Source organism: Ruegeria sp. L12 (assembly GCF_056531745.1).
This window is the reverse complement of the sequence record NZ_JBQFMH010000002.1, coordinates 1-53,820: the sequence shown is the minus strand read 5'-3', so window position 1 is coordinate 53,820 and position 53,820 is coordinate 1. Positions and strand designations below refer to the sequence as shown.

Sequence of the window (53,820 nt, the reverse complement as noted above, 5' to 3'; positions counted from 1 at the left end):
GGCCACTCTGGAAAACCCCGAGGCACTGACGCCCACCTTGCATGTGGCCCATGAGGAAAAGCTTGGCTGGCTGCACCTGAACGACGAGCTGCCCACCTGCATCGGCCCGGACTATACCAAGGTGCAGCCGCTGCCCGACGCCTGACCTTTTCACCGCGCCGCGAAACCGCTAGCGTCGCGCCATGACCCAGGATCGTCCCGTTTTCGGCATCGTCTTGATGCTCGGCTTTTGCGTGCTCGCCCCACTGGGCGATGCCATGGCCAAAGTGCTGGGCGAGACGACACCCATCGGTCTGCTGGTGCTGGTACGCTTTGCGGTTCAGATCCTTATCCTGACCCCGCTGCTTGCCGCGACGGGCCGCTCTTGGCGGATGCGCGGGCGGGTGCTGCGGTTGACGGCGATCCGCACGATCCTGCACATCATCGGCATCTCGGCGATGTTCGGCGCGCTGCGCTTCCTACCGCTGGCGGATGCGGTGGCCATCGCCTTTGTGATGCCCTTCATCATGCTGTTGCTGGGCAAATTCGTTCTGGCTGAGCAAGTCGGCCCCCGGCGTCTGATGGCCTGCGTCGTCGGCTTTATCGGCACGCTGCTGGTAATCCAGCCCAGCTTTGCCGAGGTGGGCGCCCCCGCCCTGCTGCCGCTGATCGTCGCGGTGGTGTTTGCGCTGTTCATGCTGGTGACCCGCCAGATCGCGAAAGAGACCGATCCGGTCTCGCTGCAGGCGGTGTCGGGGGCAATGGCCACAGTTGCGCTGCTGCCGGTGCTGATACTGGGAACCGGCGCTGGTATCGATCAGCTCTCATTCGTCATGCCAGACCGGGAAACATTGTGGCTGCTTTTTGCGATCGGCGCTTTGGGCACCGTCGCGCATCTGCTGATGACATGGTCGCTGCGCTATGCGCCGTCGGCGACATTGGCCCCGATGCAGTATCTGGAAATCCCGGTAGCCACCGTGATCGGCTGGCTGATCTTCCGCGACCTGCCCAATGGCATGGCCGCCATCGGCATCCTGATCACCATCGCCGCGGGTCTCTATGTCATTCTGCACGAGCGGGCCAACGCCCGGTCCGGCCCGACAGAAACGCCTGCATGACCTGATCCAGCGCCCCGATCGGCACCATCATCAACAGCCCCGGTCCGTCAACCTCAAGCGTGAATTCACCCAGCGCGCGGTTCGAGGTCCCGACCCGCCCGTCCGGTTCCAGCACCAGATCGTCAATCGGCCATTCCAGCCCCCTGCTCTGCCCCGTTATGCGACGAAATGGAAACAATGAAACGATCGCGCCCGCGGCCAGATCCAGCGTGATACGCGGCGGCGCATGGAACACGACTTCGCGCGCGCCCAGCAGCAGACAGGCCTTGTCAGGCCTGCGCACAAGGCTGTTGAACACCGCCAACTGGTGATCCACCCGCGCACCCAGAAACCCCGCAGCCAGGATCAGAGGGGTCTGTACACTGCGCAGCGCCTTGTCGAAATCCGTGCTGTCCTGTTCACGAATTGGAAACAACCGATCCTCGGGAATCCGCGACCTGCAAGCAGGCGAAAGCGAGTCGAAATCCCCGATCACGGCGTCCGGAATGCGCCCCGAATCAATCAGCGCCGCGGCGCCGCTATCCGCCGCAATCGCAGAATCGACGCGATTCAGCACCAGATTCACGTCTTCAGGCCCGATTTCCCCGCCGCCAAACAGCCCGATTGGCCCCTCGGACCGAACAATTGACTCATTTTTCGCAAGATTGACCATATTTCCCGGTTTTGGACATAATGAGACCACAAATTGATAGACTCATGGCTACAGTTTAAAGTCGATTGCCTAAATCTGTGTTTGGCAATGTGACCTGGTAGTTTGTAGAGGACGTGCGTCTGATGGTACAGAACAACAAGGTGTTAACCGTTTCTTACGGAACCTTCTCGTGCACTTTGGAAGGCTTCGACGATTCATTCGAAACGATGAAAGCCATTGCCGAATATTTCAGGGACCTCGCAGCGGACGACCGTTATTTCGGGTCCGAGCCCCCTCAGCCAGACGCCGAAATGCTGACCCGTATTGCCCAGCGTGATGTCGCACGTAAGGTCGAGGCCAGCCAGAACGACACCGGCCTGCTTCTGCGCGCCTCTGATACAACCGCCGCCGCAGCACCGACCCCCGCTGCCATTGCGCCGACACCTGCACCCGTACAGACCCCCACAGAGGCGCCCGCACAGCCCCCGGTCAGCGCCGCCCCCTCGGCCCCGACCGAGGAACCTGCAGCCGACAGTATCGCCGCCAAGCTGCAGCGTATCCGGGCCGTGGTTTCGCATTCCGATGACGGGCAGACCGCCTATTCCGAGGATGAAGACAACGGCTATATTCAGCCCGCCAAACCCAAGGTCGATGCCATCTCGGCTGCCTTCGAAGCCGGCGCGCTCAGCCCCGCCGATCTGGACGAGCCGGTTGTAGACTCCGCGCCCGCTGTGAGCCCCGAGGCCGACCTGTCGACAGGTCCCGAAGAAGATCTGATCGAGGACCTTCCCGAACCGGCCTCCCAGATGGAAGAGGCCGAAGCCCCCGCCGACGATCTGACGACCGCCCTGCCGGTGACCATCGAGCAGGACGAAGGCGATGTCACCGCGCTGGTACCCGCCGAGGAAGCCGAGGAAGAAGAACAGCAGGATCAGGTCACAGACAGTGACGTTCTGTTCTCGGATCTCGATGAAGAGCCCGAGGCAGAGGCCGAAGACCAGACCAATATTCTCAACGAGTCCGAGACCGACGAGGAAGAGGCCTCGGAGACACTGGCCGACATTTCGCGCGATGTGATTTCGGCCGAGGATGAAGCGCTGCTGCTGGACGAGATTGCGCTGGTCGAATCCGAGCTTGAAGCGGGTATTTCGGCTGAGCGGTCGGATATGTCCGGTCTCGACGAGGATGTCTCGCGCCTGATGGACAAAGCAGGGGCGCAGCTCGACGATCCGTCGACCAGCGATCAGCGCGAAACCTATTCACACCTGCGCACCGCCGTCGCCGCAACCGAGGCCGAGCGCGCCGAAGGCAAGGACACCACCGAAGAGCGTGAAGATGACTATCGCGGCGATCTCGCCTCGGTCGTCAGCCCCCGCCGCCCCGAGGTCGAAGTCACCAGTCAACGCCCCGCAGCCGAACCTGCTGCGCCGCTGAAGCTGGTCGCGGAACAGCGCATCGATACCGACGACGCCGACACCGGCCCGGTCATGCCGCGCCGCGTGACCACGGCGGAACAGGATGCGGATGAAGAAGGTGGTTTTGCCACTTTCGCGCAGGAACAGGGCGCGCAATCGCTGCCCGATCTGCTGGAAGCCGCTGCCTCATACCTGTCCTTCATCGAAGGTCAGGAACAGTTCTCGCGCCCGCAACTGATGAACAAGGTCCGCTCGCTGAAGCAGGATGCGTTCAATCGCGAAGAAAGCCTGCGTTCGTTCGGCCAGTTGCTGCGCGACGGCAAGATCGAAAAAGCCGGTGGCGGTCGTTTCGCCGCCTCGACCCAGATCGGGTTCCGCCCGGATGACGACGAACGCGCTGCGGGCTGAACCCGGCGCATTTATTAACCCCCTCGAAACGCGACAGGGCCAGAGAAAACTCTGGCCCTTTCCTTATGAGCTAGCGCTCACCGCCCAGCCCCATTCCGCGCCTTAGATCGAGGCGTTCAGTTCTGATCCGGGTCTTCCTTGCCCACCCCGCGGAAGATGAATTTGAATGGCAGGACCCAGACAATGCCCAGCGCGACATAGACCAGTAGTTCCAGCCAGATCGGCGGGCGATCCAGCCAGTTCACAATCGTCACAACCGCAACGATATAGAGCGGCAGCCCGATCAACAGCAGCACCAGCGACCACCGCCGCCGCGCCTTATAGCTGAGACCGGGCTTGTCCTCGCCGCTCATCAGTCAGCAAACGGGTCGGTTACCAGAATGGTATCCTCCCGCTCCGGGCTAGTGGACAAAAGCGCAACCGGGCATTCGATCAATTCTTCGACCCGGCGCACATATTTGATCGCGTTCGCCGGCAGCTCGGCCCAGCTGCGCGCGCCTTCGGTGGATTCACTCCAGCCCGGCATTTCCTCGTAAATGGGCGTGCAGCGCGCCTGCTGGTCTGCGGCTGTGGGCAGATAATCCAGTTGCTCGCCATCGAGCTCATAGCCCGTGCAGATTTTCAGCGTCTCGAACCCGTCCAGAACATCCAGCTTGGTCAGCGAAATGCCGTTCACACCGCTGGTGGCACAGGTCTGGCGCACCAGACAGGCATCGAACCAGCCACAGCGACGCTTGCGGCCTGTTACCGTCCCGAATTCATGCCCGCGGGTGCCCAGACGATTGCCGTCGTCATCATCCAACTCGGTCGGGAACGGCCCCTCGCCGACGCGGGTTGTATAGGCTTTGACGATGCCGAGCACAAAATCGACCGAGCCCGGGCCGATGCCCACACCCGTCGCCGCCTGCCCTGCAATCACGTTGGACGAGGTGACAAATGGATAAGTGCCGAAATCGATATCCAGCAGCGCCCCCTGCGCCCCTTCGAACAGAATGCGCTTACCCGCTTTGCGCTTTTCATTCAGCACCTTCCAGACCGGCGCGGCAAAGGGCAAAATCTCAGTAGCAATCTCTTTCAATTGCGCCACCAGTGCATCGCGATCGACCGGCTCGATGCCGAGTCCTTTCCGCAGCGGATCGTGGTGCTGCAACGCGCGGTCCACGCGCGCCTCAAGCGTGGCGTCATCCGCCAGATCGGCCACACGGACCGAACGGCGCCCGACCTTGTCCTCATAAGCCGGGCCGATACCGCGACCGGTCGTCCCGATCTTGGTGCCCTTACTGGCCGCTTCCTCGCGCGCCCGGTCCAATTCACCATGGATTGGCAGAATCAGAGGGGTATTCTCGGCAATCATCAGTGTCTCGGGTGTGATCTCCACCCCTTGCTGCCGGATCGAGGCGATCTCGTTCACCAGATGCCAGGGGTCCAGAACGACGCCGTTGCCGATGACACTCAGCTTGCCGCCGCGCACAACACCCGAAGGCAGCGCGTTCAGCTTGTAAACTTCGCCATCAATGACCAGCGTATGCCCGGCATTATGCCCGCCCTGAAAACGCGCGATCACGTCCGCCCGTTCGCTGAGCCAGTCGACAATCTTGCCTTTTCCTTCGTCGCCCCACTGGGCGCCGACAACAACCACATTGGCCATATCCGGTCCTTTTGCGCTGAGATATCAAACCCGGCTGATATAACGAGGCTCAGTCGGCAGGGAAACCGATATTTCGCCGCATGGGGAAATCGCGCTACGCGCGATGCCTCTGGCGGGGATATTTTTGGCCAGATGAAGCGCGGATCCCCTGCTTCATCTGGCTCTAAATATCCCGGGGGGGGTCGCCCGGAACGGGCGGCGGGGGCAGCGCCCCCTTCTAACGGTGCAACAAGCGTACCGGTTGGCCATGAGGCGTGGTCAGATAAGCCTCTTCCCAGGCGCACTGCAGTGTGGCGACATCATCGGCTGGAGCGGCGCCTTGCTCGGCCAGCATCGCCTCCAGCGTTTCGAGCCAGGCATTGAAGTAATCCTCGCCCCCATCCAGTTCCCGGCTCAGCCCATTCCGTTTTAGGGTTGCGCCAAAGCGATCAGCCCAGTCGGGCCAGTCAAAACGCCCGGCCTCATTCAACGCAACGGTGACGGCAAAGACCTGAGCGTGCCAGGGTTCGGCGAAAACCGGCTCGGGCGCGGTATGGGTGAGACATGTGGTCATGCGGGCTCCAGATAGGATTGCCAAAGGTCCAGAACCACTTCATCGCCGGGATGTTCCGGGTCAGCCCAAAGCTCGGAGGCCGGGAAGATCACGGCGTAGAGCGGTTCAGGCGCCTCGCCCAGCCCGTGGGCGTTGGAATCGGGCAAAACATGTGTGCCGTGCAGTCTGAGAATGCGGCCCGTTGCGCCGGCGGCGTAGATCGGCAGCCTCGTATGCCCGCCGTCTACCAATCTGTTGGCGCTGGGGCGCGCCGTGCGCACCGCCTGTCCGACTTCGAACTTGACCGCGACATTCGACGGACGGTCCGCAGGGCCGCCTTTGGCCAGAGCCGCCGATACGTTCTCGGCCAACAGCTTTCGCGCAGCCAGAGGGTGATCTGCGTCAGCGGACACCTCACTCAGATCGTCCAGGGTCAGCACACCCTTCCCCACCAGAAGATCGGCAAGCCCGGCCATCCATATCTCGTAATATGAAAAGCGGGTGTAATCCTTGGGCGACAGCCGCTCGCGCGCGTGTCGTTTAACATCGATGTTCCACTGCCTCAAAGAATCCGCGGCCACCGTCACCGCCAAAGCGCGCGCCTGCCAGTCGTCGGCGAAAACCGGGGCATCTTCAGATTCCGGATGAATCGGACCGTCGCCAAAGCGTCCGCCCATGTCATGTACACGCGTCATGAGGGCTCCTTGGGTAAGCCTGTACCGATCATGCTGTCGCGGGTCACCAGCGCGGCCAGTTCATCCTCGGTCATGCCCTCGGTTCCGGCGGGGCGCATGGGCAGGACGAGATAGCGGATCTCGGCGGTCGAATCCCAGACGCGAACGGCTGTACCTTCGGGCAAGGTGACACCGAACTCGGCCAGCACCTTGCGCGGCTCACGCACAGCGCGGGCGCGGTAGGCATCGGATTTGTACCAGCCGGGCGGGATACCCAGCAGAGGCCACGGATAGCAACTGCACAGGGTACAGACGACCATGTTGTGCTGCGCAGGCGTATTTTCCACCACGACCATATGTTCGCCCTGCCGACCAAAATAGCCCAGATCGGCAATGACAGGCGTCGCATCCTCCAGCAAGGCGGCCTTGAAGTCAGGATCGCTCCACGCCTTGGCGACAACGCGGGCGCCGTTCTGCGGGCCGATCCGGTTCTGATAGGTGTCGATGATTTCATCCAGCGCGGCCGGGTCGATCAGCCCCTTCCGGGTCAGAATCGTTTCCAGCGCTTTGACGCGCAAAGCGGGTTCCGGCGGCAATAAGGCGTGCGGGTGGTCGTGATCGTCATGCGGCATGGGCCAGAGCCTGCGTCAGGATTTACCGGTCTGTCCAGTCCCTTTACCGTGATATGATACATCACGCATGGTGATGCGAACTCCTGACTTGCCCCCAAGATCAAACTTGCATAAGTACCACGCGATACACGTCTCGCTGTACAGGACCACCATGGAAAACGTCGTTCTCATCATCCACCTTCTGTTGGCCTTGGGCCTGATTGCCGTTGTTCTGATGCAGCGGTCCGAAGGCGGTGGCCTTGGTATGGGGGGCGGCGGCGGTGGCGCCATGACCGGTCGCGCCGCAGCGACGGCTCTGGGCAAGGTGACCTGGATCCTGGCGGCCTGTTTCATCGTGACCTCGATCACGCTGACCATTCTGGCGGCCCAGAAATCCTCGGGCAGCTCGGTGATCGACCGTCTGGGCGTTCCGGCCCCGGCCGCGACCGAGGACAGCACACCGGCGGTTCCGTCGGCGGATGACCTGCTGCCACCGGCACAGGGCGACAACGCGCCGCTGATCCCGCAGGCCGACTAAGCCACAAAACCTAGAAAATCGGAGGAGAACTGCAACAGCATCTTGCGGTTCTCTTGCGCTGCACGCGCGAATCCTTTATATGTGAAGTCCCGTGATGCAGCGGTTTTTTCGAACCGCCGGGCAGCTGATAATGACGTCTCACGGGAGCAGCCGAAAAACATGGCGCGTTTTATTTTCATCACTGGTGGTGTGGTTTCGTCCTTGGGCAAAGGACTGGCTTCGGCGGCGCTGGGATCACTGTTGCAGGCCCGTGGATATTCGGTGCGTCTGCGCAAGCTTGACCCCTATCTGAACGTCGATCCCGGCACCATGTCACCGTTCGAACATGGCGAAGTGTTCGTCACCGACGACGGGGCCGAGACCGATCTGGACCTTGGCCATTACGAACGCTTCACCGGAGTGGCCGCGCGCAAGACCGACTCGGTCAGTTCCGGGCGGATCTATTCCAACGTCCTGGAAAAGGAACGCCGCGGCGATTACCTCGGCAAGACCATTCAGGTCATTCCGCACGTCACCAACGAGATCAAGGATTTCATCGCCATTGGCGAGGATGAAGTTGATTTCATGCTCTGCGAGATCGGCGGCACCGTCGGCGATATCGAGGGCCTGCCCTTTTTCGAGGCCATCCGTCAGTTCAGTCAGGACAAGCCGCGTGGCCAGTGTCTGTTCATGCACCTGACGCTGCTGCCCTACATCAAGGCGTCCGGAGAGCTGAAGACCAAGCCGACCCAGCACTCGGTGAAAGAGCTGCGCTCAATCGGTTTGGCCCCCGACATTCTGGTCTGCCGCTCCGAAGGTCCGATCCCGAAGAAAGAACGTGAGAAGCTGGCCCTGTTCTGCAACGTCCGCCCCGACAGCGTGATTGCGGCGCAGGATCTCAGCACCATCTACGACGCCCCGCTGGCCTATCACCGCGAAGGTCTGGATCAGGCGGTTCTGGACGCGTTCCAGATCAGCCCGGCCCCCAAGCCCGATCTGGCCAAATGGGAAGATGTCAGCGACCGCATCCACAACGCCGAAGGTCAGGTAAAGGTCGCCATCGTCGGCAAATACACCCAGTTGGAAGACGCCTATAAATCGATTGCCGAGGCGCTGACTCATGGCGGTATGGCCAACCGGGTCAAGGTCAAGATCGAATGGGTCGATGCCGAGGTGTTCGACACCGAAGACGCCGCCCCCTATCTGGAAGGCTACCACGCCATCCTCGTCCCCGGCGGCTTTGGCGAACGCGGCACCGAGGGCAAGATTAAGGCCGCGCAATACGCGCGTGAACACAAAGTGCCCTATCTGGGCATCTGTCTCGGCATGCAAATGGCGGTGATCGAAGCCGCGCGCAACGCGGCGGGCATTACCGAGGCCGGGTCCGAGGAGTTCGACCATGAGGCCGGGAAAAAGCGTTTCGAACCGGTGGTTTACCACCTGAAGGAATGGGTGCAGGGCAACCACAAGGTGGAACGCAAGGTCGGCGACGACAAGGGCGGTACGATGCGTCTGGGCGCCTATAACGCGGTTCTGGCCGAAGGCTCGAAAGTGGCTGAGGTCTATGGCGGCACCCAGATCGAGGAACGCCACCGTCACCGTTATGAGGTCGACATCAAGTACCGCGAACAGCTTGAAAAGGCCGGCCTGAACTTCTCGGGCATGTCGCCGGATGGCCGCCTGCCCGAGATCGTCGAGTGGTCGGATCACCCGTGGTTCATCGGCGTTCAGTACCACCCGGAACTGAAATCGAAACCTTTCGATCCGCACCCCCTGTTCCGCGAATTCGTGCGCGCGGCCAAGGACACTTCGCGTCTAGTCTGATCACGGCCCGATAACAGTATTGTACCCGTCGGCGCGAAACATCTTTACGCGCCGACGGTTTGCACGGTTAACTGCCGCCATAGCAGCGACAGGAGGCCAGCCATGACCGATCAGATTACCCAAGCAGAAACCTTTGCCGCCCTGCACAAGAAGGGCGATCCGGTCATCCTCTATAATATCTGGGACGCAGGCAGCGCCGCCGCCGTGCGCGATGCGGGGGCCAAGGCGCTGGCCACGGGCAGCGCTCCGGTCGCGATGGCGCAGGGTTTTTCCGACGGCCAGAACATCCCCTTCGAGATGGCGCTGGACAATGCCCGCCGCATTGTCGAGACGGTTGATATCCCGGTCACCATGGACCTGGAAGGCGCCTATGCCGAGGACACGTTCGGCATTTCAGCCAATGTCAAACGGGCGCTCGAAACAGGTGTGATCGGCTTTAACTTCGAAGACCAGATCGTTGGAACCAAAGATCTTTATGACATCGAAACCCAATCCGCCCGCGTCGCCGCCATGCGCGAAAGCTGCGATGTGGCCGGTGTTCCCGCCTTCATCAATGCCCGCACAGATATCTTCCTCAAGGCCCACCCGGACACGCATGATCAGGCGATGCTGGACGATGCCATGGCGCGCGCCAAAGCCTATGCCGACGCCGGGGCCAGCGGCTTCTTCGCGCCCGGCCTGAAAGACGAGGCCATGATCGGCCAGCTTTGCGAGGCGACCGATCTGCCCGTCAACATCATCGCTCTGCCCGGCACCCCCGATACGCCAACGCTTGCCAAGCTGGGTGTGGCCCGGATCAGCTATGGTCCGGTCCCCTACCGGCAGATGCTCGCCTGGCTGCAGGACAAGGCGCGTGAGGCGTTGCAATCGGGCGGTTGATCCACTTTTGGGGGATTGCATTCCGGCTTAATCCTCCGCAACTTGCGCGTCATAAGTGGAGGAGGATGCCGCAATGGCCAAAGGATACTGGGTGGCCCATGTCGATGTCGACGACTTCGACACCTACAAGGCCTACATCGCCGCAAATGCAGCCCCTTTCGCCGAATACGGCGCCAATTTCCTGGTGCGCGGCGGTGAACGGACCGAGGTCGAGGGCAACGCCCGCGCCCGCACCGTCGTGATCGAATTCCCCAGCTATGAACAGGCACTGGCCTGCTATGAAAGCGAGGGGTATCAGGCCGCAAAAGCCCTGCGCGACCCGGTTTCGACCGGCGATCTTGTGATCATTCAGGGCTATGAAGCCTAGCAGCGCTTGGCGCGCCGGATATTTGGGAATATTCTAACCATATGTTGAAGAAGCTCTTTCAGGCCTTTCGCCCGCCGCAACATGACAAACTGCCCGACCCGGATGCCGAACTGGCGCTGGGGGCGCTGATGGTGCGCGTGGCACAGGCCGACCGCGACTATAAGCTGGAAGAGATCAGCCTGATCGACCGCATTCTCGCCCGCCTCTATCAGCACAACGCAATCGAGGCCGCCAAAGTACGCGCCACCTGCGAAAAATTGCACGCCGCCGCGCCCGAGACCGACACGTTCGGCAAGCTGATCCGCGAGACCACCGATCTGCAGGAACGGCTGGCCGCGCTGGATGCCCTGTGGGAGGTGGTGCTGGCCGACGGCAACTCGGACGAGGGCGAGATCAAGATCGTCGAAGAGGCGCGCATTGCCATGGGCCTCAGCTTCAATGACAGCAAGGCGGCGCGCGAACGCGTGCAAAGCCGGTTGGAAGCGACATAACCAGCAACTATATGGTTCAGAATGTTCAGTGATTTCCTGTCCCGGCTCACGCAGCCCCAGCCCGATCCGCTTGTCGAAGACGACGCCCGTCTGGCCCTGACCGCCCTTCTGGTGCGCATCGCCCGATCCGACAATGACTATGCCGATACCGAGATGGCCCGGATCGACCGCATCTCGGCCGAACGCTACGGCCTGTCCCCGTTCGAGGCCGCCGCCCTGCGCGCCCGCGCCGAAGACCTCGAGGCCGAAGCCCCCGACACCGTCCGCTTCACCCGCGCCATCAAAGAGGCCGTCGCCTATGACGACCGGCTGGCCGTGGTGCAGGCGATGTGGTCGGTCGCTTTAGCCGACGGGCAACGCACCGGCGAGGAGGATTCACTGCTGCGCCTCGTGGTCAGCCTGCTGGGCGTCAGCGACGTCGATTCGGCTCTGGCCCGGCAGAGGGCAGCGAAAGCCTGAGCCGATTGGCATGCAAACGGGTGGAAAATCCATTTTCGGCGCTGCCAGGTTTTTGCTTGAACTGAGATCGCTCAATTTCGGTTTCGAGCCCAAAGCGGTCGCCTGCAAACGCTCCCGATGTCACGCTGATGTTAGTGATGAATTCGCTACAAAGCTGTTTTCTCCCTACAGTGCCGAACAGCAGGACTTTCAGGTGCTGGTTGCCTGTAACGCGTGCCGTGTGTTGCCGATCTAAAATTTGCTTCCGTTAAAGTAAGCAATGTCATGACCCACCAGCGCATCTACGATCAGTTTGTTGCCGACCGTCGCGCCTAGCCCGTGCCAGACGGTTACATCGAAAATCACTACATCCTGCCGCATCGCTGGGTGCATCAGACGATCCATCGATATTGATTTACCTGACCGCAGAAGACCACTTTTTTGCGCATGTGATCGTCGCCAGGTTTACAAACGGCGCGGGTTTTGGGTTGCGTTAGAAAGATTGCTTCCTGTAGTTCTAATCAAATTGTATTAGGTCGCGGATTTCGGCAGCCGCTTCCATACATTGGCAATACGGAAAAAGGCAAGCAAATGATATACTTAAAAGATATCAATCTGATCTTCATAAAACCTAGAAAAGTAGCAGGAACATCATTTGAGATAGCTTTGTCCCAGTATGCAATGGAAGGTGATATCATCACGCCGATCTCGAAAGATGACGAAGCAACCCGTCGCGCTTTAGGGTTCAGAGGTGCGCAAAACTACTTAAAAGCACGCAGTGAATACTCGTTGAGTGATACAATTCGGTTTCTATCAGGAAGAGGTGCACCAAAAAAATACTTCAATCACATCGATGCGAAAGAGTTGCGAGAACGCCTTGGGGCGAAAGTGTTTGATAACGCAAAGAAAGTGTCAATTGTAAGAAACCCCTATGACAGAATAATATCAGCATATTACTGGGCAACACGCAAAAACGCGACCCGTGATAGCAACGGTTTCTCTGAATGGGTGCGTAACAACCCTCAAGTTCTTCGCAAAAATTATGAACATTACTTCATTAATCGGGAATTCATTTTGGATCACGTTGTCAGATACGAAAATCTTCTTGAGGATTGCCTTTCTCTTGAGAGCGAAATTCCTGCATTGGCAGGTCTATCGGATTCGATAAAAAACACTCAGGCAAAGGGAGGAACTCGACCGAAAGGGCGTAATGTTAGCGATTATTATCTCGAGGCCGGCGATCTGGTGTCTAGTGTTAAATTCTATAATCGTGAGATTATCGATATGTTTGGCTACGAAACTCCATAGCGCGAGCCAGATCGTCTCAATGCCGCTCCGAAGGCACCCGGGATCATTGCAGCGCAAAGTGGCCGCTCGGGGTGATCAAGGAAGCAAATACGGCGAACAGCAGCAAGGTCCATACCACCGGCATTGGCTAACGTTCACCTGATGCCGGTCTCAATAACCCGAGAACCGCCATGGCAAACCTCATAGGCACACCTGTCTGTTCGCCCCAACAACCCGCCACACGCCCAACCAACTGACAATTCAGACGGCACCACTGCTCATTTTGGTCAATTCGCAGCGTCAACATGTCATTTGCGCATTGCATTGATCCAAAAATTCAGCCCTATTACCGCACCAACACCTTTCACAAGACATGGACTGCCCGTGACAGAAGCCGCTCCCGTCATCGAGATCAGGAACCTGCATAAAAGCTTCGGAAATCTCGAGGTGCTCAAGGGAGTGGACATTACCGCCCATCGCGGCGATGTGGTGTCGCTGATCGGATCATCGGGATCCGGTAAATCCACCCTGCTGCGCTGCTGCAATCTGCTGGAAGACAGCCAGCAGGGCGAAATCCTCTTCAAGGGCGAGCCGGTCAGCTGGTCGGGACAAGGCAACGCCCGCCGCCCGGCCGATCCCAAACAGGTGCTGCGCATCCGTACCAACCTGTCGATGGTGTTTCAGCAGTTCAACCTCTGGGCCCATATGACCATCCTGCAAAACGTGATGGAGGCTCCGGTGACCGTGCTGGGTCGCGACAGGGCCGAGGTCGAGGACAGCGCCCGCAAATATCTGGAAAAGGTCGGCATCGGCGACAAATGCGACGTCTATCCGGCGCAGCTGTCGGGTGGCCAGCAGCAGCGCGCCGCGATTGCGCGTGGTCTGTGCATGGAGCCCGAGGCGTTGCTGTTCGATGAACCCACGTCGGCGCTGGACCCGGAACTGGAACAGGAAGTGATCAAGGTGATCAAGGATCTGGCCGCCGAAGGGCGTACCATGATCATCGTGACGCATGATATGAAGATGGCGGCGGATATCTCCAGCCACGTCGTGTTCCTGCATCAGGGCCTGATCGAGGAAGAAGGCTCGGCCGAAGACATTTTCACCGCACCTGAATCCCAACGGCTTCAGGGCTTTCTCTCCGCCACTCAGGCGGCTTAACCAACGGACAGAACCAATAAGGGGAGTAACAATGAAAAACCTGATTCTGACCACCGCAGCACTGGCACTGACCGCCGGTGTCGCCATGGCCCAAACCGTGCGCATGGGCACCGAGGGCGCCTACCCTCCGTACAACTTCATCAACGATGCCGGTGAGATCGACGGCTTCGAGCGTGACGTGGGTGACGAGCTGTGCAAGCGCGCCAATCTGGACTGCGAATGGGTCAAGAACGACTGGGATTCGATCATCCCGAACCTGGTTTCGGGCAACTACGACACCATCATCGCCGGCATGTCGATCACTGATGAACGCGATGAAGTCATCGATTTTACGCAGGACTACTACCCGCCGACGGCTTCGGCCTATGTCGCTACCTCTGACTCGGCAGATGTAACCGGTGGTGTTGTTGCAGCGCAAACTGCCACCATCCAGGCGGGTCACGTCGCCGAATCCGGTGCAACTCTGGTTGAATTCGCGACCCCCGAAGAAACCCTCGCAGCCGTCCGTAACGGCGAAGCTGATGCTGTTTTGGCGGACCGCGACTATCTGGTGCCGCTGGTCGAGGAATCGGGTGGTGAACTGGTCTTTATCGGCGACCCGGTTCCACTGGGCGGTGGTGTCGGCATGGGCCTGCGCGAAAGCGACGGTGAATTGCGCGGTAAGTTCGACGAAGCCATCACATCGATGAAGGCAGACGGCACGTTAAACGAAATGCTGATCAAGTGGTTTGGTGAAGGTATCGCCACCTATGGCGCTGACGGTACGGTCATCACCAACTAAATCCTGACCTAACTCGGACCGGCGCCTCAGTGCCGGTCCGATGCCGGCCTTGCCGGAACAGACGTTCGAAAGACGCCATATGTTCTCCTACTGCGCTGATCCTGACACGCTGGGCACGTTCCGCTGGTTCTCGTGCTATCTGACCAATGGCGTCCACTGGTCGTTCTACCTGTCCTTCCTCAAGGTGCTTGGTTTGCTGGCCGTCACCGCCCCCGTTGCGCTTGGCTTCGGATTCGCAGGCGCCATGGCCGCCAGATCGCATGTTCCGCCGCTCAGCTGGCTGGGCAAAGCCTATATCGCCATCGTGCGCGGCGTCCCCGATATCGCCTTCTTCCTGTTCTTCGTGATCGCGCTGGATCAGGGCTTTGAATGGCTGCGCCACAAAGTGCTTTGCCCCGACTGGACCGATCCGGTGCGGCAGGGCAATGACTTCATCGTCTGTCAGGCCGCCAAACTGCCGCTGGGTACCGCGCCCGAATGGGTACACGAGACCTATGGCTTCTTCCTTGCGGTCATCACCTTTTCAATCGTCTTCGGCGCCTTTGCCGCCAACGTCCTGTTCGGCGGTATGCGCGCCGTGCCACACGCCCAGCTGGAAACGGCCGAGGCCTATGGCATGACCCGCCGTCAGACCTTCTGGCGCATCCTTGTGCCGCAAATGTGGGTCTATGCCCTGCCCGGCCTCAGCAACCTGTGGATGGTGCTGATCAAGGCCACACCGCTGCTGTTCCTGCTGGGGATCGAAGATATCGTCTATTGGGCGCGCGAGTTGGGCGGCACCAAAACATCGCGCTTCACCGACTATCCCCATGGCGACTGGCGCATGTGGTACTTCCTCGCTCTGCTGATCTTCTACCTCGGCATGACGCGTGTATCCGAGATCGGGCTTGAGAAACTGATGCGCCGGCTGTCCCACGGTCAGGCCACATCCGGCGGAGAGCTGCTGCGCAAGGAGACCACCGCATGAGCTGCCTCCAGACCATTCAGGACTATGGCCTGCGATCCCTTGGCTATGGCGAACGCCTTCTTCCCAAGACCGATTTCACCCTGTGTGAGCATTTCACCCTGATCGGCTCGGGCATGATCTGGAATATCTATTTCGGCATCATGGCGATGGTCACTGGATTTTTCCTCGCTACCGCGCTGGCCGTTGGCAAAGCTTCATCTAACAAATGGCTGCGCAAGCCGTCCGAATGGTTCATCTTCCTGTTCCGCGGCTCACCGCTCTTTATCCAGTTCTTCTTCGCCTATTTCTTCTTCCTGTCGCTGAAGAAACCCTATCCGATGTTCGACGCCTTCACCTCGGCCTGGCTGGGGGCGCTGATCGTGCTGTTCCTGAACACATCCGCCTATTCGGGCGAGATTTTCTATGGCGCGCTGCGCTCGATCCCCAAGGGTGATATCGAGGCAGCGGATGCCTACGGCATGACCGGCTGGTCCCGCTTCCGCCGGATCGTCTGGCCGACCATGCTGCGGCTCGCCTGGCCCGCTTACACCAACGAAGCAATCTTCGTGTTCCAATCCACCACGCTGGTCTTTTTCTCGGCCTTCCCCGCCTGGCAACAACGCGGAGATGCGCTCTATTACGCCAGCTATTTCGCGGACAAAACATTCAACCCGTTCATTCCCTACCCGATTCTGGCGTTCTATTTCATCTTGCTGACGCTGGTGATCGTCTGGTGTTTCGGCAGGGTCAACAAGCGCCTGAACCGGCACTTGCCCGAGGCCAGAAAAGCCAAGATGCGGTTCCGTCTGAATCTGGCGCGCTAAGCCCACGCCACAGGGTTCAGCCGGAACAGTTTCGAAAGCTGCTCATAAACCTCGGGCACCTCGTGCTGCAGGGCGCGGGGGCGTTCAAAGAACACCTCGACCGAAACGGCAAAGAACTCCTCATGGCCCGTTGCGCCATAAGGGTCGATGACCGTATGCCGCCCGCTTTCAACCGCTCGCACATGCGCGTCATAGGCGGTCAGGAAGACTTTCTCCCATTCGGCAAAGCTCTGTCCCTCGCTCAGGATCGGCACGCCATTGGTGCCGCCGGACAGGTCATCTATCTGATGCGCGAATTCGTGCAGCACCACGTTCTGCCCGTCCCGGTCATCCAACGCGCCCTGCTGGCTGTGGGCCCATGACAAAATGACCGGCCCGCGATCCCAGCTTTCGCCGGTGCGCACGATCTCTTTCTCGGTCACGACATAACCTGAATGCCGCTGCTGCTTTGACTTGAACGCATTGGGATAGATCAGAAGCGTCGTCAGATTGTCGTACCAAAGGTCGCTGTTGATCACGAGCAGGCAGGCCTGCGCCGCAATCGACAGTTCCATCTCTTCGGTCACCTCCAGCCCGTCACATCCGTAAAAGCTCACCTGATCCAGAAACAGGTTCACCTTGCCATCCAGATGCTGCCGCAGCGGCGGCGGCAGTCGTCGGATGATCGGCACCTGACGGTCAATGATATCGCGCTGATGCGGATTGAGCGGGGTCGCCAATAGCGCGTCACGCGCCCGTCTTTTCGACCAGAGGTAAAAAGCCAGACCTCCGGCGATCAGTAACAGAATGGTAAGCAAGATGAACATGATGAGAGAATATATGCATCACTTGGCCGGGCACAATCGACCGTCAGGTCTTGTACAACACATAAGACTCCGCCTCCAGACAGGGGACAACACGGACATTTTCCGAAACCGCAAAAGGCGGCGGGATATGGCGGGCAATAATTTGATCAAATTTCGTGACAACGCGCCGGACCTCCTTTAAACCTGCAGGAACACGAGCAACGGAGCCCCAATATGGACCTCAGCGCCCTGCACACATTCCGCGTCGCCGCCTGCGACCTGAACGGCCAGATGCGCGGCAAACGCGTGCCTCCCTCCTACGCTGAAAAGCTGGAACAGGGGGCCGTGCGCATGCCGTTTTCGGCGCTGAATGTCGACCTCTGGGGGGCGGATATCGAAGGCAGCCCGCTGGTCTTCGAAAGCGGCGATGCCGATGGAGTTCTGCGCCCGACCGAGCGTGGAGCCGTCCCGATGCCGTGGCTGGAAACACCCTCTGCACTGGTGCCGATGTGCTTGTATGACGACAACGGAACGCCCTTTCCGGGCGACCCGCGGCACGCTTTATCTGCTGTCTTGAACCGCTATGCCGAACGCGGCTGGTCGGTGATCGCAGCGACCGAGCTTGAGTTCACTTTGCTGGATTCCTCAGGCGCCGAACCCCAGCCACCGATCAACCCCGTGACCGGGCGCAGGCTATTGGCAGAGTCGGTTCTCTCCATGGCCGAGATGGACGCATTCGATGCCTTTTTCACCGAGCTTTATGACGGCTGCACCGCCATGGGCATCCCCGCCCAGACCGCTATATCCGAAAGCGGCATAGGTCAGTTCGAAATCAACCTGAACCATCAGGACGCCCTGCGTTGCGCCGACGATACGTGGCTTTTCAAGGCTTTAACACGCGGTCTTGCGCGCAAACACGGCTTTACAGCGACTTTCATGGCCAAGCCTTATGCGCAGGATGCGGGCAACGGGATGCATGTGCATTTTTCGGTGGTCGACGCGCAGGGCAAGAACGTCTTTGACAATGGCGGACCCGAGGGAACCGATGTGCTGCACTCAGCCGTGGCCGGATGTCTGGCGGCGATGCCGGGTTCAACGCTGATCTTTGCGCCGCATGGCAACTCTTATACGCGGCTGGTGCCCGGCGCGCACGCGCCGACCGGGGCCAGCTGGGCCTATGAAAACCGCACCGCCGCACTGCGTATTCCGGGCGGGGCGCCCGCCGCGCGACGCATCGAACACCGCGTGGCCGGAGGGGACATCAACCCCTATCTGATGCTGGCGGCAGTACTCGGGGCGGCGCTGGTCGGGATCGAGGACAACATGCAACCGCCTGCCCCGATCTCGGGTAATGCCTATGAGATCGAGGGCCTGCCGCAACTGGCGGCGGACTGGTCTGCGGCCATTTCCGCCTTCGAGACCGACCCCGTAGTTGCCCGCATCTTCCCTGCCGATCTGATCCGTTATATGGCGATGACCAAACGGCAGGAAATCGCGCGCTTTGCGGATCTGCGGCCCGAAGACCACTGGCTCAGCTATCTCGAGGCCGTATGATCCCCTTGCCCGGCAGTCCGCGCTCCGCTAGAGTTAATTTGATCAAATTTGGTGACCCATGAAAATCGGCATCCTTGTAACCGGCCATCCACCCGATGAATTGTATGATCAATTTGGGGAATATGATGGTATGTTCCGCGCTTTATTGGGCGGGAACGGCTTTGAATTTCAGACATATAAAGTCGTCGACAACCAGTTCCCCAACGATGCCCATCAGGCCGATGGCTGGGTCATCACCGGATCGCGCCACGGTGCCTACGAGGATCATCCGTGGATCCCAAAGCTCGAACAATTGATCCGTGACATTCAGGCGACCGGCAATCCGCTGATCGGTGTCTGCTTTGGTCATCAGATCATTGCGCAAGCCCTTGGTGGGAAAGTGGAAAAGTTCAAAGGGGGTTGGGCCATCGGGCGCACTGAGTATGCGTTTGATGATCAAACTGTCACGCTGAATGCGTGGCATCAGGATCAGGTCACCGAAGTGCCCGAAGGCGCCAGGGTGATGGGGACAAACGACTTTTGCCGCAACGCCATGATCTCTTATGGCGATACGATCTGGACCGTGCAGGCCCACCCGGAATACGGCAATGATTTCATCCAGGGCCTGATGGAGACACGCGGCAAGGGCGTCGTCCCCGACGATCTGATGCAGGCCGCTGCCAACCGCAGCGACGCCCCGGACGATAACAATAAAATCGGGCGCTACATGGCTGAGTTCCTGAAGAAAGCGAGGGCCTGATGGCCGACTGGAAAGACGAACTGCCGCAAGCGGCACGCGCTTATATCGACGGGCAGCGGCTGGATGAGGTCGAGTGTATTATCTCGGACCTGCCCGGCATTGCGCGTGGCAAAGCCGTTCCTGCGTCGAAATTCGCCAAACAGGCCTATTTCCATCTGCCCGACAGCATCTTCTATCAGACCATCACCGGCGACTGGGGCGAGGCCGCCGGTGAAGACGGATTCATCGAACGCGACATGATCCTGAAGCCCGATTTCTCGACAGCCTCCGCCGCGCCCTGGACCGGCGATTGGACGTTGCAGGTGATCCATGACGCCTATGACCGCGACGACAACCCGATCCCCTTCAGTCCGCGCAACGTGCTGAAACGCGTTGTGCAACTCTATCACGACAAAGGCTGGAAACCGGTTGTGGCCCCCGAGATGGAGTTCTTTCTGGTCGCCCCAAATGTCGATCCGGCGCAAGAGATCAAGCCGATGATGGGCCGCTCGGGCCGACCGGCTGCGGCGCGGCAAGCTTATTCAATGACTGCTGTCGATGAGTTCGGCCCCGTAATCGACGACATCTATGATTTCGCGGAACATCAAGGGTTTGAGATTGACGGCATCACCCAGGAAGGCGGCGCTGGTCAGCTTGAGATCAACCTGCGCCATGGCAACCCGGTCAAACTGGCCGATGAGGTGTTCTATTTCAAACGTCTGATCCGCGAAGCTGCGCTGCGTCACAACTGCTTTGCCACTTTCATGGCGAAACCGATTGAAGATGAGCCCGGCTCGGCCATGCATATCCACCATTCGATCATCGATATGGAAACCGGTCAGAACATCTTTTCGGGTCCGCAAGGAGGCGAAACCGACGCTTTTTATCACTACATTGCGGGTCTGCAGAACCACCTGCCCGCAGGTCTGGCCGTCATGGCCCCCTATGTGAACTCCTACCGCCGTTATGTGAAGGACCACGCCGCACCAATCAATCTGGAATGGGCGCGCGACAATCGCACCACCGGTATCCGCGTGCCGCTATCCGGACCCGAAGCGCGCCGGGTGGAAAACCGCATCGCAGGCATGGACTGCAACCCCTATCTGGGCATCGCGCTGTCGCTGGCCTGCGGTTATCTGGGCCTGACCCAGCAGGAACGTCCACGCCGTCAGTTCTATGGCGACGCCTATGAAGGGGACGGAGACATCCCGCAGGTCATGGGCAACGCGCTGGACCTGTTTGATCAGGCCACCGCCCTGCATGAGGTGCTTGGCCCAGAATTCGCCCGCGTTTACGGCATCGTCAAGCGCGCCGAATACGAGGAGTTCCTGCAGGTCATCTCTCCGTGGGAGCGTGAGCATCTGCTGATGAACGTCTGAGGTCCGCGATGAATCTGCTTTATGCCAACGACCGCAAGGCCGAGTTTCCGGCCAGTTGGTACGCTGCGACGGCCAATCCGATGGATCGGTTTCCTGAACTGTCAGGCGACATAAAGGCGGATGTCTGTGTGGTCGGCGGGGGGTATACCGGCTTGTCCGCCGCTCTGCATCTGGCCGAAGCCGGGTTCGATGTGGTTTTGCTCGAGGCGCATCGCGTGGGTTTTGGCGCGTCGGGCCGCAACGGTGGCCAGTTGGGCAGCGCGCAGCGGATGGATCAGGAAGACCTTGAGCGGCTGGTCGGTAACGATGACGCCGCCAAGCTGTGGGATCTGGCCGAGGATGCCAAGGATCTGGTCAAATCGCTGATTGCAAGGCACCAGATCAACTGCGATCTGAAACCGGGCGTGGCCGTTCTGGGACTTAGCCATGGGGAACAGCAAGAGCTGCATGAGCACGCGGCGCATCTGTCCAGCCGCTATGGCTATGATCAGATGGAGATTCTGGACGAAGGCGCAGGGCACGCGCTCTGCCCCTCGCCCACCTATCGCGGCGGGTATCTGGATAAGGGCGCTGCGCATTTGCACCCGTTGAACTTCGCCTTGGGCCTGGCGCAGGCCGCCGCCAATGCCGGCGTGCGAATCTTCGAAAGCACCGAGGTCTCCGGCATCGAGGAAACAAGCCCGGCGACCGTGCACACAGCGCAGGGCACGGTAACTTCCGACCATGTCATTCTGGCCTGTAATGGCTACTTAGGCGGCCTGAACGGCAAAGTGGCAACGCGGGTGATGCCGATCAACAACTTCATCGCCGCAACCGAACCACTGGGCGCTGACGCGGCCCGCGTTCTGACACAGGACGTCGCAGTCGCCGATACCAAGTTTGTGGTGAATTATTTCCGCCTCAGCGCCGATAACCGCCTGCTGTTTGGCGGTGGCGAGAGTTATGGGTATCGCTTTCCGTCCGATATCGCCGCCAAGGTGCGCAAACCGATGACCGAGATCTTCCCGCATCTGCGTGATGTCAGGATCGATTACGCCTGGGGCGGCACGCTTGCGATCACCATGCGGCGGATGCCCTATCTGGCGCGGTTGGCCCCCAATATCCTGTCGGCATCGGGCTATTCCGGCCACGGCGTGGGTACGGCCACCCATGCCGGGCAGTTGATGGCATTGGCTGTTCAGGGTCAGGCCGAGGGTTTTGACACCATGGCCCGTGTCCCCGCCCTGCCATTTCCCGGAGGCCCCGCTCTGCGCAGCCCCTTGTTGGTGCTGGCGATGACGTGGTTTGCCCTGCGCGACCGTCTGGGGCTTTGATCACAGCAATAACGACAGTTAGGTGAAATTTTGCCAAAGGCCAAAACAGGCCTTGGTTTGGCCATTTTTCGATTTTATAATTACCAAAGATACAATTCGGGAAATCCAAATATGACGCTTGTACCCAACGTTCATGACGCCGAACCCATCCCCGCCGCCGCACGAGATGCCATTGATGCTTTGATGCAATCAGGCGACCTGTTCCGCTATACTGCACCCCAAGACGCGCCGGTTGCGCTGCTTGAAGCCGAGTTTGCCGCGCTGTTGGGCAGCAAATACGCGCTGGCCGTGTCGTCCTGCTCAGCCGCGCTGTTTCTGTCGCTCAAAGCTCTGGGGCTTCCCCGAGATGCACAGGTGTTGATCCCCGGATTTACCTTTGCCGCAGTGCCGTCCTCGGTCGTTCATGCGGATTGCATTCCGGTTCTGTGCGAGGTCGGGCAGAATTACCGCATCGATATGACCGATTTCGCGGCCAAGCTGGACGGTGTGCAGGCAGTGATCGTCAGCCACATGCGCGGCCATACCTCGGATATGGACGCGATCATGGAACTTTGCGACGCGCGCGATATCCCCGTGATCGAAGATGCTGCCCACTCGCTGGGCACCACGTGGAATGGGCGCAATATCGGAACCATCGGCAAGGTCGGTTGTTTCTCGTTCCAGTCCTACAAGATGATCAATGCCGGAGAAGGCGGCATCCTGATCACTGACGATGCCGATCTGGTTGCCCGTACGGTCATCATGTCCGGCGCATATGAGCACAACTGGAAGAAACACGCGGGCGCACCCGAGCTTGAGCTGGCCTTTGCCCGCTGGCAGAACCAATTGCCGCTTTATAATCTGCGGATGAGCAATCTCAGCGCCGCCGTGATCCGCCCGCAAATTCCTGAATTGGCGCGTCGGGTCCGTGACGGGCTGGAGAACCATGACTATGTTGCGGGCCGTCTGAACACGTCGCCTCATATCGACGTGCCGGCGCCGCTGACACCTGAACGCCGTGCACCCGATTCGATCCAGTTCAATCTGGTGGGCCTTGGCGAGGATGACATCAAAGCCTTCGCCGCAGCCGCTGATGCGCGGGGCGTCAAGGTACAGGTCTTCGGCCTGAGCCAGGACAATGCGCGTGCTTTCTGGAACTGGCAATTCCTGCCCGAACAGGTCGACCTGCCACAAACCCGCGCCATGCTGATGAGCGCCTGCGACGTGCGCCTGCCCGTGCGTCTGACGCGTGATGAACTGGACGTGATCGCGGATATCCTGCTGGCTTCGATCGGAGAAGTGGTCGGTCCGATGCCGGTCTATGGCACCTGATCAATTCCCGATCAGATCAAACGCCTGAACCGATAAAAACAACGCGTCGATCCCATCCGGGGTCGGCGCGATGCGCGATAATATCGCGGCAACCGCCAGGCCCCGGTCGGTCGCAACCAGCAGCGGAGCGCCGGAATCCCCCATCATGACAGGGCAAATCGCGCTGAGCAGATTGTTCCCGAGCATTTGAGGCGCACAGAGCCCGGTACGGCTCAGCACATGTGGGCGAAGGCCGGGATAGCCTGCAACAAATCCTGCAAGGGGGGCATCCGTGGCGATGGAGAAGAACCCAAGTTCTGCCCCTAACGGGTCGGACAATTCCAGCACCGCCCAATCCAGATCGGTACGGTTGTCGAATGCTCCGTCTGCACCTTGCGCTGGGGCCAGCCGATAAGCGATGACATCTGACACCGCGACAGCTTCACCGCGCTGATAGCCTGCGGCGAAGCGGATGCTTGAAGGCGGTATCCAGCGCTGACGGACAGAATTATAAAGGCAATGCGCCGCCGTAAGCACCAGCTGTTCGGATATCATAACGCCCGTGCAGTGCGACCGCTGGCTGCGGCTGGCGAAATTGACACGCCCCACAGCTTGCCACGGTGCCTCGGCAGCATTCAGAATTTCGCGATCCCGGATGTCTGCACAGCCAGCCGAGGCATCCTGCCCCATCGTACAGATCGGCTGCCACAGGCCCGAGAATTGACCCTGCGCCAGCGCCGTGTGCGCCCAAAGCAGCGCCCCGATCACAAGCAGCCAGCGCATCGGGCCAATCAGCTGAGTTTTGACAATTTCTGCTGCAATTCCGCGAGTTGCTTTTTGATGTCGTCCAGATCTTCTTTGGGTTCCGACTCTTCCTGCTCACCATCCGAGCCCGACCATTTGCCGGACAGCCCGCCGGTCATGGCCTTCAGAAACGCCTGTTGCTGCGCCTGCATCGCGTCGAAGCCCGGCATCTGCGACATCGGGTTCATCGCGTTCATATTTTCCATCATCTTGGACTGGCTTTCGCGCAGCATCTCGAATGAGCTTTGCAGGAATTGCGGCATCATGCCCCCGCCTGGCACCATATAGCTGCGGACCAGATCGTTCAGCACATTGACCGGCAACACATTCTCGCCCCGGCTTTCATGTTCGGCAATAATTTGAAGCAGATACTGTCGCGTCAGATCATCCCCGGTTTTCAGATCGATGATCTGAACTTCGCGTCCATCGCGGATGAAACCGGCGATATCTTCAAGCGTGACATAGTCGCTGGTCTCAGTGTTATACAGCCGACGGCTGGCATAGCGCTTGATCAGCAACGGCTTTTCTTGGTCTGACACCTTGTACCCTCCCCAAGGATGATGCGTTGCAGCGCAGGTTATGCGACTGCAGAACAAAAAGAAAGGGCAGGTCAAACGACCTGCCCGCAGCGATTGCACCATTTGGGAGGAATGGGTGCACTATCGCAGTCTAACCTTACTTGGTGGTTGCTGCTTTCTTTGCGGCAGCAGTCACCTCGTTGGTGGCTTTCTTGACGGCCGAGGTTGCTTCTTCGGCTGCGTCTTTGCCAGCCGCCATCAGCAGCTCAACGGTTTCGGTCTGAACTTTTTTCGCGATCTCGGCGAAAGCGGCCATGTTTTCGGCAGCAACTTCAGCCGACGCGCTTGCGAAGTCGGTTGCGGCTTTTGCGTAGTCGGCAGGCTCTGCCTTTGCTTTCGACATCTCGGTCAGCTTGGCCAGGGTTTCCTTGGTCCATTTGTTCGAGATTTCAGCCGACTTCTCAGCTGCGTCCAGGGCAACGCCCGACAGCTTTTCGTTCAGCGATGCGGTCGATTTGAACGCGTCTTCCAGAGCGCTTGTGTCAACCGGGAATGCACCCATCATGTCTTTCAGGGTCGCGGTAAAGTCTTGGGTCTTTGCCATTGTCCTAATCCTTTTAGCCTGTCCGGGCCCACCCCGGGTTTCATCAGCTTGAGGACAATATGATTGCTGCATCGCAGCATTGCAAGTTTTTTCTTGCTGCAATGCAGAAAAATGTGAGTTTCAAAATGATATCAGCGGTTTGCCTTGACCAAAACATAGGTCCCCGGCGCCGGGCACAGGCGCGGATGGTCCGAATCGCCGGTGTCGCGGGCCGGAACCTGCTTGCCGGAGCGCTTCTTCAGCCACGCCTCCCACATGGGCCACCAGGACCCTTCATGGAAGTCGGCCTCTTTCAGCCAGGTATCGGCATCCGCTTTCAAGTCCGGGTTGGTATAGTGGCCATATTTCTTCTTGCTGGGCGGATTCACGATGCCCGCGATATGACCCGATTCCGAAACCACAAAGGTTTTGGACTTCGACCCCATCTGCTGCACACCACGATAGCAATCCTTCCACGCCGCGATGTGGTCCGTCTCGCAGGTGATGGCCATCAGGGGCACATCGACATCCTTGATATGCAGCTTATGCCCCAACAACTCGAACCCATCGGTGACGAAATCGTTGCTTTGGCACAATCCGCGCAGATACTGGATCGCCATACGGCCCGGCAGATTGGCGCCGTCGCCGTTCCAATACAGCAGATCGAAAGCGGGCGGCGTTTCGCCCATCATGTAGTTGCGAATGGCCGGTGTATAGATCAGGTCCCGAGACCGTAGAAAGGACATCGTCCGCCCGATGATCCATGCTTTCAATATGCCATCTTTCGAGACCTGATCCTCGATCCCGTCCACGAAATCATTCTGCAGGAAGGGTGTGAATTCACCCTGCTCTCCGAAATCCGTCAGCGTGGTAAAGAAGGTCGCCGACTTGATCGATTTGTCGCCGCGCTGCTTCAGCAGAGAGAGGGTCAGGTTCAGTGTCGTACCCGCAATGCAATAGCCCACCGCATTGACCTGCTTGACCTTGCAGATTTTCTTGGCCTCTTCGATGGCGGTCAGGAAACCTTCCTGAATGTAATCCTCCATCCCGATATCGGCATGAGAGCTGTCGGCGTTCACCCAACTGACCACAAACAGAGTATAGCCCTGCTCGGTCACCCATTTGATCAGGCTGTTCTGGGCTTTCAGGTCCAGAATGTAGAATTTGTTGATCCATGGCGGGAACAGGACGATGGGCGTTTCGTGCACAGTCTCGGTCACCGGTTTGTACTGGATCAGTTCCATCATCCGGTTGCGATAGACCACGTCGCCCGGTGTCGTGGCGATATTGCCGCCAATCTCGAACGCGCTTTCATCGGCCAACCGGACGACCATCTCGCCATCGTTGGCCTCAAGGTCCGACACCAGATTTTCAAGGCCCTTGATCAGAGACTGGCCTTCGGTCTCGATCGCCTTTTCCAACGCATCCGGGTTGGTCGCCAGAAAGTTCGTCGGCGCCATCATGTCGATGATCTGTTGCGAGAAGTATTGAAGGCGTTGCTTATCCTTGGTCTCCAGATCCTCGACCGACGCCACCGCCTGCGAGATAGCCTCGGCATTGGTTTGGTATTGCTGGCGGATCAGGCGGAAATAGGGGTTGGTCTCCCACATCGGGTTTGAAAACCGCTTGTCCTTGGGCTGGGTATCGGGCGCTTCGCCGTCGCCGCTTGTCAGGGTTTTCTGAGCCTCGGCAAAGTTAAGAACCGACTTGCCCCAGTATTCGATCTGATGCTCAAGCAGCTTGGTCGGGTTCTGAAAAGCTTCGGCCCAGTAGGCCGTTGCTGCTTTTGCAAAAAGCTCTTGATTCGGACCGTCCAGCGCGGGAGTGTGCGGCGTTTTGCCGGCCATGACTTCGACAAGACGTTTGGACAATTCTTCGACCTTGCCCATATTTTCCTTAAGTCGTTCAATATGTTCTTCGGTCAATTTCGGCGTCTGGTCGTCAGTAGTTGTCATTTTAACAATTCCCACCTAATCTCGCTGCTATGCAGAATAACGTCGTGGGCGTCGGGGGGCAAAGCGACGAATGGTCCAAACTCTCACGCTGATACGCAGGAGACACATTCGATGCGCTACATGATGACCTACGACCTGATGGAAACCATGCGTAACACCAATCAGTGGCTTGGTGCAACTGCCAGTGCGATGGCGTCCTATCCGATGTTTTCAATGACACCCAACCCCGCCTTCAACTGGATGGCGGCCTGGGGTGAGGTGACCGAGCGCACGTTCCAACGCATGGTGGTCAAGCCGGACTGGGGCATCCGCACCTTCACCTGCGAGGACGGCAAGGACCATCTGGTCGACGTCACCACGGTTCTGGAACGCCCCTTCGGCGATCTGATCCATTTTCGCGTCAACGGGCGCGAGGAACAACCGCGCAAGGTTTTGTTGGTGGCACCGATGTCCGGCCACTATGCCACGCTGCTGCGTTCGACCGTCAAAAGCCTGATCGTCAATTGCGAAGTTTACATCACCGACTGGCATAATGCGCGTGACATTCCTGTTTCCGAAGGCAAGTTCGATGTCGAGGATTATACGCTCTACCTTGTCGATTTTATGAAGGAGCTGGGCCCCGACACACACGTCGTAGCCGTCTGCCAGCCAGCCCCCCTGACCTTGGCCGCAACCGCCTATCTGGCCGAGGTCGAGCCCAAAGCACAGCCCAGCACTCTGACCCTGATCGGTGGCCCGGTAGACCCCGACGCCACCCCGACCGAGGTCACCGATTTCGGCCGCCGCGTGACCATGGGGCAGTTGGAAGAGACCATGATTCAGCGGGTCGGGTTCAAATACAAAGGCGTGGGCCGGATGGTCTATCCCGGACTGCTGCAACTGGCCTCGTTCATGTCGATGAACGCCGAGCGTCACAGCAAGGCCTTCACTGATCAGATCCAGCGCGTGATCCGGGACGAAGCCTCGGACCATGACGCCCATAACCGGTTCTATGATGAATATCTGGCGGTGATGGACATGACGGCCGAGTTCTATCTGTCGACGGTCGAGCGTGTGTTCAAAAACCGTGAGATTGCGCGCAACGAATTTGTCGTCGCCGGGCATAAAGTGGATATCGGCAAGATCACCGATGTTGCGGTGAAGTCAGTTGAAGGTGCGAATGACGATATCTCGGCCCCCGGCCAGTGCATCGCGGCACTGGACCTGTGCACCGGCCTGCCCGACAGCAAGAAGGCCAGCCATGTGGAACCCGGTGCGGGCCACTATGGCATCTTCGCCGGTCGCAGCTGGCGCGACAACATCCGCCCGCTTGTGATTGATTTCATGAACGAAAACAGCCGCAAGAAGCCCAGACGCCGCGCCGCCAACAGCAACAAAGTTGCATGAACCAGCCTTCCGCAGGTGCCGTTCCCTTTTCCTGTACCTGCGGTGTCCTGCAGGGTTACATAACGCCCAAGGGTGTCAAACGCGGCACCCATGTCGGGTGTTACTGCCATGATTGCCGTGCGGCGCAGCTGTATTTCAAACAACCCGACCCTGCCCCCGACCCGGTCGATATCCTGCAAACCACGCCCGAAGACATCCGCATCGAAACAGGTGCCGAGCGTCTGGCGGCCATGCAACTCGGCCCGAAGGGAATGTTGCGGTGGTACGCAAGCTGCTGTGATGCACCGCTGGCGACCACGCCTCAGACTGGCAAGCTTCCGTTTGCGGGTTTTATAGTCAATCGTATTGCCGACCCGTCCACATTGGGACCCATCACCACACGTGGGTTTGTGCCAAAACCGGACGGCAAGCAAAAGCACGAGAACCTGAGATATGCGGCAATCGGATTGATCAGACGCGTGCTTGGATCACGCCTGTCGGGCAGCTGGAAAACATCGCAGTTCTTCGCGGCAGACACCGCTGCACCGGTCGTTACGCCGATTATCATGACCAAGGAACAGCGCGCGGCTTATTACGGCTAGAGCAATCGCAGCGACACCTTCAGCCAATCCCTCAACGCGGCATTGACTGCGTCCGGGGCCTCTAACATCGGCAAATGACCCGCGCCCTCCAGTACCAGTAGTTCGGCTTCGGGAATGAGTTCCGCCATGAACTGATGTTTCCTGACCGGCGTCAGATTGTCATGCGCGCCGCACAGAACCAGTGTCGGCACCTTGATCAGACGCAACGTGGCCTGTTGGTCCGGCCGGCGCTGCAGCGCGCGCATCTGTCGGACGAACAAGTCAGACCCGAGTTCATTGGCCATCCGGATCGTATCCTGCAGAATGGATATCCGCTGCGGCCCCGGAGCCAGCGTATCCGAGCCGATCACCTTATGCATCACTTCGTCCAGCCGCCCGGCTTGCGCACCGATTATCAGTTCTTCGCGATCTGCTGCGATATGCGGCGTATCGGCCTGCGCATCCGTCGCCATCAGACACAGGCGCGTGACCCGGTCCGGGGCACGGCGGATCAGTTCCAGCGCGACAACGCCCCCCATGCTATGCCCTGCTAGCGCAAACCTGTGTGGCAGTTGGTCCAGCAGACCCGAGGCGATCTCTTCGATCCGCTCTCCGCCCGAAATCGGCGCAACGGTCACCGCCCTGTTTTGCGACAGCCGTTCGATCTGCGGTCGAAACAACCGTGCGTCACTCATCAATCCGGGTAGCAGAACCAGCGGCTCGATCACGCGGGGCCTCCTTTGGTCGACGGTTCCAACGTTCTTGTTTTGCCTAAGGATGAGAGTTTTGCCATCGCGCGGCAAGCGCAATCTTCAGGGGTATTGAATACCCCGAAAGGCCGGAAAATCCGCGTATCGGGCCTGCCGCTGCGCCAGCGTTTCGCCCGGTTCCTCTCCCGCACGCAACAGGCACCCACGCGGGGCAATGTAGCTGTCGATCCGGCGCTGCGGTACAGGCCGCCAGATCAGATTGAACGCGCACAGCTTGGGAAAGAACCAGATCTCGGAATAGTCGAGATGATCATGCATCCACCAGGCCAGATCGCGCCAATCACGGCCCTCGGCATAGCGGTCCGCAAACCACGGGATCACCACCGATGCCCCCGCGACCCGTGCATCGCCCTGCCCCCAGTCCCAGATATGACACTCCAGCGGATTGTCATTGCGGGCGCAATTCAGGCGGTTTTCATTCCCGAACCGGTTCAGAGACCGAGAGCGATAGCCCGACCGCACAGCGACCCGGCCAAAGGTCTCTTCCAGCGGGTCCATCAAGGCTTCGCAAAAGGCACGCCCGGTTTCAATGGCCAGATCAGGGTTGTCGGGGATGTTTTGCTTTTGGTGGAAATTTCCGATCTCGGAATACAGGAAGTCACGCATAAAGAAATGCCTCGACAGGCGCACCCGGCCCAAAGTCTCAAGACTCCACATACTGCCGGGTTTGCGCATCAATTACCCCATTTTCCGCCAGCCATTCAGGCATTCCCTCGTCAGGCGTCGCTCATCACATCCAACAGTGCCTGTTCGATCAAATCCAGACACGGCCCGTCCGAGAACCGGTGATCGGCATCTTTCACCAACAGCAGCCGCATATCCGGGCCCTTCGCGTGATCAAGCAACCGTACCGCCGTCTCGGTCGAGACAGCCGTATCCGCTGTGCCCTGCAAGAAACGCACCGGAAACGGCAGTTCCAGCGCCGAGCGCAACACCAACCGCTGCCGCCCGTCTTCGATCATCCGCTTGGTGATGATGTAAGGTTCCATATAATCCGAAGGCAGTTCGACCTGCCCCTCGGCCTCCAAAGCTGATCTCTGTTCTTCTGAAAACGACGCCCAATACCCGTCTTCGGTAAAATCAGGCGCCGCCGCGATGGTCACCAACCCAGCCAAACGCTCGGGCATCACCCGCGCCAGCAGCAACGCCTGCCAGCCGCCCATCGACGAGCCCACCACAATCAAGGGCCCTTCGGTCAGGCGTGATACCGCCGCCAAGGTATCCTCGTGCCAGTCGCCGATACAGCCATCGGTGAACGCACCCGAACTCTCACCATGCCCTGAATAATCAAACCGCAAGAACGCTTGCCCGCGCGCCTGCGCCCAGGCCTCAAGATGCACCGCCTTGGTGCCCTCCATATCCGACTTGAGCCCGCCCAGAAAAACAACGGTCGGCCCTTCCCCGTCACTCTTGTGATAGGCCAGCCGCCGCCCCTGCGCGGTCTCTAGAAATTCTGTCTCTGCCATGAAACCCTCATTGGTGTTTCCGGTATCATGCATGTCCCGCCTTTGACCACAACTCCGGGATCGCCTTCCTCTGGCGATAAATATCCCGGGGTGCGCGAGGGGCTAGCCCCTCGCTCCCGCCCTTGACACATGCACATACACCTGCCAAATCAGCCGAACACATATAACCCGCAACCGGGCGTTCAGTGGGCGCCAAACCGACGAGGAGAGCCGATATGGCCCTGGATTCAAAATCCGTCTCACTCACCTTCCCTGATGGCAATGCACGATCCTACGAGGCTGGCGTTACGCCTGCGCAGGTGGCTGCCGACATTTCGACCTCGCTAGCGAAAAAGGCCATCTCGGCCACGGTAAACGGCCAGCATTGGGACCTGCAATGGCCCATCGAATCCGATTCCGACATCGCCATCCACACCATGAAGGATGAAATTCAGGCGAACGAGCTGATCCGCCATGATCTGGCGCATATCATGGCCCGTGCGGTGCAGGAAATCTGGCCCGACACCAAGGTCACCATCGGCCCCGTGATCGAAAACGGCTGGTATTACGACTTTGACCGGGCGGAACCGTTCACGCCCGAAGACCTCGGCCTGATCGAGAAAAAGATGAAGGAAATCATCAACAAGCGCGACCCCGTGACCACTGAGGTCTGGGACCGTCAGCGCGCGATCGAATTCTATACCGCCAATGACGAGCCCTACAAGGTCGAACTGATCGACGCCATTCCGGGTGATGAGCCCCTGCGCATGTACTGGCACGGCGACTGGCAGGACCTGTGCCGCGGCCCACACCTGCAGCACACAGGTCAGGTGCCGGGCGATGCATTCAAGCTGATGTCCATTGCCGGTGCCTATTGGCGCGGCGACAGCGACCGCGCCATGCTGCAGCGCATCTACGGCGTCGCTTTCACCGGCAAGGAAAAGCTAAAGGCCCACCTGCATATGCTGGAGGAAGCCGCCAAACGTGACCACCGCAAGCTGGGCCGCGAAATGAACCTGTTCCATATGCAGGAAGAGGCCCCGGGCCAGATTTTCTGGCATCCGAACGGTTGGAAAATCTACACCACCCTGCAGGACTACATGCGCCGCATGCAGGAGCGTGACGGCTATGTCGAGGTCAACACCCCTCAGGTCGTCGACCGCAAACTGTGGGAAGCCTCGGGTCACTGGGACAAATATCAGGAAAACATGTTCATCGTCGAAGTGGACGAAGATCATGCCCGCGAAAAAGCCATCAACGCGCTGAAACCGATGAACTGCCCCTGCCACGTTCAGGTGTTCAATCAGGGCCTGAAGTCTTACCGCGACCTGCCCCTGCGCATGGCCGAGTTCGGGTCCTGCGCGCGGTACGAACCATCCGGCGCGCTGCACGGGATCATGCGGGTCCGTGGATTCACGCAGGACGATGGCCACATCTTCTGCGCCGAGGATCAGATCGAATCCGAGACCGCCAAGTTCATCGCCTTTCTGTCCAAGGTCTACGCCGATCTGGGCTTCCACGACTGGACCATCAAATTGTCCACCCGGCCCGAAAAGCGCATCGGCACGGACGAAAGCTGGGACTTCGTGGAAAAAGCGCTGGGCGATGCCTGCAAGGCGGCGGGCTATGATTATGAGCTGCTGGAAGGCGAAGGCGCATTCTATGGCCCCAAGCTGGAATTCACCCTGACCGACGCAATCGGGCGGACCTGGCAATGCGGCACGCTGCAGGTTGACCCCAACCTGCCCGAGCGGCTGGACGCCAATTTTATTGGCGCAGATGGGTCGAAACACCGCCCCTATATGCTGCACCGCGCCTGCCTGGGCTCGTTCGAACGCTTCATCGGTATCCTGATCGAAGAACACGCGGGCAAGCTGCCATTCTGGCTGGCTCCACGTCAGGTCGTGGTTGCCTCGATCACCTCGGATGCGGATGACTACGTGATGGAGGTTGTCGACACGCTGAAAGCGGCAGGTGTTCGCGCCGAGGCGGATATCCGCAACGAAAAGATCAACTACAAGGTCCGCGAACATTCGGTAGGCAAGGTGCCGGTGATTCTGGCCGTTGGTCACCGCGAGGTGGACGAGCGTACCGTCAGCGTCCGCCGTCTGGGTGAAAAACAGACGCAGGTTCAATCGCTTGAAACTGTAACAAATGAACTGTCGCAGGCCGCGACCCCCCCTGATTTGCTGTAACATTCGGCATTACACCACCAAAAATCCGGCCCCGTTTAGGGGGTCGGATTGAAACATTTTAACATTTCCCCTTCAAAAACAGTTTGTTAACGCGCAAGGTGGCATGACTATCTTTGACGCGCTTGTGAGACACGGGCTCGTGAATTCAAACGCGCGTCCGGAGGCACTAGTTTGTTTAGTGTCACAAGCAGACAAACACAGTCAGCAAGAGGATTACTCGAGATGTCGAACACAGCTAAGTCCCTGGTTATCGCAACCGCAGTCGCAGCCGCCGTATCGGGCGCCGCCACCACCGCGACCGCACAGGCCAAAGAGAAATGCTATGGTGTTTCGCTGGCCGGTCAGAATGACTGTGCGGCAGGCCCCGGCACCACCTGCGCGGGCACCTCGACCGTCGATTATCAGGGCAATGCATGGACCCTGGTCGACGCAGGTACCTGCGCCGACATCGAACTGCCCGCACAGGCAGACGGCACTCCGCGCAAAGGTTCGCTGGAAGAACTGAACCGCGACCTGCCTGCATAAGTTCGGTCATACGTATCCTGAGGGGCGGGCATGATCGCCCGCCCCTTTCGTCGTAAAGAAGGAATGCGCTGATGTTGGATGATGCTCTCCGATCGAACCGCCTGCCTGCGGCACCCGGCGTCGGCTATAAGCCTCAGCATTTCGCGCAGATACTTGAAAGTGCAAAGCCCGTGGCGTGGCTGGAAATTCACGCCGAAAACTACATGGGTGATGGCGGCCGCCCGCTGGCGCAACTGCGCCACCTTTCCGAAGAATTCCCTATTTCCGTCCATGGCGTCGGCCTGTCCATCGGTGGCGAGGGTGCGCTCGATTCCGATCATCTGGCTCGTCTGAAACATCTGGTCGGCTGGCTGAACCCGGCCAGCTTCTCAGAGCATTTGGCCTGGTCAACCCACGACAGCCATTTCCTGAACGATCTGCTGCCCCTGCCCTATACCGACGCCACCCTGGCCCGCGTCTGCGATCATATCGATCAGGTGCAAGAGGCGGTCGGGCGGCAAATGCTGCTGGAAAACCCCTCGAGCTATCTGGCGTTCGAGGAAAGCACCTGGTCCGAGCCCGATTTCCTGCGCGAGATTGCGCGGCGCACCGGGTGCGGCCTGCTGTTGGATGTGAACAACGTCTTTGTTTCGGCCACCAATCTGGATTTCTCGCCGCAAGGCTATGTCGATGCCTATCCGCTGGATCAGGTCGGTGAGATTCATCTGGGTGGACATGACGAGGACGAAGATGACCACGGGCGCCCCCTGCTGATCGACAGCCATGGGCGCGAGGTGGTCGATCCGGTCTGGGCTTTGCTGGACTATGTTCTGGACAAATCCGGCCCCAAGCCGCTGCTGATCGAATGGGACACCGATGTACCCGATTGGCCCGTTTTGCGGGCCGAGGCCGAACGCGCGCAGAAGGCGTTGGATCGCGTGCCCGCATGAGCGTGTCGCAAACAACATTCCACAACGCTCTGCTGGATGCAGGCCAACCGATCCCCGATGGGCTGCTGGATGCGGTTGCCCAACCGGCCGGGCGCCGGTTCGGCGTTTATCGCAACAATGTCGCGGTATCCCTGACCGAAGCGATGCATCAGGCCTTTCCGGTGATCGCCAAGCTGCTGGGCACGCAGAACATGGACGGGCTGGCCGGGATTTTCCTGCGGCAGCATCCGCCCTCATCCCCCTTGATGATGTTTTACGGCGAAGAGTTTCCGGCTTTTCTGGAAGCCATGCCGCAGCTGTCACATCTGGGATATCTGCCCGATGTCGCCCGGCTGGAGCACGTGCTGCGCCAATCATATCATGCCGCTGATGGTCAGGCGATCGCACCGGATGCCCTTGCGATCCCACCCGAGGATTTGATGCAGGCACGGCTGTCCCTGGCCCCGGCTGTCTATGTTCTGCGCTCGGACTGGCCGATCCATGCGATCTGGCGGTTCAACACGCAGGACGATGCCCCCAAACCGCAGGCGGAAACGCAGGATGTGCTGATCACACGCCCCGAATATGACCCTGCACCCCACCTGCTGCCCGCGGGCGGAGCAGCGTGGATCGCGCGTATTCTGGCGGGACAGACCATCGGCGACGCATTTGAGGCAACCGTGGCGGAGACGCCCGAGTTTGACCTGGGAACCACTCTGGCACTGCTTTTACAAGGCGGTGCAATAACTTCTGTGACTATCGAAAGGCTGGACACATGACTGCCCTGATCTCAACCTACAATTCCGCGATGGAGAAGGTGGACCATTCCTCGGGCTGGCTTACGCCGACTCTGGCGCGCGTGGTCTTTATTGCGGTCCTGTTCTTCTATTACTGGAATTCGGCAACGTTGAAGATTGACGGCTCGATCTTTTCACCCTCAAGTGGAGCATTCGGCCAGATTTTTCCCAAGGCGGCCGAGGCGGTTCTATGGGACGTCACTCAGATGACTTTCTTTCAGCGCATCGTCATCTTCTTTGGCACGGTGGCTGAGTTTGTCCTGCCCGTCTTGCTGTTGGTCGGCTTACTGACCCGAGCCGCGGCAATTGCAATGATCGGTTTCGTCTGGGTTCAGACCATTGTCGACGTGACAGGCCACGGGGTCAAACTGGGCAGTCTGTTCGATGCTGCGCCGTCACTGATCGATCAGCGGACCATGTGGACATTCCTGTTTCTGGTCATGGTGATCAACGGCGCAGGCCCAATCTCGCTGGATCGCATCCTGCGCCTGAAGTGACCTAAAAATGTGCCTTGGGTTCGTCGGGTTTTCCCGCGGCGAGCCCAAGCAGACCCGCCACCCCGGCAAATGCTATCGGGAACATGGTGAAGACGCCAAAGCCAAAAGCGTAATACATTCCCACCGCAGAGATCAGCAGCAATATGCCCCCCACCAGCGCGCGGGCATGGGCCATCGCACCGCCGACAAGCGCTAACAAAGGCGCCACGATGGAAGCGGTCTGTATCAGGCCCGGGTCATCCACCTGCGTGGCGATGCCATCAATCTCTCCGAACCGGTCTACGAACTCGACATATCCGTAGCCGAAAAACCCCACAATCATTCCGATCAGCCCGGCGATCACGCCCAGTATCATGGCTGCGTTGCGCATACACGGTCTCCGTCTGTTGTGCCCATTGTCACATAGGCAATTGTTCAGGCAACACCAAGCCCCGCACGGGTTTCCGGCGTCCAGCCCAGAAACATCTGTCCATCAACTTCGATCAAAGGGCGCTTCATCAGAGTCGGATGTTCTGCCAGCAGATCACGCACCGGACGATTGCGCGCTTCATCGTCCAGTCCACGCCAGGTTGTAGACCGGGTGTTGAGCAAGGCTTTGCCGAAAATCTCATAGGCCCGGGACATCACATTTTCAGGCACGCCATCGGCCCGCACATCGACAAATTCAGTATCAGGAAGAGATTTCAACGCCTTACGACAAGTGTCGCAGGTCTTTAACCCATATAGGTGCATTTTTGGCAGATCCTGTGTTTGCTGCAAAGTTCGGCAAACCGTTCGGCCTGCCTCGGTTATTCTTGATTTTTTACTTCACCGTGCAATGTTGAAAAAGACGAAACACGCAATCCGGGCTGTATCGTGTGGGCGAACAGTGATGTGTTGCGGTCTTGTCAATACACTGCCCCCACCAATTTGTGGGACAACGTGAAAGTAGAAGGAGACACGGGAAATGCCAACCGGCACCGTGAAATGGTTTAATACGACCAAAGGCTATGGTTTTATTGCGCCCGATGAGGGTGGCAAAGATGTGTTTGTTCATATCTCGGCCGTAGAACGATCCGGACTGACCGGACTCGCTGACAATCAGAAAATCTCGTACGAGTTGCAGGACGGACGTGATGGCCGCCAGATGGCTGCTGATTTGAAGCCGCTTTGATGCGCAACCCGCCCGGGCGGGAAGCATAAATAAGGTTGGCGGCCAATTTCCGGCCGTTAACCGTCAGCCCCCCCCTTAATGCACGCGCCCGTTTCCGGACGCGCAGTTTTGTTTTTTCTTGGGATCAGCTCTCGCGAATGACGGCTTCGAACTCACGCCACTCGCGTGCGGTCATGCCCGAGTTTTCCTGTGTGACGGTCTCGCCACCGATCATCCGGCGCAAGCAAGTAACCATCTGGGCAGACAGGTTTACCGCACCAAGCCGGTAGTCTTCGAACGCGCGGTAGGCAAAAGGCACCCAGTCGGCCACGATCTTGCACATGGTATCAGCATAGACCCGAATCTCATACTGCGCATGCGGGTCGGCGCGCAAACGCAGGAAGTGGAACAGATTGTGCAGATCCACCTTCCAATACCACTGCGTGTAGATATTGGCAGGCAGGTTCATCCGTGCCAGTTCGCGCGCCAGCCCCTGCTGGCCATCCTGCCCGATCATCGCCTCGTAATTGTCATAGCAACGGGCGCTGTCAGCCTTGAGGATTTCCAGAACGCGCGCGGCCTCTTCCCCCTGCAACGTGTCGCCGCGGCCCTGATTGTTGACCTCTGATTGGGCCGCCACGTGTTCTGGCGCAGGAATATAGAACTCTCGATCCAGGATCGAATACCGGGCCGAGTATTCATTCACGTTCGCCGTGCGATGGCGAATCCACTGGCGCGCAACAAAAACCGGCAGTTTGACGTGCAGCTTGATCTCGCACATTTCGAACGGGGTCGAATGCCAATGGCGCATGAGGTAGCGGATCAGCCCCTCGTCATTCTGCACCGATTTTGTTCCCTTGCCATAGGACACACGCGCCGCCTGACAGATCGCAGCGTCATCGCCCATATAGTCGATGACGCGGACGAAGCCGTGATCCAGAACCTGATGCGCGGTGTACAGGTGATCTTCCATACCTTCGGCAACGACACGGCGGGTCGGGCTGGACTGCGCGCGCTGAGCTTCGATCTCGGCCAGTTGGTCGGATGACAGAGGCATGAAATTATCCTTTCCAGCAATGAGTCGCCGACCACTATATATCGACCAGCTCAGCACCGGAACCGCGATATGTGCGGCACAGCGCGCAAATTCTGAAAAGTGTCCGGCCTGCCCCTCGACACGAGATCAAGGCGCGCTAAGGTGCTGGGGATCACAGTCAATGTAAGGAAAGTCGCGATGGGGCTGACATATCTCCACACCATGGTCCGCGTGAAGGATCTTGAGAAATCCATGGCGTTCTATGAGCTTCTGGGCCTGAAAGAGACGCGCCGTTATGAAAGCGAAGCAGGCCGGTTCACGCTGATATTCCTCGCTCCTCCGGGACAGGAGGATGCTCCGATCGAGCTGACCTATAACTGGGATGGCGATGATGACCTGCCCAGCGACAGCCGTCATTTCGGGCATCTGGCCTATGGCGTCGACAACATCTACGAAACCTGCCAGCATCTTCAGGACAATGGCATCGTAATCAACCGCCCGCCGCGCGATGGGCGCATGGCGTTTGTGCGTTCGCCCGACAATATCTCGGTCGAGTTGCTGCAAAATGGTGAGGCGCTGGAACCGGCTGAACCCTGGGCCAGCATGGAAAGCACCGGCCACTGGTGATCCGCTGGCTCGCAACATCGGGGCTGGCCTTAACGGGCAGCCCCCTTTGGGCCGAGAACTGCCGTCTTGCGCTGGCTTTGGCCATGGATATCTCAACCTCGGTGGACCCGTCCGAGGATGCGCTGCAACGCCAGGGCCTGGCTGCCGCGCTGATCGCACCCGAGGTGCAAGAGGCTTTTTTCCTCTCGCCGCAGCCCGTCGCCTTGGCAGCCTACGAATGGTCGGGCAGTTTCAACCAGACATTGCTGCTGGATTGGCAGTTGATAGAGGCGCCCGCCGATCTTCTTGCCGCAGCACAACAGATCGCACAGTCGGAACGATCTGCGAATGAATTCCCAACCGCGATGGGGCATGCGCTGGCCTATGGGGCGACCTTGATGCAACGCGCGCCGCGTTGCCTGTTTCAAACCATCGACATTTCAGGCGATGGCAAGAACAACGACGGCTATGGGCCGCAGACTGCTTATAAACACTTTCCGTTCGGGGACACGACCGTCAACGGCCTTGTCATCAATGCGGCTGATTTCGAAGGTGAGATCGACCTGATCCCCTTCTTCCAAACCAATGTCCTGCGCGGCCCTGGTGCCTTTCTTGAAATCGCCGCCGGATTCGAAGATTTCGAGCGCTCCATGCGCCGCAAGTTGGAGCGGGAACTCAAAGGGATGGAGCTCAGCGAACTCAAACCGGGCGCATCCGAATGATCCGTCTGCTCGCAATCCTTCTGTGCCTGTTGGCAAGCCCGCTGTCGGCCCAGTGTCGTCAAGCTCTGGCTCTGGGGCTGGATGTATCCGGATCAGTCGACAGTCAGGAATACCGATTGCAACTGGACGGGCTGGCCGCCGCATTGCTTCGCCCCGAAGTGACGAAATTGATCCTGTCAAACCCCGCCACCTATGTGCGTCTTGCGGTGTATGAATGGAGCGAAACCAACCATCAGCGGATCCTGTTGGACTGGACCGATATTCGATCTGTCGATGACTTGCAGCGGATTGGCCAACGTCTGAACACCACACGGCGCTCTCCCGCCCCGCAGGGGACGGCTGTTGGCTCGGCCATGCTGGCGGGGGCCGATATGCTGGCGTCCCAGACCGATTGCTGGCGTCGCACGCTGGACCTGTCAGGTGACGGTAAGCACAACCTCGGCCCGCACCCACGGGATGCGAAGAAAACACTGGAAACGTCGGGGATCACAATCAATGGCCTAGTCATTGGGGCGGATGACCCCGCCGCAGGCGATGTGCGCTATGTGCAAGTCGGAGAGCTTTCCGCCTATTACACCGCCTGGGTCATTCTTGGACCAGACGCTTTTGTCGAAGTCGCCCTTGGATTTGAGGCCTATGAAGAGGCCATGACCCGCAAACTGATCCGGGAAATGGAGGGGTTGGTTCTGTCCGGCAAACCCTGGCCCCGCCCGTCAGTAGATATAGCGGATCTGGTCCGTCCAATAGCGTTCAACCCGGCGCAGTGAATCGGTGATCTCTTCGATCCCTTCCGCGCCGATCACGCCTCGGGATTGCAGCCCTTCTGCATGGCGCGAAAACAGCTCGGCCACAATGTCCCGAATTGCACGCCCCTGCGGTGTCAGGCGCACCCGGACCGAGCGGCGGTCGATCTCGCACCGCTGGTGGTGCATGTAACCCATCTCGACCAGTTTCTTGAGATTATAGCTGACATTGCTTCCCTGATAATAACCGCGGCTTTTCAACTCGCCCGCTGTCACCTCATGATCGCCGATGTTGAACAGCAGCAATGCCTGAACAGCGTTGATTTCCAACACACCGACGCGTTCGAATTCATCTTTGATGACATCCAAAAGCAGCCTGTGCAGACGCTCGACCAGCGCCAACGCCTCAAGATAATTGGTCATGAACCCTTTGGTTCCGGGCGCGGAGACCTGCATTTCCATACTCATCCGATCCTCCGATTCAGTCGCGCTGTTTCTGGCAACATGACGCGAATTCCCGAAAAATCGGTTAAGCTGGAATAACTCTTACTTTTGAAAGGTCTGCGCGATGTCGGCAATCAGATCGGCCAGTTGCGCGGGCGCCGCCGCCTGTCCGGTTACCCACTGATACAGATCCTGATCGTTCTCGTGCAGCATGGCATCGTAGGTATCAAGCTGCGCCTCGTCCATCGCAGCCAGATGGCGATCGGCATAAGCGGTCAGGATCAGGTCCATCTCTTTGATACCCCGGCGCATCGAGCGCATCTTCATGCGCTTGATCCGGTTTTCGCGTGTTTCGGTCATTGGTCCCGTTCCAGTTTCAGCCGCAGTGCTTTTTCGACCCGGGCCAGACGTTCCGAACTGGCGCGCATCTCGCCCCGGATTGTGCGCAACTCGGCCACCAGGTCGCGCAGTTCTGAATCCGCATCCCCGTCCAGGCTGGTGGCGTCCATACCGTCGCCCTCGCCGGTCAGCAGCCACATGATCGAAACGTTCAGCAGCCCGGCCATCATCGACAACTTGTTGGCGCGGGGTTCGGACAGGTCATCCTCCCATGCGGCGATGGTGGCTTTTTTCACTCCAAGCCTGCGGGCCAGCTGCACCTGCGTCATTCCAGCGACTTCACGCGCGCCAGCGACCCGGTCCCCGAAAGTGGCTGTGTCAGGGCCGAACCAGTCCGTGTCGTCGGTCATCGCTGTCTCCAATCCTCGAATATCATATGGCTTGATCGTTATTGGGGCGCACCCTATGACAGTCAAAGCCAACATACAAACCGAGGCCCGTAATGAGTTTCCTGTCTGCGACATTGTCGCGCGTCAAACCCTCGCCCACCATCGCAATGACCTCGAAAGCCGCTGAACTGAAGGCCGCCGGACGCGACGTGATCGGGCTGAGCGCAGGCGAGCCAGATTTCGACACGCCGCAGAACATCAAGGACGCCGCCGTTGCGGCCATTGCAGCGGGCAAGACGAAATACACCGCCCCCGACGGCATCCCTGAGTTGAAGCAGGCCGTCTGCGCCAAGATGAAGCGCGATCATGGGCTGGACTACACACCCGCGCAAGTCTCGGTCGGGACCGGCGGCAAGCAGACGCTTTACAATGCGCTGATGGCAACGCTGAACGAGGGGAATGAGGTCGTGATCCCCGCGCCCTATTGGGTCAGCTATCCGGATATGGTGTTGTTGGCGGGTGGTACGCCGGTTGTGGTTGAAACCACGCTGGAAAACAGCTTCAAGCTTTCCGCCGAGCAGTTGGAAGCCGCCATTACTCCGAACACCAAGTGGTTCATCTTCAACTCCCCGTCGAACCCCACCGGGGCGGGCTATAGCTGGGAGGAACTGAAGGCCCTGACCGATGTCCTGCTGCGCCACCCACATGTCTGGATCATGACCGACGACATGTACGAGCATCTGGCCTATGACGGGTTCAAGTTCTGCACTCCGGCCCAGGTTGAACCGGGGCTTTATGACCGCACGCTGACCTGCAACGGCGTGTCCAAAGCCTATGCGATGACCGGTTGGCGCATCGGCTATGCCGCCGGGCCTGTCGAATTGATCGCCGCGATGCGTAAGGTGCAGTCGCAATCCACGTCGAACCCCTGTTCCGTCAGCCAATGGGCGGCGGTCGAGGCGTTGAACGGAACCCAGGCGTTTCTTGCACCCAATAATGAAGTGTTCAAACGCCGCCGCGATCTGGTGGTCAAAATGCTCGGCCAGATCGACGGCATCACCTGCCCGACACCCGAAGGCGCGTTCTATGTCTATCCCTCGATTGCAGGTCTGATCGGCAAAACCACCCCGGCGGGCACCCTCATCGACTCGGACGAGGCATTCGCCACCGCCCTGCTGGAAGAGGCGGATGTAGCCGTTGTGTTTGGCGCGGCGTTTGGATTGTCGCCGAATTTCCGCGTCAGCTACGCCACTTCGGACGAAGCACTGAAAGAAGCCTGCACCCGAATTCAGCGGTTCTGCGCTGCCCTGACCTGAGCCCGGAGGTCCGTATGTCCACAATCATTCCCGAATACTATTTCCGTGTCCGCGAAAATGGTGCGGCGGTGTTCAAGGTGGATACGGAAAACCGCCAGCAGCGGATCGAGATGGATCAGATCGCCGTCGTCAATATCCGCAACGGCGAGGTCAAGCCGCAGGGTCAGCGCAGTCTGACCGATACCGACAAGGCCGAGATCGCGCGCTGGATGGAAGACCGTCAGGCGCTGCTGGCGCGTCGCGATATCGACGATATTCACCGCACGGTGGATCATCTGAACCTGACCACGCAATGGGCGCAGTCCAAGGCTTCGGACGAGCAGCTTGAGGATGTGACCGATCGTTTGCTGATGGCGATGCACGATCTGCGCTCGGTGCTGGTGCGTAAGAAATCCGACCGCCTGTCCAAAGACTGAGCGTCAAACAGCCGGCGCTTCGATCCCTCGCACGGATCGCAACCAGAACCGAGCCATCAGCAGCACTGCCGCGAAGGCCAGCCCAAGCACCAGCCCCAGCCAGACGCCGATGCCCTCCATGCCCCGAACAAAGCCGAAGTAATACGAGGTCGGTATCCCAACGACCCAGTAGCTGAGCGCCGCAATCACCATCGGGACTTTCGCGTCCTGAAGACCGCGCAACAGCCCCAGCGCCACAACCTGCGCGCCGTCCACCAGTTGAAACAGCGCCGCCATGGCCAGCAGCCCGGTGCCGATCAACAGGATCTGTGGCCGCTGCGGATCGTCAGACTGCATGAACAGCGAAATCAATGGCTCCGCACAGGTCAGGAACAGCACGATGGTCGCGGCTGACATGATCAAAGACATGAAGGTCACCGCTACCGCTCCCTTTTCAAGATGCGACCGGTCCCGCCGTCCCATCGCGGTGCCCGCCCGGATCGTCGCCACATTCGACAGGCCCATATGCACCATGAATGTGGCCGAGGCGAGGTTCAGCGCAATCCCGTGCGCCGCCAGCGGCACTTTGCCAAGCCACCCCATCATCACGGCAGATGTGGCAAACAGCGTCACTTCGGCCAGTGTGGTCAGGCCAATGGGCACGCCCAGTCTCAGCACGCTCAGGAACATCTCCCAATCCGGGCGCCAGAAGCGTTGGAACAGATTGTGTTGTGGCAAGGCGCGAATTGCGTAAAGGATGACGGCCACCAGCGATACGATCTGCGTCAGGACTGTCGCGATGCCGGCGCCGACCACACCCAGCTCTGGCGCGCCCCAATTGCCGAAGATCAGCATATAATTCGCCACCGCGTTCACAAAGGCAGCCAGTACCGTGATCCACAACACGATCTGGGTCCGCTCCAACGCGGCCAGATAGGATTTCAACACCATCACCAGCAACGCGGGAAACAACCCCCAGCCCGCAAACCGGAGATAAACCGAGGCGGTTTCAGCCACCTGCGGATCCTGCCGTAACGCCAGGAGGATCGGCTGTGACCACCACAGCAACGGCATCATCAGCGCCGCGTAAAGAAGCGATAACCAAAGCCCCATCCGGGTCGAACGCCGGATGGTGGTCTCATCCTCCTCGGCGGCGGCTGTAGCCACTTTGGGCATCACTGCCCAGCCGAACCCGGCACCAAACAGAAACAGAACCGCATAATAGCTGGTTGCCAAGGTCAGCGCCGCCAGCGCGTCGACCCCGTACCACCCCATCATCACGGTATCGGTCATACCGATGGCGAATTGCGCCAGATGACCGCCGATCAAAGGCAGGCCCAAAACCGCAATGGCCCGGAAATGGGCGGGATATGACATCACTTTGTTCATCCCGCCAGCCTTATGCACGCCCCGGGCCCGAGACAAGAGCGGAAAGATTTTATTTCAATGTGAGACTTGTAAGACCAAATCAACGAACGCCATCACCCAATGAGGTGATGGCATTCGATGGGTCTCTGATCAGCCGATCTTTGCGTCGGGATGCAGCGCTGTGCCAAGGATATGATCCGAACGATGGATCACATGATGGGCCTGCCCCACGATCAGCGGATCCGGATCGCTTACAATCCTGTGATCCTTGTCCGGATAATCCAGCGTCGACAGAAAGTGTCGCATACAATTCAGGCGTGCGCGCTTCTTGTCATTGGATTTGACGATGGTCCAGGGCGCATCGGCAGTGTCAGTGTAGAAGAACATCGCCTCTTTCGCCTCGGTATAGTCATCCCATTTGCTCAGGCTGGCCTTGTCGATCGGCGACAGTTTCCACTGTTTCAGCGGATCGGTCTCGCGGCTTTTGAAACGCCGCTGCTGCTCTTCCTGCGTGACCGAGAACCAGTACTTATACAGCTGAATGCCCGAGCGCACCAACATCCGCTCCAACTCGGGCGTTTGCCGCATGAATTCCAGATATTCATTGGGCGAGCAGAAGCCCATCACCCGCTCGACACCCGCGCGGTTGTACCACGAGCGGTCGTAGAACACCATCTCGCCTACGGTCGGCAGCTGCTGCACATAGCGCTGATAATACCACTGACCCTTCTCTTCCCAGCTGGGCTTGTTCAACGCAACCACACGCGCCTGACGCGGGTTCAGATGCTCCATGAACCGCTTAATCGTGCCGCCCTTCCCGGCTGCATCGCGCCCTTCGAACAGCAGCACAAAGCGTTGCCCGGTCTCCTGCGCCCACAGCTGAACCTTCAGCAACTCGGCCTGCAACTCAGCCTTCTGCGCCTCGTAAGTCCTGCGCGCCATCTTGCGGCCATAGGGGTATTTGCCACTTTCAAATGCGTGCCGGATTTTCTCGGGGCACGGCTCTGCCACATCCGGCTGCTGGTTCGAAACAACTTTGACCTGGGATGCGCTCTGGGTGGGCTGGGGCACTGAATCCATACAAAAATCTCCTTGTTTTCACTGTCTGGCCAACGCCTAGCAGAGACCGCAGATTTTCGCTTTGATTGGTGTCAAATTGAGTTATGTTTAAATCCCTGCCAACGCCCGAACGGCCCGCCCTCAATCGCCCCGAACTCCGATCCGCCCCTTCATCTGGCCCCAAATACCCCGGGGAGCGCGAGGGGCTGGCCCCTCGCTCCGACGCTCACCGATGTCCCCAGTCATCCGGGTTGTCGGAATTGTTCGGCGACAACCCCAACACATCCCCATCGGTCGAACAGCCCAGCCCCAGAACCGTCCGGTTGGCATAAGAGAAATAGGCGCAGACCTGATTGATCTCGAGTATCTCCCCATCCTCCCAACCCGCAGACCGCAAGCGTTCAATATCAGCCTCGGTCAAATCCGCCGGAGCTTCGGTCAGCGCCCGCGCATACTGCAGCGCCGCAACCTGCGCCGCATCCAACGGAGCCTGCTCCGGTGCGCGCGCCTCAATCGCCGCCCGGATCGCATCCCCGCGCGCTTCATCCCGCAACAACCGCTGCAGGCCCGCGAAATGATGCTCGACACAATACCCGCACCGGTTCAGAGAGCTGACCCAAACGCCCAGCACCTCAAGAAACCACTTCGGGATCGAATTCGCGGAATGGTGCAGCACCCCCTTGTAGACCGCCATATGCGCCTCCATCGTGTGCGGTCGCAGGCTGTGTGCCATCATGATGTTGTCCACATTGTTGTCCGGCCCGGTGACGCGGTCATAGAGTTTGCGCAGCTTACCTGTTGCCTCGGCATAGGGGATGGTTTTGATCCAGCTCATTTGGGGTCCTGTTGTCTCGATTGCATCATGACCGCAGACTAAGAGCGCTTTAAGCAGGTGGCGAGACGAAACCGACGAGTATTCATTAAGAGCCCTTTGCCGCCGCCGACCTAGCTTCCTTCCTTTGCATGTGCGGCGCGTCGAGAACGACGCAAACCGGGCGTTCAAAACCCGGCGCTAAATTGTAGCTTTGCGCCCGACGCGCTTGCTCAAACTGACGACGAAGAATATGAAAACCAGACCCGCATACTCTCGCTATGAATGAGGGAGCCTCGGGGCGTAGGTCATCGTTAATCCAGAACCAAAATTTGCGACACAGCCATCTTATGTCGTGTCAGTCAGCGTTTCATACTCTTTTATGGTGGTCTTACTTGTAAATTTTGCGGGAAATAGGCGCACAACCTTTCTGTCATAATCGCAGGGCAGACTCGCTCTCGTGGTTTGTGCCTTCTAACCTATTCTACGGTCACCCATGATATCATACTATATTAACCTAATTTCTGCTTTGTTGATTGCCATCGTGTATACAACTAAGGTCCACGCAGAAGGTGAATTCCCTGAATATCCTTTGCAGGTGTTTCCAGATTGCGCGATTATTTGGCGAGCTACGGATGACATTCAGGGAAGGTTGCAGTGCCGAAATGATGCAGAGATCGTTTCAGGAGGCAGAGATGGTTTCGTTTCATACGGTTTCAGCGCCAGAAGTAAAATCACCACATCCGAGAGAGAGGTAACATATTCATCTAGCATTCCTGATCCTTTACGGCAGTTCATTACTTGGGCACAGGAATGCGGTCAAACATTGAACTGCATAATCGAAGATGAAGCGTCCCGCATTTTCCGCATCATTCAACTTGTTGATCTTGAGAGAGGCCACTGGAGATATCAGCATTCAAGAGCTTTCCAAAAACCTATCTATGGAACTGTAATCTATTTCTTTGAAGCGGGCGAAGTACTGCTGGCATTCCGTAGCACTGGCGATCCAGTTCAGTTTCTGGGTGATATCGGCATCTTTCCTTTTTTTATTATTGACTGACAAATTGGAGCATTGTTGTGGTCGAAATTACATATAATGCAATTGGCGTGCCTTCAGTATCTGTAGGAATAAACAACTACCCTGAGAGTGAAATTCCTTCTCCCCATGATTACGTATATCATCCGGGTGACTTTCGCTCTAAGATCAAAGAAACTGCGGGTAAAACCTTGCTGCCAGCACTGACTTTGACGCTGATCGTGACAGCACGCATGATGCGCATGACACGCACTGCAATCGTGGCGCTGGTTGCTTCACCCTATATCGAGATGGCCCGCCTCACGGGGATCCGAGGCTGCAAATAACACATTGCAAGATCAGCTCTGCTTCGCATTGCTGCCATTTGAACCGACCAATGCCTCAACTGCAGCGAAAGTCGGCTGTATGACCAAAACCACCCACAACACCTCGCGTCCCTCTTCCCCCGGACCACATCACCTGCCATAATGGGGGAAACTCAAAAACAAGAGCAGCACCCATGCCCGACGATCTGTTGACGCCAGAAGCGACCTCCACCTATGACGCCTCGTCCATCGAGGTGCTCGAAGGGCTGGAACCGGTGCGCAAACGCCCCGGCATGTATATCGGCGGCACGGATGAGCGCGCGCTGCACCATATGGTGGCCGAGATCCTCGACAACTCGATGGACGAGGCCGTCGCGGGCCATGCCAACCGGATCGAGGTGGAACTGCACGCCGATTACGCCCTGACCGTGCGCGACAACGGGCGCGGCATTCCCATCGACCCGCATCCCAAGTTCCCCGACAAATCCGCGCTCGAGGTCATCCTGTGTACCCTGCACGCCGGCGGCAAGTTCTCGGGCAAGGCGTATCAGACCTCGGGCGGTCTGCATGGTGTGGGGGCCTCGGTCGTCAACGCGCTGTCGGATTCGATGGTCGTGCAGGTGGCGCGGGACAAGACGCTGTTCGAACAGCGCTTCTCGCGCGGGGTTCCGCTGGGTCCGGTGGAAAAGGTCGGCGCGGCCCCCAACCGGCGCGGCACCATGGTCACCTTCCACGCCGATCCGGACATCTTCGGCCATCACCGGTTCAAACCCGCACGCCTGTTCAAATCCATCCGCTCCAAGGCTTACCTGTTCTCGGGCGTTGAAATCCGCTGGAAATCCGCCATAGACGACGGCGAAACGCCAACCGAGGCCACATTCCACTTCCCCGGCGGCCTGTCGGATTACCTGAAGGAGACGATGAACGGCTCCTCCACCTATGCCGAGCAGCCCTTTGCCGGCACCGTGGACTTTCAGGAAAAATTCGGCACCCCCGGCAAGGTCGAATGGGCGATCAACTGGACGCCCTCGCGAGATGGGTTCATCCAGTCCTACTGTAACACCGTCCCAACGCCCGAAGGCGGCACTCATGTGGCGGGCTTCTGGGCCGCGATCCTCAAGGGGATCAAGGCGTACGGAGAACTGATCAACAACAAGAAGGCCGGTCAGATCGCCCGCGATGACCTGATCACCGGCGGCTGCGCGCTGGTCAGCTGTTTCATCCGCGAACCCGAATTCGTCGGCCAGACCAAAGACCGTCTGGCGACTGTCGAGGCGCAGCGGCTGGTCGAAAACGCCGTCCGCGACCATTTCGACAACTGGCTGGCGGCAGATACGAAATCGGCCGGGGCGATCCTCGACTTCCTCATCCTGCGCGCCGAAGAACGGCTGCGCAGGCGGGCCGAGAAGGAAACACAACGCAAGTCCGCCACTAAGAAACTTCGTCTCCCCGGCAAGTTGGTGGACTGTTCCAGTTCAACACGGGACGGCACGGAATTATTCATCGTCGAGGGCGACTCGGCGGGCGGCTCCGCCAAAATGGGTCGCAACCGCAAAACGCAGGCCCTGCTGCCCCTGCGCGGCAAGATCCTGAACGTTCTGGGCGCGGCCAGTTCGAAACTGGGCACCAATGCCGAGATCAACGACCTGACGCAGGCGCTGGGTGTGGGTCTTGGCACCAAGTTCAACGTCGATGACCTGCGCTATGACAAGATCATCATCATGACCGACGCCGATGTGGACGGGGCGCATATCGCCTCGTTGCTGATGACGTTCTTCTTCACCCAGATGCGGCCGATGATCGACGCGGGCCACCTGTACCTCGCCTGCCCGCCTTTGTATCGCCTGACCCAAGGCGCCAAGCGCGTCTATTGTCTGGACGAGGCGGAACGTGACGAATGGCTGGAAAAAGGTCTGGGCGGCAAGGGCAAGATCGACGTCTCGCGCTTCAAGGGTCTGGGTGAAATGGACGCGAAAGACCTGAAAGAGACCACGATGGACCCGGCATCCCGCAAACTGATCCGCGTCACCATAGACGAGGACGAACCCGGCGAAACCGGCGATCTGGTCGAGCGCCTGATGGGCAAAAAACCCGAACTGCGGTTCCAGTATATTCAAGAGAACGCGCGGTTTGTGGAGGAGTTGGATGTTTGAGGATTGTCAAGATCGCATAGTGACGAAAAACCGATCTATGTATTTGGGCGATCACGTGCTTCCAACGTCCAACCCAGACCACGGAGCAACATCATTATCGAAGCAACTACCGTCGCAATAAGAACAAGCGCGAAGACTAGTGTGTAGATATTAGATCCGAACAGCTCAATCTGAACAAGTTGCAACAAAGCGACATAAGGAACTGATACTAATACTATTTCTATTGCCGGCCTAAGGATAGCAGTCATCATGTTCTTATGCTTGGACGAAAGAACGGAAAAAACAGGGTAAACTCGATCAATCGAAGACGCATGCAATCGGTGCATCACGTCAGCTCGGGTAAATGATTTGTTGCTTGAAGGATGCCTGAACAACACTTCCGAAGGACTGTTCGCACGAATGAATGCAAAATATGCATCAGCAGCATCGATCATAAGAACTCTGTTCATGGCATAATTAACGTTGACGATCATCACTATGAACACGACGTACTTTCGAACAAGCGGCTCTTGAACTTTTAAACCAAATAAGGAGATTGCTTCCTTTTCCACGTGCCCAAAGGAAACCAAAATGGTGAGCGAAACCATCAAGAAAAAAACTCTGTTTGTCGCTCGTGCGTGTAAAGAAACACTGTCAGCTAAGACCTGCGTTCCCTCTGGAAGAAATTTTCTGTCGCTCATTTAGATTTATGTGCTCGCCTCATCTCGCGCCTTCATCTGCGCATTAACTTTAACATTGTAAAACTAATAGTTTGTTAATTCACAAATCATTTAAAAATCACTTCTGGTAGAACTCCAGACTCGCTGAGCTAGCACATTTGATCCAACGCTGGACGAATACTAAAACTCAGCACGCAGTCAACCCTTGCTCTCAAACTGAGGATGCCCGACGAAAGCAATTGCCAACAGAGTCACTTCGGTCGTTCAAAGAATGTCTCACATCATGCAATTGGTAAGTAATGTGGGAGTCCCGAACAATTGGCCTATAAGCAACCCCCTTGCCTAACCCGTTGATCCCGTTCACACTTACCCTCAACCCGTCATCCAAGAACGACATTTGAGGTTCCGAGCGTCCAAGACCCAATTTGACCACGAACAATTTTCCGAACGGGAGGACGACATGAAGACACTAACCCTCGGGCTGGCCCTGACCCTGTTGGCCTCGGCCGCCCCCGCGCAGCAGATGCTCAGCACCGCATCGCCCATTCCGGACGGGGCCGAGACACGGTTTTGCTATTATGACGGCATGGCCTATTCACCGGACGCCTTCATCCTGCTGACCGGTGACAATACCGTCACCTCAACCGTCAGCACGCGCGAGGAACGGCTGCTGCGGTGTCATCGCAATGACGACGGTTCGCTGAGCTGGAAACCGCAGAGCACGTTTCAGCTTGGCAAGTAAACCGACGGGATGTCCGACTTGGAAATGGGGCTGAAATAGCCTCAGCCTTTCTACGGCGCGATTTTTCCTGATCATATGATCAGGAAAGGATTGTCACCCGCATCTGCCAGCCGGAAGAAGCTGAACGGGCGCATCTGGATGATCGGGGTGCCGTTGATGTCCGTCAGCGAGCCGTTCCAGACCATTTCGTACAGCGCCGTAAGATCCTCGCGGTCATTGTCGGTTAGCATGCTGTTCGGCCCGTAGTTCATGATCGAGAACTTCTCGTGCTCGCCGAAAATCTCGACCGGCCAGGCGGTTTCGGACACGTCGGCGAAGAAGTGGCGCAGACCGAAGACATGGCCCAGCTCATGCGCCATGGTCTCGACCATCTCAGCGCGGGACTGGGTGAACATGGTCGGATACAGCAACAGATCATGCCGCCCGGCATCGGGGAAAAACGCCCGTGCCAGCGTGCATCCGTTGATCGAACAGTTCTCTTGCGGGCTGACCGCGATCTCGAAATCCCAGGCATCGTGGCGTTCGGTGAATTGCACCGGCACCGCGTCGCCCCAGGCCAGCAGCGCCTCGGCGAACAATTGGCGGATCGCCGCTTTGGCCCCTTCGGGATCGAAGAATATCGCCATCGACTGTTCCTGAAACCGCCAGCGCAGCGTGGTGCCCTCGGCCCAGAGCGGGATGAACCCCTCCGAGGCGTCCACCACCAGTTCCTCGGGCGAGCGGTTGTCGGGCGTCTTGTGACCCTTGCTATCGGTCTCGCAGACCGCGTGGTTGTGATAGATATGGATATCGTCCTTGATGTCCCTGGCCGCATCGTCACGGTCGCGGAGTTTGAAATTCGGATCGGAATAAGTCTCAGATTTGGCCATGAAATCCTCGCAACAAAGTAATGAAAACAGAAAAGGGCTGACCTGCGTCAGCCCCTGAATGATACCAGAAATCGGCGTTTTTCTCAATTCAGACCAGCGGGAACTTGCCCTGACCGGTCATTCCCATGGCCGCCGCTTTGATCTGCTGAGCGGGGTTTTCTGTTGTCACCGCAACCGTCAGCGCGCGATAGAAACGGCTGCTTCGGTACCATCGCAACGACGACAGCGCGAGAGTGCGATGGGGTGGAACCCCATCCTACCGCGCCTTATGTTCCAGCCAATCGGCAATCTGCCCGGCAGGTCCTTCCCAACCCGGTTCCATGAACAGAAAATGTGCGTGATTTTCGACGGGCAGAAAGGTCGCGCGGTCTCCGTAGAGCTTCGCCAATGCGCGACAGGTGTTGGGGTTCACGGCCCGGTCCTCGGTGCCAGACACGATCAGGACGGGGCAGTCGACCTTGTCGATATCAACCTTGATCGCGTGGTGATCGTCGAACATCCAGAAGAACATCTCGAACATCACCCGCCCGCTTTCCGGGCCGAGTTGGTCGAAGACTTCATGCTGCTGCTCCTCGGGCATCCTGTTCAGCGCAGAGGGGGCCATCAGGTCGAAATCGACGCGCATGGGCTGTTTCCAGAATGCCCCACCCTCCATCAACGCGCGTGGCACGGCGCGTTCGTCATCGGTTTCAGGCAAGGTGCCCCAGGCCGCGTTCGGGTTGATCAGAACGATGGCGCTGGCCAGACCACGAGACGCCACCTGCTGTGCTACCACCCCTGCGATTGCGTGTCCAAGCAGCACAGGCTTGCTGTCCAGCTCCTGCACGAATTCGGCGATGTCATTGGCGTAATCCATGACGCTGGTGTCAGTCAGGCGAGGATCAGGCTCAGCCCCGGGATTTCCGCCATGATAGCGCAGCGCGGGGGTGTGCACCGTCCAGCCGCGTTCGCTGAAGAACTCTGCGTATTCCTGCATACACCATGGCCCGGCAAACGCCCCGTGGATCAGAACAATGTCGTTTGTCATGAAAACCTCCCTCACCTCAGATCAGTATGAGAGGTGAGGGATGGAGATCGCAAGCCTGTTACAGCGCCGCTTTGAACAGCGCGGTGAGGTTGTCTTCGGTCAGCGTGATCGGGTTACCGCCGCATGAGGGGTCGATGATTGCGCCTTTGACCAGTT

General features: G+C 58.7%; 63 protein-coding genes and 1 pseudogene (1 of these 64 only partly in view). 36 read left to right on the top strand and 28 right to left on the bottom strand.

The genetic code is table 11. The features are described 5' to 3' along the window. Both ACR0K9_RS03220 and ACR0K9_RS03215 read left to right on the top strand, forming a co-directional pair. Positions 1-145: the 3' portion of a GFA family protein gene (locus tag ACR0K9_RS03220; protein WP_480820720.1), read on the top strand. Its footprint begins 272 nt before the window's first position; 145 of the gene's 417 nt are visible here — the last part of the coding sequence; its start codon lies beyond the left edge, outside the window; it ends in the stop codon at positions 143-145. Between the two features lie 37 nt (positions 146-182). Beyond that, positions 183-1,097 carry a DMT family transporter gene (locus tag ACR0K9_RS03215; protein ID WP_480820718.1) on the top strand — a complete coding sequence of 305 codons (915 nt, stop codon included), beginning with the start codon at positions 183-185 and terminating at the stop codon, positions 1,095-1,097. On the opposite strand, the gene ACR0K9_RS03210 is transcribed toward ACR0K9_RS03215, so the two are convergent. Next, positions 1,042-1,749 (bottom strand): thiamine diphosphokinase, encoded by a 708-nt coding sequence (locus ACR0K9_RS03210; protein WP_480820716.1) that lies wholly within the window; start codon positions 1,747-1,749, stop codon positions 1,042-1,044. The genes ACR0K9_RS03215 and ACR0K9_RS03210 overlap by 56 nt on opposite strands. Positions 1,750-1,871: 122 nt before the next feature. Here ACR0K9_RS03210 and ACR0K9_RS03205 point away from each other — a divergent pair, with 122 nt between their 5' ends. Next, positions 1,872-3,551 (top strand): hypothetical protein, encoded by a 1,680-nt coding sequence (locus tag ACR0K9_RS03205; protein ID WP_480820714.1) that lies wholly within the window; start codon positions 1,872-1,874, stop codon positions 3,549-3,551. Positions 3,552-3,667: 116 nt separating this feature from the next. Here the strand turns inward: ACR0K9_RS03205 and ACR0K9_RS03200 are convergent, their stop codons facing one another. From ACR0K9_RS03200 to nthA, 5 genes are all read right to left on the bottom strand, one after another. Then, entirely contained in the window at positions 3,668-3,904 is a 237-nt protein-coding gene (locus ACR0K9_RS03200; RefSeq protein WP_480533112.1) for a DUF2842 domain-containing protein, read from the bottom strand. Beyond that, positions 3,904-5,199, bottom strand: coding sequence for an adenylosuccinate synthase (locus ACR0K9_RS03195; RefSeq protein WP_480820712.1), 1,296 nt, complete (start codon positions 5,197-5,199; stop codon positions 3,904-3,906). Before ACR0K9_RS03195 ends, ACR0K9_RS03200 begins: the two co-directional genes overlap by 1 nt. A 217-nt stretch (positions 5,200-5,416) precedes the next feature. Beyond that, positions 5,417-5,752, bottom strand: coding sequence for a nitrile hydratase accessory protein (locus ACR0K9_RS03190; protein ID WP_480820710.1), 336 nt, complete (start codon positions 5,750-5,752; stop codon positions 5,417-5,419). After that, positions 5,749-6,426: a nitrile hydratase subunit beta gene (gene nthB / locus ACR0K9_RS03185; RefSeq protein ID WP_480820708.1), complete on the bottom strand. Its 678-nt coding sequence runs from the start codon at positions 6,424-6,426 to the stop codon at positions 5,749-5,751. Before nthB ends, ACR0K9_RS03190 begins: the two co-directional genes overlap by 4 nt. Continuing rightward, positions 6,423-7,037: a nitrile hydratase subunit alpha gene (gene nthA, locus ACR0K9_RS03180; RefSeq protein ID WP_480820706.1), complete on the bottom strand. Its 615-nt coding sequence runs from the start codon at positions 7,035-7,037 to the stop codon at positions 6,423-6,425. Before nthA ends, nthB begins: the two co-directional genes overlap by 4 nt. A gap of 151 nt (positions 7,038-7,188) precedes the next feature. On the opposite strand from nthA, the gene secG reads away from it, so the two are divergent. From secG to ACR0K9_RS03150, 6 genes are all read left to right on the top strand, one after another. Beyond that, positions 7,189-7,554 (top strand): preprotein translocase subunit SecG, encoded by a 366-nt coding sequence (gene secG / locus ACR0K9_RS03175; protein ID WP_480533122.1) that lies wholly within the window; start codon positions 7,189-7,191, stop codon positions 7,552-7,554. Positions 7,555-7,713: 159 nt separating this feature from the next. After that, a complete protein-coding gene (locus ACR0K9_RS03170) occupies positions 7,714-9,357 on the top strand; it encodes a CTP synthase (RefSeq protein ID WP_480533124.1) in 1,644 nt (547 codons plus the stop codon). A gap of 102 nt (positions 9,358-9,459) precedes the next feature. After that, a complete protein-coding gene (locus ACR0K9_RS03165; protein WP_480533126.1) occupies positions 9,460-10,236 on the top strand; it encodes an isocitrate lyase/PEP mutase family protein in 777 nt (258 codons plus the stop codon). A gap of 73 nt (positions 10,237-10,309) precedes the next feature. Next, a complete protein-coding gene (locus ACR0K9_RS03160; RefSeq protein ID WP_480820704.1) occupies positions 10,310-10,603 on the top strand; it encodes a DUF1330 domain-containing protein in 294 nt (97 codons plus the stop codon). A gap of 41 nt (positions 10,604-10,644) precedes the next feature. Beyond that, positions 10,645-11,094: a tellurite resistance TerB family protein gene (locus tag ACR0K9_RS03155; protein WP_480533130.1), complete on the top strand. Its 450-nt coding sequence runs from the start codon at positions 10,645-10,647 to the stop codon at positions 11,092-11,094. Between the two features lie 21 nt (positions 11,095-11,115). Next, the gene (locus tag ACR0K9_RS03150) at positions 11,116-11,553 is read left to right on the top strand and encodes a tellurite resistance TerB family protein (protein WP_480658096.1); all 438 of its coding nucleotides are present in this window, start codon (positions 11,116-11,118) and stop codon (positions 11,551-11,553) included. A 231-nt stretch (positions 11,554-11,784) separates the two neighbouring features. Here the strand turns inward: ACR0K9_RS03150 and ACR0K9_RS03145 are convergent, their stop codons facing one another. Beyond that, the gene (locus tag ACR0K9_RS03145; protein ID WP_480820702.1) at positions 11,785-11,937 is read right to left on the bottom strand and encodes a hypothetical protein; all 153 of its coding nucleotides are present in this window, start codon (positions 11,935-11,937) and stop codon (positions 11,785-11,787) included. 186 nt (positions 11,938-12,123) lie between these two features. Between ACR0K9_RS03145 and ACR0K9_RS03140 the strand changes: the two genes are divergently transcribed. The 5 genes from ACR0K9_RS03140 (at position 12,124) to ACR0K9_RS03120 (ending at position 16,531) form a co-directional block, all read left to right on the top strand. Next, positions 12,124-12,840, top strand: coding sequence for a sulfotransferase family 2 domain-containing protein (locus ACR0K9_RS03140; protein WP_480820700.1), 717 nt, complete (start codon positions 12,124-12,126; stop codon positions 12,838-12,840). A 363-nt stretch (positions 12,841-13,203) separates the two neighbouring features. Continuing rightward, entirely contained in the window at positions 13,204-13,980 is a 777-nt protein-coding gene (locus ACR0K9_RS03135) for an ABC transporter ATP-binding protein (RefSeq protein WP_480536156.1), read from the top strand. A 31-nt stretch (positions 13,981-14,011) separates the two neighbouring features. Next, positions 14,012-14,761 (top strand): transporter substrate-binding domain-containing protein, encoded by a 750-nt coding sequence (locus tag ACR0K9_RS03130; protein WP_480820698.1) that lies wholly within the window; start codon positions 14,012-14,014, stop codon positions 14,759-14,761. Positions 14,762-14,840: 79 nt separating this feature from the next. Further along, a complete protein-coding gene (locus tag ACR0K9_RS03125; protein ID WP_480820696.1) occupies positions 14,841-15,728 on the top strand; it encodes an ABC transporter permease in 888 nt (295 codons plus the stop codon). Beyond that, positions 15,725-16,531 carry an ABC transporter permease gene (locus tag ACR0K9_RS03120; protein WP_480820694.1) on the top strand — a complete coding sequence of 269 codons (807 nt, stop codon included), beginning with the start codon at positions 15,725-15,727 and terminating at the stop codon, positions 16,529-16,531. Before ACR0K9_RS03125 ends, ACR0K9_RS03120 begins: the two co-directional genes overlap by 4 nt. On the opposite strand, the gene ACR0K9_RS03115 is transcribed toward ACR0K9_RS03120, so the two are convergent. Further along, on the bottom strand, positions 16,528-17,337 hold the full coding sequence (locus ACR0K9_RS03115) for a M90 family metallopeptidase (protein WP_480820692.1): 810 nt from the start codon (positions 17,335-17,337) through the stop codon (positions 16,528-16,530). The two genes, ACR0K9_RS03120 and ACR0K9_RS03115, sit on opposite strands and share 4 nt — an antisense overlap. A 213-nt stretch (positions 17,338-17,550) precedes the next feature. On the opposite strand from ACR0K9_RS03115, the gene ACR0K9_RS03110 reads away from it, so the two are divergent. The 5 genes from ACR0K9_RS03110 to ACR0K9_RS03090 all read left to right on the top strand — a co-directional run bounded on the left by ACR0K9_RS03110 (position 17,551) and on the right by ACR0K9_RS03090 (position 23,591). Beyond that, a complete protein-coding gene (locus ACR0K9_RS03110; protein ID WP_480820690.1) occupies positions 17,551-18,870 on the top strand; it encodes a glutamine synthetase family protein in 1,320 nt (439 codons plus the stop codon). Positions 18,871-18,928: 58 nt separating this feature from the next. Beyond that, complete coding sequence (locus ACR0K9_RS03105) at positions 18,929-19,609, top strand: type 1 glutamine amidotransferase (protein ID WP_480820688.1); 681 nt, start codon at positions 18,929-18,931, stop codon at positions 19,607-19,609. Then, complete coding sequence (locus tag ACR0K9_RS03100; protein WP_480820686.1) at positions 19,609-20,967, top strand: glutamine synthetase family protein; 1,359 nt, start codon at positions 19,609-19,611, stop codon at positions 20,965-20,967. The genes ACR0K9_RS03105 and ACR0K9_RS03100 overlap by 1 nt, the downstream gene beginning before the upstream one ends. An 8-nt stretch (positions 20,968-20,975) precedes the next feature. After that, complete coding sequence (locus ACR0K9_RS03095) at positions 20,976-22,280, top strand: NAD(P)/FAD-dependent oxidoreductase (RefSeq protein WP_480820684.1); 1,305 nt, start codon at positions 20,976-20,978, stop codon at positions 22,278-22,280. 111 nt (positions 22,281-22,391) lie between these two features. Next, on the top strand, positions 22,392-23,591 hold the full coding sequence (locus ACR0K9_RS03090; RefSeq protein WP_480820682.1) for a DegT/DnrJ/EryC1/StrS family aminotransferase: 1,200 nt from the start codon (positions 22,392-22,394) through the stop codon (positions 23,589-23,591). On the opposite strand, the gene ACR0K9_RS03085 is transcribed toward ACR0K9_RS03090, so the two are convergent. From ACR0K9_RS03085 to ACR0K9_RS03070, 4 genes are all read right to left on the bottom strand, one after another. Then, complete coding sequence (locus tag ACR0K9_RS03085) at positions 23,592-24,353, bottom strand: trypsin-like serine peptidase (RefSeq protein ID WP_480820680.1); 762 nt, start codon at positions 24,351-24,353, stop codon at positions 23,592-23,594. 8 nt (positions 24,354-24,361) lie between these two features. Continuing rightward, positions 24,362-24,913 (bottom strand): polyhydroxyalkanoate synthesis repressor PhaR, encoded by a 552-nt coding sequence (gene phaR / locus ACR0K9_RS03080; protein WP_480536171.1) that lies wholly within the window; start codon positions 24,911-24,913, stop codon positions 24,362-24,364. Between the two features lie 136 nt (positions 24,914-25,049). Beyond that, on the bottom strand, positions 25,050-25,496 hold the full coding sequence (locus tag ACR0K9_RS03075; RefSeq protein WP_480536172.1) for a phasin family protein: 447 nt from the start codon (positions 25,494-25,496) through the stop codon (positions 25,050-25,052). A gap of 131 nt (positions 25,497-25,627) precedes the next feature. Continuing rightward, on the bottom strand, positions 25,628-27,430 hold the full coding sequence (locus ACR0K9_RS03070; RefSeq protein ID WP_480820678.1) for a PHA/PHB synthase family protein: 1,803 nt from the start codon (positions 27,428-27,430) through the stop codon (positions 25,628-25,630). Between the two features lie 111 nt (positions 27,431-27,541). On the opposite strand from ACR0K9_RS03070, the gene phaZ reads away from it, so the two are divergent. Together phaZ and ACR0K9_RS03060 are read left to right on the top strand one after the other, a co-directional pair. Then, entirely contained in the window at positions 27,542-28,816 is a 1,275-nt protein-coding gene (gene phaZ, locus ACR0K9_RS03065) for a polyhydroxyalkanoate depolymerase (RefSeq protein ID WP_480820676.1), read from the top strand. After that, entirely contained in the window at positions 28,813-29,397 is a 585-nt protein-coding gene (locus tag ACR0K9_RS03060) for a DUF6151 family protein (RefSeq protein WP_480820674.1), read from the top strand. Before phaZ ends, ACR0K9_RS03060 begins: the two co-directional genes overlap by 4 nt. On the opposite strand, the gene ACR0K9_RS03055 is transcribed toward ACR0K9_RS03060, so the two are convergent. The 3 genes from ACR0K9_RS03055 to ACR0K9_RS03045 form a co-directional block, all read right to left on the bottom strand. Beyond that, positions 29,394-30,104 (bottom strand): alpha/beta fold hydrolase, encoded by a 711-nt coding sequence (locus ACR0K9_RS03055; RefSeq protein ID WP_480536177.1) that lies wholly within the window; start codon positions 30,102-30,104, stop codon positions 29,394-29,396. The two genes, ACR0K9_RS03060 and ACR0K9_RS03055, sit on opposite strands and share 4 nt — an antisense overlap. 84 nt (positions 30,105-30,188) lie before the next feature. Next, positions 30,189-30,803 carry a hypothetical protein gene (locus tag ACR0K9_RS03050; RefSeq protein ID WP_480536210.1) on the bottom strand — a complete coding sequence of 205 codons (615 nt, stop codon included), beginning with the start codon at positions 30,801-30,803 and terminating at the stop codon, positions 30,189-30,191. A 59-nt stretch (positions 30,804-30,862) separates the two neighbouring features. Further along, positions 30,863-31,612 carry an alpha/beta fold hydrolase gene (locus ACR0K9_RS03045; protein WP_480820672.1) on the bottom strand — a complete coding sequence of 250 codons (750 nt, stop codon included), beginning with the start codon at positions 31,610-31,612 and terminating at the stop codon, positions 30,863-30,865. Between the two features lie 215 nt (positions 31,613-31,827). On the opposite strand from ACR0K9_RS03045, the gene thrS reads away from it, so the two are divergent. The 5 genes from thrS (at position 31,828) to ACR0K9_RS03020 (ending at position 36,513) form a co-directional block, all read left to right on the top strand. Then, positions 31,828-33,786: a threonine--tRNA ligase gene (gene thrS / locus ACR0K9_RS03040; RefSeq protein ID WP_480820670.1), complete on the top strand. Its 1,959-nt coding sequence runs from the start codon at positions 31,828-31,830 to the stop codon at positions 33,784-33,786. A gap of 222 nt (positions 33,787-34,008) precedes the next feature. Continuing rightward, positions 34,009-34,311, top strand: coding sequence for a BufA1 family periplasmic bufferin-type metallophore (locus ACR0K9_RS03035; RefSeq protein WP_480536181.1), 303 nt, complete (start codon positions 34,009-34,011; stop codon positions 34,309-34,311). A gap of 71 nt (positions 34,312-34,382) precedes the next feature. Then, entirely contained in the window at positions 34,383-35,240 is an 858-nt protein-coding gene (gene bufB / locus ACR0K9_RS03030; protein ID WP_480820668.1) for an MNIO family bufferin maturase, read from the top strand. Then, positions 35,237-35,998, top strand: a complete 762-nt coding sequence (locus ACR0K9_RS03025) for an HvfC/BufC N-terminal domain-containing protein (RefSeq protein WP_480820666.1) — start codon at positions 35,237-35,239, stop codon at positions 35,996-35,998. The genes bufB and ACR0K9_RS03025 overlap by 4 nt, the downstream gene beginning before the upstream one ends. Further along, entirely contained in the window at positions 35,995-36,513 is a 519-nt protein-coding gene (locus ACR0K9_RS03020; RefSeq protein WP_480536186.1) for a hypothetical protein, read from the top strand. The genes ACR0K9_RS03025 and ACR0K9_RS03020 overlap by 4 nt, the downstream gene beginning before the upstream one ends. A 1-nt stretch (position 36,514) precedes the next feature. Here the strand turns inward: ACR0K9_RS03020 and ACR0K9_RS03015 are convergent, their stop codons facing one another. Together ACR0K9_RS03015 and ACR0K9_RS03010 are read right to left on the bottom strand one after the other, a co-directional pair. Next, positions 36,515-36,883 (bottom strand): hypothetical protein, encoded by a 369-nt coding sequence (locus ACR0K9_RS03015; RefSeq protein WP_480536188.1) that lies wholly within the window; start codon positions 36,881-36,883, stop codon positions 36,515-36,517. 44 nt (positions 36,884-36,927) lie between these two features. Further along, positions 36,928-37,245 carry an ArsC/Spx/MgsR family protein gene (locus ACR0K9_RS03010; protein WP_480820664.1) on the bottom strand — a complete coding sequence of 106 codons (318 nt, stop codon included), beginning with the start codon at positions 37,243-37,245 and terminating at the stop codon, positions 36,928-36,930. Positions 37,246-37,459: 214 nt separating this feature from the next. On the opposite strand from ACR0K9_RS03010, the gene ACR0K9_RS03005 reads away from it, so the two are divergent. Next, positions 37,460-37,666 (top strand): cold-shock protein, encoded by a 207-nt coding sequence (locus ACR0K9_RS03005; protein ID WP_170382500.1) that lies wholly within the window; start codon positions 37,460-37,462, stop codon positions 37,664-37,666. 124 nt (positions 37,667-37,790) lie between these two features. Here ACR0K9_RS03005 and thyX read toward each other — a convergent pair whose 3' ends face one another. Next, positions 37,791-38,702, bottom strand: a complete 912-nt coding sequence (gene thyX, locus ACR0K9_RS03000; RefSeq protein ID WP_480820662.1) for an FAD-dependent thymidylate synthase — start codon at positions 38,700-38,702, stop codon at positions 37,791-37,793. 177 nt (positions 38,703-38,879) lie between these two features. Here thyX and ACR0K9_RS02995 point away from each other — a divergent pair, with 177 nt between their 5' ends. Genes ACR0K9_RS02995 through ACR0K9_RS02985 form a run of 3 tightly spaced genes read left to right on the top strand, consistent with a single transcriptional unit; the run spans position 38,880 to position 40,776 of the window. Then, the gene (locus tag ACR0K9_RS02995; protein ID WP_480536191.1) at positions 38,880-39,308 is read left to right on the top strand and encodes a VOC family protein; all 429 of its coding nucleotides are present in this window, start codon (positions 38,880-38,882) and stop codon (positions 39,306-39,308) included. Beyond that, positions 39,305-40,009 carry a DUF1194 domain-containing protein gene (locus ACR0K9_RS02990; RefSeq protein WP_480820660.1) on the top strand — a complete coding sequence of 235 codons (705 nt, stop codon included), beginning with the start codon at positions 39,305-39,307 and terminating at the stop codon, positions 40,007-40,009. Before ACR0K9_RS02995 ends, ACR0K9_RS02990 begins: the two co-directional genes overlap by 4 nt. Beyond that, entirely contained in the window at positions 40,006-40,776 is a 771-nt protein-coding gene (locus ACR0K9_RS02985; RefSeq protein WP_480820658.1) for a DUF1194 domain-containing protein, read from the top strand. The genes ACR0K9_RS02990 and ACR0K9_RS02985 overlap by 4 nt, the downstream gene beginning before the upstream one ends. Here the strand turns inward: ACR0K9_RS02985 and ACR0K9_RS02980 are convergent. From ACR0K9_RS02980 to ACR0K9_RS02970, 3 genes are all read right to left on the bottom strand, one after another. Next, complete coding sequence (locus tag ACR0K9_RS02980) at positions 40,723-41,220, bottom strand: MarR family winged helix-turn-helix transcriptional regulator (protein WP_480536195.1); 498 nt, start codon at positions 41,218-41,220, stop codon at positions 40,723-40,725. The two genes, ACR0K9_RS02985 and ACR0K9_RS02980, sit on opposite strands and share 54 nt — an antisense overlap. Positions 41,221-41,298: 78 nt before the next feature. After that, positions 41,299-41,556 carry a succinate dehydrogenase assembly factor 2 gene (locus tag ACR0K9_RS02975; RefSeq protein WP_480536196.1) on the bottom strand — a complete coding sequence of 86 codons (258 nt, stop codon included), beginning with the start codon at positions 41,554-41,556 and terminating at the stop codon, positions 41,299-41,301. Continuing rightward, positions 41,553-41,945 carry a helix-turn-helix domain-containing protein gene (locus ACR0K9_RS02970; protein WP_480820656.1) on the bottom strand — a complete coding sequence of 131 codons (393 nt, stop codon included), beginning with the start codon at positions 41,943-41,945 and terminating at the stop codon, positions 41,553-41,555. Before ACR0K9_RS02970 ends, ACR0K9_RS02975 begins: the two co-directional genes overlap by 4 nt. Positions 41,946-42,037: 92 nt before the next feature. Between ACR0K9_RS02970 and ACR0K9_RS02965 the strand changes: the two genes are divergently transcribed. Together ACR0K9_RS02965 and ACR0K9_RS02960 are read left to right on the top strand one after the other, a co-directional pair. Beyond that, positions 42,038-43,240 (top strand): pyridoxal phosphate-dependent aminotransferase, encoded by a 1,203-nt coding sequence (locus ACR0K9_RS02965; protein ID WP_480536198.1) that lies wholly within the window; start codon positions 42,038-42,040, stop codon positions 43,238-43,240. Positions 43,241-43,254: 14 nt separating this feature from the next. Next, positions 43,255-43,656 (top strand): hypothetical protein, encoded by a 402-nt coding sequence (locus ACR0K9_RS02960; protein ID WP_480820654.1) that lies wholly within the window; start codon positions 43,255-43,257, stop codon positions 43,654-43,656. 3 nt (positions 43,657-43,659) lie between these two features. Here the strand turns inward: ACR0K9_RS02960 and ACR0K9_RS02955 are convergent, their stop codons facing one another. From ACR0K9_RS02955 to ACR0K9_RS02945, 3 genes are all read right to left on the bottom strand, one after another. Then, positions 43,660-45,024 carry an MATE family efflux transporter gene (locus ACR0K9_RS02955; protein WP_480820652.1) on the bottom strand — a complete coding sequence of 455 codons (1,365 nt, stop codon included), beginning with the start codon at positions 45,022-45,024 and terminating at the stop codon, positions 43,660-43,662. Between the two features lie 129 nt (positions 45,025-45,153). Further along, complete coding sequence (ppk2, locus tag ACR0K9_RS02950) at positions 45,154-46,083, bottom strand: polyphosphate kinase 2 (protein ID WP_480536201.1); 930 nt, start codon at positions 46,081-46,083, stop codon at positions 45,154-45,156. A gap of 205 nt (positions 46,084-46,288) precedes the next feature. Then, positions 46,289-46,897: a carboxymuconolactone decarboxylase family protein gene (locus ACR0K9_RS02945; protein ID WP_480820650.1), complete on the bottom strand. Its 609-nt coding sequence runs from the start codon at positions 46,895-46,897 to the stop codon at positions 46,289-46,291. A gap of 472 nt (positions 46,898-47,369) precedes the next feature. On the opposite strand from ACR0K9_RS02945, the gene ACR0K9_RS02940 reads away from it, so the two are divergent. The 3 genes and pseudogenes from ACR0K9_RS02940 to parE all read left to right on the top strand — a co-directional run bounded on the left by ACR0K9_RS02940 (position 47,370) and on the right by parE (position 50,367). Continuing rightward, on the top strand, positions 47,370-47,933 hold the full coding sequence (locus ACR0K9_RS02940) for a hypothetical protein (RefSeq protein WP_480820648.1): 564 nt from the start codon (positions 47,370-47,372) through the stop codon (positions 47,931-47,933). A 161-nt stretch (positions 47,934-48,094) separates the two neighbouring features. Next, a pseudogene (locus tag ACR0K9_RS02935) lies at positions 48,095-48,220 on the top strand (ABC transporter permease); the annotation flags it as partial. Positions 48,221-48,408: 188 nt separating this feature from the next. Beyond that, complete coding sequence (gene parE / locus ACR0K9_RS02930) at positions 48,409-50,367, top strand: DNA topoisomerase IV subunit B (protein ID WP_480820646.1); 1,959 nt, start codon at positions 48,409-48,411, stop codon at positions 50,365-50,367. Positions 50,368-50,402: 35 nt separating this feature from the next. Here parE and ACR0K9_RS02925 read toward each other — a convergent pair whose 3' ends face one another. Continuing rightward, complete coding sequence (locus tag ACR0K9_RS02925) at positions 50,403-51,047, bottom strand: hypothetical protein (RefSeq protein WP_480820644.1); 645 nt, start codon at positions 51,045-51,047, stop codon at positions 50,403-50,405. A 439-nt stretch (positions 51,048-51,486) separates the two neighbouring features. Here ACR0K9_RS02925 and ACR0K9_RS02920 point away from each other — a divergent pair, with 439 nt between their 5' ends. Continuing rightward, positions 51,487-51,768, top strand: coding sequence for a hypothetical protein (locus ACR0K9_RS02920; RefSeq protein ID WP_480820642.1), 282 nt, complete (start codon positions 51,487-51,489; stop codon positions 51,766-51,768). 71 nt (positions 51,769-51,839) lie between these two features. Here ACR0K9_RS02920 and ACR0K9_RS02915 read toward each other — a convergent pair whose 3' ends face one another. The 3 genes from ACR0K9_RS02915 to ACR0K9_RS02905 form a co-directional block, all read right to left on the bottom strand. Beyond that, a complete protein-coding gene (locus ACR0K9_RS02915) occupies positions 51,840-52,637 on the bottom strand; it encodes a matrixin family metalloprotease (protein WP_480820640.1) in 798 nt (265 codons plus the stop codon). Positions 52,638-52,725: 88 nt separating this feature from the next. Then, positions 52,726-52,854: a hypothetical protein gene (locus tag ACR0K9_RS02910; protein WP_480567088.1), complete on the bottom strand. Its 129-nt coding sequence runs from the start codon at positions 52,852-52,854 to the stop codon at positions 52,726-52,728. 39 nt (positions 52,855-52,893) lie between these two features. Next, the gene (locus ACR0K9_RS02905) at positions 52,894-53,664 is read right to left on the bottom strand and encodes an alpha/beta hydrolase (protein ID WP_480820638.1); all 771 of its coding nucleotides are present in this window, start codon (positions 53,662-53,664) and stop codon (positions 52,894-52,896) included. Positions 53,665-53,820: the final 156 nt, after the last annotated feature.

Bases quoted from the DNA above. Each gene is read 5' to 3' on its own strand.
- ACR0K9_RS03215 (WP_480820718.1), top strand. From the start codon at position 183: ATGACCCAGGATCGTCCCGTTTTCGGCATCGTCTTGATGCTCGGCTTT.
- ACR0K9_RS03210 (WP_480820716.1), bottom strand. From the start codon at position 1,749: ATGGTCAATCTTGCGAAAAATGAGTCAATTGTTCGGTCCGAGGGGCCA.
- ACR0K9_RS03205 (WP_480820714.1), top strand. From the start codon at position 1,872: ATGGTACAGAACAACAAGGTGTTAACCGTTTCTTACGGAACCTTCTCG.
- ACR0K9_RS03200 (WP_480533112.1), bottom strand. From the start codon at position 3,904: ATGAGCGGCGAGGACAAGCCCGGTCTCAGCTATAAGGCGCGGCGGCGG.
- ACR0K9_RS03195 (WP_480820712.1), bottom strand. From the start codon at position 5,199: ATGGCCAATGTGGTTGTTGTCGGCGCCCAGTGGGGCGACGAAGGAAAA.
- ACR0K9_RS03190 (WP_480820710.1), bottom strand. From the start codon at position 5,752: ATGACCACATGTCTCACCCATACCGCGCCCGAGCCGGTTTTCGCCGAA.
- nthB (WP_480820708.1), bottom strand. From the start codon at position 6,426: ATGACGCGTGTACATGACATGGGCGGACGCTTTGGCGACGGTCCGATT.
- nthA (WP_480820706.1), bottom strand. From the start codon at position 7,037: ATGCCGCATGACGATCACGACCACCCGCACGCCTTATTGCCGCCGGAA.
- secG (WP_480533122.1), top strand. From the start codon at position 7,189: ATGGAAAACGTCGTTCTCATCATCCACCTTCTGTTGGCCTTGGGCCTG.
- ACR0K9_RS03170 (WP_480533124.1), top strand. From the start codon at position 7,714: ATGGCGCGTTTTATTTTCATCACTGGTGGTGTGGTTTCGTCCTTGGGC.
- ACR0K9_RS03165 (WP_480533126.1), top strand. From the start codon at position 9,460: ATGACCGATCAGATTACCCAAGCAGAAACCTTTGCCGCCCTGCACAAG.
- ACR0K9_RS03160 (WP_480820704.1), top strand. From the start codon at position 10,310: ATGGCCAAAGGATACTGGGTGGCCCATGTCGATGTCGACGACTTCGAC.
- ACR0K9_RS03155 (WP_480533130.1), top strand. From the start codon at position 10,645: ATGTTGAAGAAGCTCTTTCAGGCCTTTCGCCCGCCGCAACATGACAAA.
- ACR0K9_RS03150 (WP_480658096.1), top strand. From the start codon at position 11,116: ATGTTCAGTGATTTCCTGTCCCGGCTCACGCAGCCCCAGCCCGATCCG.
- ACR0K9_RS03145 (WP_480820702.1), bottom strand. From the start codon at position 11,937: ATGGATCGTCTGATGCACCCAGCGATGCGGCAGGATGTAGTGATTTTC.
- ACR0K9_RS03140 (WP_480820700.1), top strand. From the start codon at position 12,124: ATGATATACTTAAAAGATATCAATCTGATCTTCATAAAACCTAGAAAA.
- ACR0K9_RS03130 (WP_480820698.1), top strand. From the start codon at position 14,012: ATGAAAAACCTGATTCTGACCACCGCAGCACTGGCACTGACCGCCGGT.
- ACR0K9_RS03125 (WP_480820696.1), top strand. From the start codon at position 14,841: ATGTTCTCCTACTGCGCTGATCCTGACACGCTGGGCACGTTCCGCTGG.
- ACR0K9_RS03120 (WP_480820694.1), top strand. From the start codon at position 15,725: ATGAGCTGCCTCCAGACCATTCAGGACTATGGCCTGCGATCCCTTGGC.
- ACR0K9_RS03115 (WP_480820692.1), bottom strand. From the start codon at position 17,337: ATGTTCATCTTGCTTACCATTCTGTTACTGATCGCCGGAGGTCTGGCT.
- ACR0K9_RS03110 (WP_480820690.1), top strand. From the start codon at position 17,551: ATGGACCTCAGCGCCCTGCACACATTCCGCGTCGCCGCCTGCGACCTG.
- ACR0K9_RS03105 (WP_480820688.1), top strand. From the start codon at position 18,929: ATGAAAATCGGCATCCTTGTAACCGGCCATCCACCCGATGAATTGTAT.
- ACR0K9_RS03100 (WP_480820686.1), top strand. From the start codon at position 19,609: ATGGCCGACTGGAAAGACGAACTGCCGCAAGCGGCACGCGCTTATATC.
- ACR0K9_RS03095 (WP_480820684.1), top strand. From the start codon at position 20,976: ATGAATCTGCTTTATGCCAACGACCGCAAGGCCGAGTTTCCGGCCAGT.
- ACR0K9_RS03090 (WP_480820682.1), top strand. From the start codon at position 22,392: ATGACGCTTGTACCCAACGTTCATGACGCCGAACCCATCCCCGCCGCC.
- ACR0K9_RS03085 (WP_480820680.1), bottom strand. From the start codon at position 24,353: ATGCGCTGGCTGCTTGTGATCGGGGCGCTGCTTTGGGCGCACACGGCG.
- ACR0K9_RS03075 (WP_480536172.1), bottom strand. From the start codon at position 25,496: ATGGCAAAGACCCAAGACTTTACCGCGACCCTGAAAGACATGATGGGT.
- ACR0K9_RS03070 (WP_480820678.1), bottom strand. From the start codon at position 27,430: ATGACAACTACTGACGACCAGACGCCGAAATTGACCGAAGAACATATT.
- phaZ (WP_480820676.1), top strand. From the start codon at position 27,542: ATGCGCTACATGATGACCTACGACCTGATGGAAACCATGCGTAACACC.
- ACR0K9_RS03060 (WP_480820674.1), top strand. From the start codon at position 28,813: ATGAACCAGCCTTCCGCAGGTGCCGTTCCCTTTTCCTGTACCTGCGGT.
- ACR0K9_RS03050 (WP_480536210.1), bottom strand. From the start codon at position 30,803: ATGTGGAGTCTTGAGACTTTGGGCCGGGTGCGCCTGTCGAGGCATTTC.
- ACR0K9_RS03045 (WP_480820672.1), bottom strand. From the start codon at position 31,612: ATGGCAGAGACAGAATTTCTAGAGACCGCGCAGGGGCGGCGGCTGGCC.
- thrS (WP_480820670.1), top strand. From the start codon at position 31,828: ATGGCCCTGGATTCAAAATCCGTCTCACTCACCTTCCCTGATGGCAAT.
- ACR0K9_RS03035 (WP_480536181.1), top strand. From the start codon at position 34,009: ATGTCGAACACAGCTAAGTCCCTGGTTATCGCAACCGCAGTCGCAGCC.
- bufB (WP_480820668.1), top strand. From the start codon at position 34,383: ATGTTGGATGATGCTCTCCGATCGAACCGCCTGCCTGCGGCACCCGGC.
- ACR0K9_RS03025 (WP_480820666.1), top strand. From the start codon at position 35,237: ATGAGCGTGTCGCAAACAACATTCCACAACGCTCTGCTGGATGCAGGC.
- ACR0K9_RS03020 (WP_480536186.1), top strand. From the start codon at position 35,995: ATGACTGCCCTGATCTCAACCTACAATTCCGCGATGGAGAAGGTGGAC.
- ACR0K9_RS03015 (WP_480536188.1), bottom strand. From the start codon at position 36,883: ATGCGCAACGCAGCCATGATACTGGGCGTGATCGCCGGGCTGATCGGA.
- ACR0K9_RS03010 (WP_480820664.1), bottom strand. From the start codon at position 37,245: ATGCACCTATATGGGTTAAAGACCTGCGACACTTGTCGTAAGGCGTTG.
- ACR0K9_RS03005 (WP_170382500.1), top strand. From the start codon at position 37,460: ATGCCAACCGGCACCGTGAAATGGTTTAATACGACCAAAGGCTATGGT.
- thyX (WP_480820662.1), bottom strand. From the start codon at position 38,702: ATGCCTCTGTCATCCGACCAACTGGCCGAGATCGAAGCTCAGCGCGCG.
- ACR0K9_RS02995 (WP_480536191.1), top strand. From the start codon at position 38,880: ATGGGGCTGACATATCTCCACACCATGGTCCGCGTGAAGGATCTTGAG.
- ACR0K9_RS02985 (WP_480820658.1), top strand. From the start codon at position 40,006: ATGATCCGTCTGCTCGCAATCCTTCTGTGCCTGTTGGCAAGCCCGCTG.
- ACR0K9_RS02980 (WP_480536195.1), bottom strand. From the start codon at position 41,220: ATGAGTATGGAAATGCAGGTCTCCGCGCCCGGAACCAAAGGGTTCATG.
- ACR0K9_RS02975 (WP_480536196.1), bottom strand. From the start codon at position 41,556: ATGACCGAAACACGCGAAAACCGGATCAAGCGCATGAAGATGCGCTCG.
- ACR0K9_RS02970 (WP_480820656.1), bottom strand. From the start codon at position 41,945: ATGACCGACGACACGGACTGGTTCGGCCCTGACACAGCCACTTTCGGG.
- ACR0K9_RS02965 (WP_480536198.1), top strand. From the start codon at position 42,038: ATGAGTTTCCTGTCTGCGACATTGTCGCGCGTCAAACCCTCGCCCACC.
- ACR0K9_RS02960 (WP_480820654.1), top strand. From the start codon at position 43,255: ATGTCCACAATCATTCCCGAATACTATTTCCGTGTCCGCGAAAATGGT.
- ACR0K9_RS02955 (WP_480820652.1), bottom strand. From the start codon at position 45,024: ATGAACAAAGTGATGTCATATCCCGCCCATTTCCGGGCCATTGCGGTT.
- ppk2 (WP_480536201.1), bottom strand. From the start codon at position 46,083: ATGGATTCAGTGCCCCAGCCCACCCAGAGCGCATCCCAGGTCAAAGTT.
- ACR0K9_RS02945 (WP_480820650.1), bottom strand. From the start codon at position 46,897: ATGAGCTGGATCAAAACCATCCCCTATGCCGAGGCAACAGGTAAGCTG.
- ACR0K9_RS02940 (WP_480820648.1), top strand. From the start codon at position 47,370: ATGATATCATACTATATTAACCTAATTTCTGCTTTGTTGATTGCCATC.
- parE (WP_480820646.1), top strand. From the start codon at position 48,409: ATGCCCGACGATCTGTTGACGCCAGAAGCGACCTCCACCTATGACGCC.
- ACR0K9_RS02925 (WP_480820644.1), bottom strand. From the start codon at position 51,047: ATGAGCGACAGAAAATTTCTTCCAGAGGGAACGCAGGTCTTAGCTGAC.
- ACR0K9_RS02920 (WP_480820642.1), top strand. From the start codon at position 51,487: ATGAAGACACTAACCCTCGGGCTGGCCCTGACCCTGTTGGCCTCGGCC.
- ACR0K9_RS02915 (WP_480820640.1), bottom strand. From the start codon at position 52,637: ATGGCCAAATCTGAGACTTATTCCGATCCGAATTTCAAACTCCGCGAC.
- ACR0K9_RS02905 (WP_480820638.1), bottom strand. From the start codon at position 53,664: ATGACAAACGACATTGTTCTGATCCACGGGGCGTTTGCCGGGCCATGG.